We start from the raw sequence: 57,409 nt of genomic DNA on the forward strand, positions 1-57,409 counted from the left end.
TAATTTTTTTTGGTAGCGGGGACAGGATTCGAACCTGTGACCTTCGGGTTATGAGCCCGACGAGCTACCTGACTGCTCCACCCCGCATCAACTAAAAACATATTAATAACTTGTATTTTGGTTGGTGTCAACCCCCTTTTATTCAATCTTATTTAATCAGGCGGGTTATTTTTTCAATCAGCTGTTTTTCTTGTTTATTTTTTGAAGTTTCGCTTGTGTAGGGGATGAAAACCTGCTTGCTGCGGCTGGTCTGGCCCGAGACGATTTCAAGGCTTGATTTGGGCAGGGACAGCTCTTTGGCCAGGAATTTAAGGCACATCTGGTTGGCCTTATTGTCTGTCGGCGGGGCGGTGATGCGGATTTTCAGGGCATCGTTGTAAAGGCCGGCGATGGCATTTTTGGCGGATTTGGGCTGCACGTAAAGGTGTAAGAGGATGCCGTTTGGCTTTTTGGTAATGGGGAGCATAGTTTGTTAGTTTTCTGGATGGTAAAAATCCTAAATATCGGTCTGTTAGAGCTTAGCCGGTCGTTACGGTGGCCGACCCTACGACGGTTTGGCACCAAGCAATCCCCTTGTAGAAGGGCGGGCCACCGTGCCCGCCTTGATATAGGTCGGCACGGTGGCCGACCCTACCAAATCCCGGCATAATACCCTTAGCCTACAGGTCACTGTGCCTGACCCCAAAATTATATAGAATAAATTTATCCTAACCATTCAATCGGTTCTCTTATAAATTCTCTTCCAGTTCTGCCAAGGAGACCGTAGCTGTGCCGATCTTGCCCACCACGATGCCGGCAGCGGTATTGGCAAGGGATGCGCTCTCAGCCAGGGTCAGACCGGAGGCAATCCCCAATCCCATCATGGCGACCACCGTGTCGCCGGCGCCGGAGACATCAAACACCTGTTTGGCTTTGGCTTTGATCCAATAAGGAGCTTGGTTTTTTTGGATCAGCACCATACCCTCTTTGCCGCAGGTAATGAGCAGGGCTTCCGGCTGCGCCTGATCCATCAATCGTCTGCCCGCGCGCATCAGCGTCTCGTCATCCGTGATGTCGATGCCTGCGGCCAGACCGGCTTCCTTTTTATTGGGGGTCAGCAGGGTAACGCCCGTGTACTTGGTAAACACCATCCCTTTGGGATCTGCAATAACCGGTTTCTGATGATGTTGGGCTATGGCGGCGATCGACTCCATTAGATGATCGGTGATCAGGCCTTTGCCGTAATCTGAAACAATAACCGCATCCGCGGATGGGATTTTTTCTTCCAGCCGGCTGTATATGGGATTGAAGTAGTGCTGGTGAAGCGGCGAGTGGTCTTCCCGGTCAATGCGAAGCATTTGCTGGTTGGCGCCAATAATCCGGGTTTTTCGAACCGTCGGCCGGCCGCCGTCCTGAATGACGCCGGCGACATCAATGTTTAACCGTTTGAGGTGTTCGAGCAGCAGGTGCCCCCACTGATCGGAACCGGCAATGCCTATGATTGATACCTGCGCCCCGAGTTCAACCAGATTGTTCACCACATTGCCCGCTCCGCCCAGGGTATAGCTTTCCCTTTGGATATTGACAACCGGCACCGGTGCCTCGGGCGAGATTCTGTCCACTTCGCCCCACAGGTATTCATCCACCATCAGATCGCCAATAACCAAAACAGAGATGTTTGAAAAGTCGGGCAGGCGCATCAGGCGGCAGTGGCTTCCTTGATAAGGGTTTTCAGACCGTCATAGGTTTGGGTAAAGGGAATTTTCGGAAATTCCTCTGTGACATTTTCCGGCGGCCGGAATAAAAAAGCGGCGTCGGCCTCTTTCAACATGCTGATATCATTGTAGGAATCCCCAAAGGCCACAACGCTGAAATTGAGGCTTTTTAAGGCCAGGGTGGTTTTTCGTTTCCCGTCGTTCTGCCGGAGTTTATACCCGATGACCCGGCCGTCATCAGATACAGTGAGCGAATTGCAGAACAGGGTGGGCCAGTTGAGTTTTTTCATCAGGGGGCCGGCAAATTCCACAAATGTATCTGACACGATGATAATCTGATACCGCTCGCGGATCCACTCCAGAAACTCAAAAGCGCCCTCAAGGGGCTCCATCTCCCGGATGACGGCCTGGATGTCCGGAAGCTTCAGGTTATGCTCGGCCATCACGGAAAGGCGTTTTCCCATTAATACGTCGTAGTCGGAGATATCCCGGGTGGTCAGCTTCAATTCTTCAATACCGGTTTTTTGGGCCACATTGATCCATATTTCAGGGACAAACACCCCTTCAAGGTCTGAGCAGAGTATATGCATATCGTCTCACATTTCTGGCAAAAAGGTTCTTTTGTAACTTAACTCCCAATGTCATCAACTTAGATTTTTTTTACCCTCATCCCAACCCTCTCCCAGCGGGAGAAGGAGATAAATGGAAACTTTAAGTTAATGACATTGACTTAACTCTGATTTTCTTCGATCCGGATAAGCACCGGCTGATCAGTGATCACATCCAGGGCCGAAATTTTGGCCAAAGCAGCTTTAACCTGGGCTTCCCGGGCCGAATGGGTCAGCATAAATATCGGCACCCCGCCGTTTAGTTCCTGTTCGATCTGGTGAACCGACTTGATGCTGATTTCGTGCTCACCCAGGATGCCGGATATTTTTGATAATACCCCGGGCCGATCCATGGCGGAGAACCGGAAGTAATAGTGGGTGGATATCTCGTCGATGGGTCGCACCGCGATGTTTCTGATGTTCTCCATTTGAAAGGAGAGCATGGGCACCCGGATGCCGCCCCCGGTCTGAAGGGTGCGGGCAATATCCACGATATCGCTCAGTACCGCATTGGCGGTGGGCATCATGCCCGCGCCGTGGCCGTAGAGCATCATTTTGCCCACCGCATCGCCTGAAATGGTGACCGCATTGAGCGTGCCGTCCACTTTGGAGAGCGGATTGCTGTCCGGAATCATGGTGGGATGGACGCGCACCTCAACCGCTTCCTTGGCACTGTCGAACTTGGTGATGGCCAAAAGCTTGATTTTATATCCGCACTGGTCGGCAAATTCGATATCCAGGGGGGTAATTCCGGAAATGCCTTCCACATAGATATCTTCAAAGTTAAACGCCATCCCGTAGGTCATGGCCGAAATGATCGCCAGTTTATGGGCCGTGTCAATGCCGTCCACATCAAGGCCCGGGTCGGCCTCCGCATACCCGCGGGCCTGGGCTTCGGCCAGGGCATCGGCAAACGAGGAGCCCTCCGCGGTGATCTTTGAGAGGATATAATTGCTGGTGCCGTTTAAAATGCCGCCAATGGATTCGATTCGGTCGCCGACCAGGCTTTCCCGAAGGGTTTTGATAATCGGCATGCAACCGCCCACGCTCGGCTCAAAGGCAACATTTATCCCGGCTGCGGTGGCCCTGCGGCATATCTCCACGCCCTTTTCCGCCAGAAGGGCCTTGTTGGCCGTAACCACATGCTTGCCGCTGTCAATGGCCGCATAGATCAGCTCAAGCGCAATCTCCTTGCCGCCGATCATTTCCAGAACGATATCGACCTTTGGATCATTGATCACATCATAGGCATTGGTGGTGAGTACGCCTTCGCCAAATTTCACGCCCCTGTCGGTTTCAATGTCTAAATCCGCTGCGCGCTGGATATGCAGGATAGCGCCCAGCCGCTTGGTGATCAGGGCCTGGTTTTTTGTTAAGAGCCGGGCCGCGCCGGTGCCGACCGTGCCCAGCCCCAATATTCCGATGCCGAACGTTTGTGCCATATTAAAGGATCTTTTTGATGCCGCGGATGGCCTGGTTGATCCGCATGCTGTTTTCAATCAGGGAAAAGCGGACATAATCGTCCCCGTATTCGCCGAATCCGATGCCCGGCGACACGGCCACTTTGGCTTCCCGGATGAGTAGTTTTGAGAATTCAAGAGAGCCCATCTGTCGATACTGCTCCGGAATTTTTCCCCACACGAACATGGTGGCCTTGGGGGAGGGGATATCCCAGCCGATCCGTTCCAGCCCCCGGATGAGGGTATCCCGTCGCTCCCTGTAGGTGTCAACGATTTCCGAAACACAGTCCTGCGGGCCGTTTAAAGCAATAATGGCCGCAATCTGGATCGGCTGGAACATGCCGTAGTCCAGATAGCTCTTGATCCGGCGCAGCGCATGAACGGCCACGGGGTTGCCCACGCAGAATCCGACACGCCAGCCGGGCATATTGTAACTCTTGGACAGGGAAAAGAATTCCACGCCCACGTCCTTGGCCCCTTTGGCCTGCAGAAAGCTCGGGGGCTTATATCCGTCAAAGGCGAGATCCGCATACGCAAGGTCATGGATAACCAGGGTGTCGTGCTCTTTGGCATAATCGACAATTTTCTGAAAAAAATCAAGATCCACAGTTTCCGTCGTCGGGTTGTGCGGATAGCTGATAATCAATACCTTGGGTTTGGGCCAGGTCTGTTTGGTGGCATTGATGAGGTTCTCAAAGAAATCGCTCTCCGGCCCCACCGGGATGCCGCGCACATCAGCACCGGCAATAATCGCCGAATATGGATGAATCGGATAGGTGGGGTTCGGCGCAAAAACCACATCCCCGGGGCCCGTTGTTACCAGCATCAGGTGTGATATCCCCTCTTTGGCCCCGATGGTGGCGATGGTTTCGCTCTCCGGATCAACGTCCACGTCATATCGCCGCTTGTACCAGTCGGAAATGGCCATTCGGAGTTTTTTGATGCCCATTGACGCTGAATATCGATGGTTATGGGGCTTCTGTACCGCTTCGATCAGCTTGTCGACAATATGCTGCGGGGTGCCTTGATCGGGATTACCCATGCCCAGGTCAACAATATCCTCCCCGGCATGACGGGCTTCCATTTTGGTTTCGTTGACCGCTGCAAATACATAGGGCGGCAGCCGGTCCAGCCTTGCGAATTTTTTCATTTTTAACCTCTTGCGTGATCTCCGGATATGATAATAGGTTTGATTTGGAGTTAATTACACTAGTGACCGGGTGATGTCAAAAATTTTGTTTTGACATTTCCTGTGGTTCGGGCTATTAATCTCTATTTTTCCGGTAATTATAAACCAAGAAACGGCAAGGTCAAATGAGTAATTCGGATAAATCCTTAACATACGCGGACGCTGGTGTGGATATTGACAAAGCCAGCGATTTTGTGCGGGCCATCAAGAAAATCGCCGCAAAAACCCCCCGTACCGGTGTTATGGGTGAAATCGGCGGTTTCGGGGGGATGTATTCCCTTAACACCGGGGGCATGGAAAATCCCGTGCTGGTCAGTTCCACGGACGGGGTGGGGACCAAGCTAAAGATCGCCTTTATGATGGAAAAGCACGATACCGTTGGCATTGACCTGGTCGCCATGTGCGTCAATGACGTGGCAGTGCAGGGCGCCCGGCCGCTTTTTTTTCTGGATTATCTGTCTATGGGGGAATTGCGGTCAAAGGTGGCTGAGCAGATTATCGAGGGCATCGCCGAAGGCTGCCGCGAGGCCCAGTGTGCTCTGATTGCCGGGGAAACCGCCGAGATGCCGGGATTCTATAATAAGAACGAGTATGATCTGGCCGGGTTTTCCGTGGGGATTGTGGATAACGACAAAATTGTGGATGGTTCGGAAATCCGGGTCGGCCACAAGCTGGTGGGCATTTCCTCCTCAGGGCTTCACAGTAACGGCTATTCTCTGGTCCGAAAGATCTGTTTTGACATACTGAATCTAAATGTCACCGATTATATTGAAGAGCTGGGCAGGCCGCTTGGCGAGGCGCTGCTTGAGCCCACCAGGATTTATACCGATATTATCCGCCGACTGTGCAAAGATCTGCCGGTTCACGGGCTGGCCCATATCACCGGCGGCGGAATCGTGGAAAATGTGATAAGAATTGTTCCCGCCGCCTGCGGGGTTGAAATTTTTCACGGCTCCTGGGAGGTGCCGCCCATTTTCACCTACCTGCAGAAAGCCGGCAATGTCGCAGATGAGGAAATGTGGCGGACCTTTAACAACGGCATCGGTCTGATCGCCATTGTTCCGGAAGATGCGGCCCAGGATGTGGTGGAGCGGGTCGCCGGCATGAATGAAAAGGCATACATCATCGGCCGGATCGTCCGTCAGCCAAAGAATTCGGCAAGTCGTATTCAATGGGTAAAGCACAATGAAGAGTGCTAAGGGGCCCATTCTAAGAATTAAAACCGCCTGCAAAAAGTTCCTTGAATGGATCGCAAAGGGGCAGGCCGCATCCAATACTTGCCGGACGTGAGGCATATCCGCAGCGCGCCCGTCGGGTAAGCGGAAAAAACGGCGATAATCAGCATATCATATACAGCTCATGAGTTCAGCCGGAACGTAAGCAATCGAATGCTTTTGTCCGGCTTTTTTTATGGAAGCGGTTTATGCTGCCGCAGCGGGATTTTTGCAGAAAGTAACAGGCTTTATAAAACCTTTTCCTTATTTTTCCTTTGGAAAAGGGTCGGCTTGGGGGGATTTATAACGTGCCATGATGAAAAATCCCCATAAATCCCCCTTTCAAAAGGGGGACTTAAAGGAATCGGCCCTATTTAGTAGTTTTGCCAGGACGGTAAGTTGCCTAAGGGATTAAGATTAAGACGGTCACAATGAAAATACTGGGCATTGAAACCTCATGTGATGAAACCGCGGCAGCCGTGGTTGAAAACGGGGACCGGGTGCTATCCTCGGTGGTGGCTTCCCAGGTCTCGGTGCATAATCCCTATGGCGGGGTAGTGCCGGAGCTGGCCTCAAGAAAGCATATCGAAGCCATCGTGCCGGTGGTCCGGGAGGCCCTTGAAAGAGCCGGGGTCGATGAAGACCGCGTGGATGCCGTGGCCGTCACCCGGGGGCCGGGGCTGGTGGGTGCGCTACTTGTGGGGTTTAATTTTGCCAAAGCCTTTGCCTATGCCCGGGGCATCCCCTGGGTCGGGGTCAATCACCTGGAAGCCCATATTTATTCGGTGTTTTTGGGTGCGCAAGCGCCTGCGTTTCCCTATGTAGCGCTTCTGGCCTCCGGCGGACATACCAGCATCTATCACGTATCATCCCATCAACATATGCGCTGCCTGGGGCAGACATTGGATGATGCTGCAGGCGAGGCGTTTGATAAAGTGGCCAAAATGCTCGGGCTGGGCTATCCCGGCGGCAGGGTCATATCCGAGCTGGCCGACCGCGGGACACCCGGCAACATCCAATTCCCCCGGGCCTATATGGATAAGGATGCATCTGATTTCAGCTTCAGCGGCATTAAAACCGCGGTAAACCGCTTTATCCAGACGCATCCGGAAACCTGTCGCGAGCTAATTCCGGATATTGCCGCAGAATTTCAGGCAGCGGTCATCGAGGTGCTGGTCTACAAGCTCATGCATGCGGCTGAGCAAACCGGCTGTGTGAATATCGCGCTTGTCGGGGGCGTGGCGGCCAATAAAAAGCTTCGGGAAGCGCTGGAAGTAGCGGCGGATGCGGCCGGCCGCCGCCTGTTTATGCCGGAAATAGACTTGTGCGGGGATAATGCCGCCATGATCGCCGGACTTGGCTTTCATCTGGTTGGCAGCGAGAAAATTACGCCCGAGGCTTTGGCCCTGGATGTTTACTCAAGGGCGGCCAGAAGATAGCTGATATTTTCTGACCGCTTGATTATGCTCTTTTAAAGTTTCTGAAAAATAATGGGTGCGGTCCGGTTTGGCCACAAAATATAAATAATCCGTATCTGCCGGATAAATCGCGGCCCGGATCGATGCCCTGCCGGGGTTTGCTATGGGGCCCGGCGGCAAGCCCCTTATTTGATAGGTGTTATATGGGGTTGGCTTTTTCAAATCCGCCCGGGTCAGGTTGCCGTCAAAGTCCTGGATGCCGTAGATCACCGTGGGATCGCTCTCCAAGCGCATGTTCCTGTCCAGCCGGTTGTGGAAAACCGAAGCGATAATGGGGCGTTCATCCGCAACCCCGGTTTCTTTTTCGATAATCGAGGCAAGCGTTATCACTTCGTGTACGGAAAAGCCGGTTTCCTCGGCCCGTTTCCGCCATTCGGCCGGAAAATTCGTCCGCAGCTCCGCGACCATGGCTTTAATAATCTTTTCAGGCGTAGCGGTCTGCGCAAATGCATATGTCTCCGGGAAAAGATAGCCTTCAACCGTATCCGCGGGCAGGCCTAAGCGCCGGCTCAATGCCGGGCTGGTGGCTGCGGCCAGGAAGGTCTCAAAATCCGCCAGGCCGGCAGATGCCAGTTTGCTGCCCACCTGCCGGACATTAAACCCCTCCGGGATCGTTACGTGGTAGAGAATTACCTGGCCCCGGGCTAAGGCATCAAGGAGCTCAAGCGGCGTCATTTGGTTTGACAGCCGGTATTGGCCGGCCTGAATTTTTCGCTCAGCTCCCTTCCATCGGGCGATAAGTTTAAATTTAAGGGGAGCCTTAACAAGGCCTTTGTCTTGCAGTTTTTCTGTGATGCGGTCAAAATTATCGCCGGGCGATATGGTAAACGAGGCCATAGCCGGCTTGTTTTTTTTTATGGGCGCGTGCATGTACCGGTAAAGGTCAAATGCCGCGTAGGCAAAGACCAGCGCAGCCAGTAAAAGCATTGCGCATGAGCCGATGATGATTTTTTTCATAAGCGCTTTTGAAATCTCCGTATCCAGCTTTTTTTGAAACTCCCGATTTATGTGTTACTTTTTCTTTTTACAGTATTTTTATTTCGTTTTTCAATTGGCATTTGATGGACTCGTTAAAAGTCGATTCTGGGACGGCAAAGAAAAAAGTTCAAGATCGCGGCGCGCAAATCCCGAGGAATGCAGCGTACTGACGCGTACGTGAAATTCCGAGGGATGCAGCGCAACAAAGATATTGGACTTTTTGCGAAGCCGTCAATTTTAAAAATTTTATCGGATTCACAGGGAGTGTCTACGAATGAGTAAAAAAGCAAAAAAAACAGAAGAATACAAGGGCTTCGAGCAGGGCCCGATTCGGCCGCCGAGCGAGGCCTACAGCCTTTTGATCCGGGTGACCCGCAACTGCCCCTGGAATAAATGCAAGTTCTGTCCGGTCTACAAAGGCGAAAAGTTTTCCCTGCGGCCGACTGAGCATATCTTAAAGGATATTGATACGGTTTACGAGCATATTCAGGCGCTAAAGCAGATGAGCGACGGTTCCGGCCGGATTTCCCGGGATGATATTGATGCCTATAATGCCAAATTGCCGGCGGGTCAGCGGCAGGCCTTTATGGCGGCCTTAAACTGGTATGCGGCCGGCATGGAATCCGTATTTTTACAGGATGCAAACACCCTGATCATCAAGCCGCAAAATATGATTGAGATCTTGCAGCATTTAAAAGAGCGGTTTCCGGCGATCATTCGGATCACATCATATGCCAGGTCCCATACCGTGACCCGGATAAAGGATGAAGAATTAAAGGAGATGCGAAATGCCGGCTTAAACCGAATCCATATCGGCCTGGAATCCGGTTCGGACGAGGTTCTGGACATGGTCAGAAAAGGCACTACCAAGGAAAAGCATATCAAGGCCGGGCAAAAGGTTGTTCGGGCGGGCATCGAGTTGTCCGAATACATCATGCCGGGCTTAGGGGGAAGGGCGCTTTCCCGGACCCATGCCCTGGAAACCGCGGATGCCTTAAATCAGATCAATCCGGATTTTATAAGGATTCGGACCCTGGCCATTCCCGGCAGTGTGCCTTTGGCTGAAGACTATGAATCCGGCCGGTTTGAAAAACTGACCGATTATGAGACGATTCAGGAACTGCTGCTCCTTTTGGAAAACCTGGATGGTATTCAGAGCAAGATCAGAAGTGATCATATTCTGAATCTTTTCCAGGAAATGGAGGGCAAGCTCCCGGAGGACAAGCCCGCCATGATGGAGACCCTGCGCACGTTTCTCAATATGCCGCCGCACCAGCGGATGCTTTATCAGGTGGGCCGGCGCCTGGGCCTGTTCTCCCGGTTAAGCGATCTGGACAATGCCGGGCTTTGCCGGCAGGCGGAGGATACCTGCCGCCAGTACGGGATCACCCCGGACAATGCGGATGCCGTGATCAGCGATCTGATGAAGCGCTTCATCTGATGGCGGGGGATAAAAATAGCGGTTCAAATTTGCCCGGCATTTACGTGCACGTGCCGTTCTGCCGGCGCAAGTGTCCGTACTGCGATTTTTATTCTGTTACAGAAACCGATTGGCTGCCCGCCTGGCTTAACGCCCTTTGCTCGGAAATCCGATCGGTGCCCAAACCCGAAGGTCCCTATGATACGGTCTATATCGGCGGCGGAACCCCGTCTTTGCTTGATGACCGCCAGATTCGGCATCTGATTGAAACCCTGTTCAATTGTTTTGATATTTCAAGAGACGCTGAAATCACCATGGAGGTCAATCCGGGCACGGTTTCAGCGGATTTGCTCAAACATTATCGCGCAGCCGCGATAAACCGGATAAATATCGGCGTGCAGTCCTTTGATGACGAAAATTTAGGATTCTTGGGCCGCATCCATTCCGGCGCGCAATCCGTTGAAGTTCTGCGTAAAGCCCGGAAAGCGGGTTATGAGAATATCGGCCTGGATTTAATCTACGGACTGCCCGGCCAGACAATTGAAGGCTGGCACAGGGAGCTGTCATCTGCCCTGGATTTTTCTCCGGCCCATCTTTCCTGCTATCTCTTAACCTATCCAACCGGCACGCCCATGGCCGAAGCTCTGAAACAGAACCGATTTGCGCCTCTGTCAGAAGCGGCCTGCGGCGAGCTTTTCCTTGTCACCCATGATTTTCTTCTGGGGCAAGGCTATGATCATTATGAGATTTCAAATTATGCCATAAAAACAGATAAAAGATCCCGGCATAACCAGAAGTATTGGCGCCACATACCTTACATCGGTCTCGGGCCGGCCGCGCACAGCTACCTGGATCATCGGCGGTACTGGAATATCGCCTCGGTTAAAGATTACGTGGCAGGCATAAACTCCGGCGGTCTGGCAATTGAAGAAAGCGAGGACCTGACCCCGGCGCAGGAAATGATGGAGGTGATTTTTCTGGGGCTGCGGCAGGCCGAAGGCATTTCTCTGGAATCGTTTGAAACCCGGTTTGCCGTGGATTTTCAGATCAAGTTTCAGGAGGTGTTGACCCGTTGTCAGGAAGCGGGGTATTTGGCGGTGGCGGACGGCCGGTGTGCGCTGACCCGGCAGGGGCTCTTATACGCGGACAGCATCGCCGCCGCTTTAATCCAATGGATTTAACAAACCCTACACCCTATACCCTATACCCTATACCCTACACCTTATACCTTACACCCTATACCTTATATCCTACGTCGACAACGTCTTTACCATAAGTCCCAAATAATAGCGCGCATGGCTGATATGGGCGGCCATATTGGCCCGGTGGTTGGCCAGAATGCCGTTTAGACTCGCCTCGGTCACCATGAGCCAGGGTTTCAGTTCGGCCGCATGATGGGCGGATTCAACGGCATGGCGCATGATACCCTTGGCATTTCGGGTTTCAAGCAATCCGGCAAACTCCTTATCCACCGCATGCAGAATGGTGGTCATGGCCATGGCCACCCCTTTGGCATAATAAAAATAATTGTCCGCCTGAAACGTGCTGACCGGTTCTCCGTTGTCCTCTTTCTGTTTAACGAGGTTTTCGTCGCAGCTGCCCAGGAGATCCTCCAGTGTCTGGAGCAGCGGAATCAGGCTGTCAGAGCGGGTGTAGAAGACGGCTTCGTTTCGGATCAACTGTTTTTTGTATGTTTTCAGGTTGTCAATGGCTTTGTTGTATTCCGCCTCCGCCGAGGGCATCCAGTAGCTCTCCGAAGAAATCATAAAGATATTCATCGCATCTTCAAGAAGTGGGTTTAAGGCCGATGCGCTGCCGGCCCGGGATATTTTCTCGGTGAGCGCAACAGTGGCGCGGCGGGTGACTTCAAGGACCCCCCTCTGGATTTCATTGACATTGTCCGTGATATTGATGATGTCATTCGGCCGCCAGCCCCAGAACCGTTCATTGACCTCGTAATTGATGGGCTCGATCAGGGAATCGACAAAAAACGCTCCTGTGGTTTCATATTCTTTGCCGGTTTTTCCATGTGTCGTTTCGGCAGATTTTTCCATATCATGGGTTTCGGGACCCGGAGAGGCTTCGTCGCCCGATGCATGGGTACCGGAGGCCTCCCCGGCAGCGGCGGCGTTTTCTTCTCCTTGATTCGCTGCTTCGGAAGATAATTGGCCGCCATGATTTTGTGAAGAGACACTTGTGCCCGCAGTGTTCCGGGCCCTGGATAAATCCAGCGCATTGATGATCCAGGTGATTCCCCATAAAACGGCTACAGCAATGGCAATGGCGCCGACGATGCGGAGCCAGGCGAATTTTTTAAATTCTGCATCCTGTATTTCAGTTTTGCCGCTGTTTGTTGCACTCACGATGTTCTCTCCTTTGAGTTGGTCCCGGCCCTGACCGGCGCATGGTTAGCTGCCCTATGCACCTTTTCCGGCTGAGACGGGATCTGCGGATTTTCGCAGTTTGCGGTTATCCCCCACGCGTATGGTAATATTGGCGGAATCCAAATACTCAAGCAACGGGATAGTGTATTTTCTCGAAGTTGCGGTCATCTCCTTGAATTCCGGGGTGCTGATCTCGCCGTTTGATTTCAGGTATGCCACCAGCCGGGTCTTTAGCTCATTGATGGCATCTGCGTGAAAAAAAAGCTCTTCTTTGGCCTTGACCACTTTTCCCTCATTGACCAGAAGCATGAGGATGTTTTTGGCGGTTTCCGGGCGGATGTTCAACTGGCTGACCAGATCCTTGAAAACCGGGGGCTGCAGCCCCTCCCGCTTTAAAATATCAAGAATCTTTTCCTGAAGATCGGATTCATCCGCCGCCAGCCGCACCTCATGATCAGGCAGCCGGATGTTGCTTTCTGTTTGACAGATGGCATTGCTCTGCGCCATCCGATGGATGAGCTGGTTGAATAGTTTATGGCTCATCACCGGCGGGAATTTGGATTTCAGCTCACCTTTCGGCATGCCGGCCTTTAAGGGGTGTTTGGCATGGTACTCGCCAAGGCGCCGGATCACTTCATTTTTAAAATGGTCCAGCGTGTTTTTGTGAATATAGCGCTTGGGGTCTTTATCCGTCTGAATGATGCTCTGTTTTGAGAGAAGAGACTGTAGCGTGTTCTCAAGCTGATTGGCCGAAAGATTGGTCATGAGGATAAGATCCATGATGGACAGCTCGCTGTAGCCGGCCGCGTGTACATGAAAATCAATAAGCGTTTCCGGGTCTTCGGTCATCAGGGTCTGCAAACGCTCAACCATATCTTTCCGAAACCGTTTGTGCTTTTTGGGGATGGGGTTCAAAATCGGGCCGCCGCCCAGGGTGCGGACCGGTGAATAGCTGCGCACCACATAGCGGTCATCGCGCACACAGGCCACCGGACTGTCCAGCCGCAGCTGCACAATGGCATCTTCTCCGGGAATAAGCTCTTCGCGGTCCAGCAGTATGATATTGCATGAAATTTCATTGGTGCCGGTGTGGAATCGGACCTGCTCCCGGTTTTTGATCGGCCGCTCATTGCTTTCCAGATAATGGAAAAAAACATCCAGCATGTAGCTTGGGCGCAGGGTATCCGGCCGTGCCACGACATCGCCGCGATTGACCGTTGCCTTTTCAATTCCCTGGAAGTTGATGGCGGTTCGCATGCCGGCCTCCGCCTCACCGACCGACTGGTCGTGGACCTGCAGGCCCCTCACTTTGGTCTTAATGCCCGAGGGATATATCATTACCGTCTCCCCGGTTTGTATTTTGCCGGAGATGAGGGTACCGGTGATCACCGTGCCGAATCCCTTAATGGTGAATACCCGGTCTGCGGGCAGGCGGAAAAGGCTGGTGGGCTCCCGGTCCGGTATCTGGCTGCAGTATTCGTCCAAAGTTTTAAGAAACTGGTCCGTGCCCTCTTTGCTTATGGCGGAAACCGGTACAATCGGCGCGTTTTCCAGGAAGGTCTCCTGGGTGAATTCTTTTACATCCTCGGTCACCAGTTCCAGCCATTCCTCATCCACCATGTCGATTTTGGTCAGGGCCACAAAACCATATTCTACGCCCAGCAAATGGCAGATTTCAAGGTGCTCGCGGGTCTGGGGCATAACCCCTTCATCTGCGGCAATTATCATGGCCACCACGTCAATCCCCGATGCGCCGGCCACCATATTTTTAACAAATTTTTCATGGCCGGGCACATCCACCACGCCGACATGGATGCCGCTGGGCAGGTCAATGGCGGCAAATCCCAGTTCAATGGTAATGCCGCGCTGCTTTTCTTCCTTCAGCCGGTCGGTGTCAATGCCGCTGACCGCTTTGATCAGACTTGTTTTGCCGTGGTCGATATGGCCGGCGGTGCCCAGAATAATTTGTTTCAAATCGGTTGCCACCCGCTGATATTAGGATTTTTTCTTTCTGAAGAACTCAAGCACGTAGGCCAGCCCCACCAGGATGATGGCCAGCCCGATCATGGCCGGAGCGCCTGCTTCAGGCCGGAAAATTCTGGTCAGGATGACAGCAAAAATTCCCCCTAAGGCCGCACGCATAATAAATATCTGAAGCTGGTTCATGGAATCCCCGCAATTTATTAGTATTTAAATAAAAATATTTAATAAAAATGGCGGATAAGGTCAATAACAAGTTTTGCGGGCGGATGCAGGCATCATCCATGAAATAGGCTTGAAAAATTCCTTGAAATGGTCATAATACTTTGTTAGATAAAATAATTTTATGGTGAGTGTAGCTCAGTTGGCAGAGCACCAGGTTGTGGCCCTGGTGGCCGTGGGTTCAAGTCCCATCACTCACCCCATTTAACCAACAAGCGCCCGTAGCTCAGCTGGATAGAGCGCCGGACTTCGAATCCGTAGGTCGCAGGTTCGAATCCTGCCGGGCGTGCCATATATAACCTTTTGATATAAATAGGGGTGGATCAGGTAACGCTGGTCTGCCCTTTTTATTTGACAGAATCTTACAAAGGCTCAAATATGAAACGTCTTCTCTGGGTTGCCGCTATTTGCTTTCTTGTTTCCGCTGGCTGCGAGGATATCGACCTGCGGCTTGCCACAGAAGCCGGGATAGACGTGGTCAAGGCGATAACCCTCTCAGATAAAGAGGTGATGCAGCTGGCAGAAAAAGCAGCCGTACAAATAGATCAGAAAAATCAGATCGCCCCGCCGGAAAGCAAGTATACAAAGCGGCTTAACCGCTTGGTCGGCGAGCATCGGCAGGAGGACGGCTACACCTTTGAATATAAGGTATACCTCTCCCCGACCGTCAATGCCTTTGCCCTGGGCAACGGCAGCATCCGAATCTACAGCGGGCTGATGGATATGATGGACGACAGCGAGTTGCGATTTGTCATCGGCCATGAGATGGGGCATGTAGTTGAGAAGCACATCAAAAAAAAGATGGAACTGGCACTTGCATCCAGTGCCCTTCGCAAGGGGATTGCCTCCCAGCAAAACATTGTCGGGGACCTGGCCCGCTCAGCACTTGGCAGCTTTATAAACGCTTTTTTAAACGCTCAGTTTTCCCAGGAAGAGGAAAAGGCGGCGGACGCCTATGCGCTGAAATTCATGAAACGGGAGGGCTACGATCAAAAGGGGGCGATTTCTGCGCTGGAGAAACTGGCGACCCTGGGAAGCAATCATACTTTTCTGTCCAGCCATCCGGCGCCCGGAAAAAGAGCCGAGCGGATGAAAATGGGGATTCATTCGCCTGAAAAACTTGCGGAAAAAGGATTGATGGAAAAAGCCTGGTCGATACTTCAATCAATTATCAAATGGGCGATAGAGATTGTTGGTAAAATCATCTCGTATTTTATTTAACAGCTTATTGTCGGCCTTCATATGATAACGGCAAAAAAATATAAAGGCTACCCCGGCCGCAATCCCAAAACCTGGGAAATAGTAAGGGTTAAACCCAAAAAACTGCCGTTCTTCAAGTGCGGCGGGGATCTTAACGAGAGGATCAATAAGAAATCATATATTCAGATTGAAAACACCTCACAGCCAAGGAGCCCTCACTATAGACATTGACATTTTATCGATTTCTTTGGGATTTGACCAGTGCTATATCATCAAGGGCGAAAGCGCCGTCATGGTGGACGGCGGCCAGCCCAAAAGAATAAAGACCTTGGGAAGGCATCCTTTAGAGCAAAAGGCGCAGAGTGGCGATAGCCGGACGCCGGTAGGCGAGCACAGGGTTGTCACAAGAAACTACAGGAGCAATTATCATTTATTGTAAGCGATTGAGATTTGAAAGGGGAAATTATGCCGTATTTTAAAATCGAGACCAACCGGGAAGTTGATGAAGTGGGGCGGGAAGCCTTTATTCCGGAGGCCGCCCGCTTTGCCGCCCGGCTTTTGACAAAGCCGGAGGAAAGTGTGATGGTATCGCTGGTATCATGCGCCGCCATGCGGTTTCAGGCCAATGAGAATCCAACCGCCTATGTTGAGTTCAAAAGTATCGGGCTTGAGCGGGAGCAGTGTCCGGAATATGCCAAAGCCATCTGCGAATATCTGGAGTCCTCGCTGGGCATTGCCCCGCAGCGGATCTATATCGAATTTGCGGATATCGACCCAAAAATGTTCGGCTGGGACAAATCCACTTTCTGATGAGGCGGCTGCGGCATGAAAATCAGCTCTTTTGAAAAACTCACGGATTGCCGGCATTTAAACCTATACGCCATTGCCTACCAGGACCGGGCGGAAAACGATCGCACCTGGTATATTGCGTCGCGCAATGATCCGCCCAAAATTATCAGCGGCCGGTTTGAAATGCCGGATGCCGTCGTCATCGTGGCGAAGCACAGGGAGGACGCCAAACTGGTTGTTGTGAGGGAATTCCGTGTGCCGCTGGGCGGATACCAGTACGGGTTTCCGGCGGGCCTGGTTGATTCCGGGGAGACGCTGGAAAGTGCCTGCGCCCGGGAGTTGTATGAGGAGACGGGCCTGACGGTTGATCGAATGATCAAGTCGAGTCCGCCGGTCTATTCCACATCCGGCATGACCGATGAGTCCGTGTCCATGGTATATGTTGAATGCAGCGGTGACATTTCCAATGCCGGCAATTCAAGCTCAGAGGACATCCATCCCTTTCTGGTCTCCCCGGATGAGGCGCTGGCCTTGTGCCGGGCGCCGAAGCATATGATGGATGTTAAGACCTGGCTGGTGCTTCAGACGTTTGGTGAAACCGGGCGCGTTTTCTGAGTAATGCCCCCACCCAATCCCTCCCCCAAATAAATTTGGGAGAGGGGTTAAAGACCATATTGCCCAGCGTGGGCGCCGGGCGGAAAGCCGGAAGGGATGCATCTTTCGAGAATGAGTTTATGTCTGGTTTTTCCGGCTGATAAGCGCCAGTGTCTCCACGTGATGGGTTTTTGGGAAAAAATCATAGGGAATGATCCGGTCAATGCCATATCCTGCATTTTCCAGTGCCGTAAGGTCCCGATTTAAGGTGCCGGCACTGCAGGAGAGGTAGGCGAGTTTATCCGGCCGGCATACTGACCCTATCCATTCACGGGTTTTTTGTTCAAGGCCGGTGCGCGGCGGGTTGGCAAATATATAGCGTTTGTTATGCGCCTCATTTATTGCTTCGGTTAACTGGGGCAGGCGGTGTTTGCAGGTCCCCCGGTAAATAACGGCCGCCGGCGCATTGTATACCGCGCATTCAATACTTTCCCCGCTTAACTCGACACCGAGCACACGGCTTGACTTTTCTGACCAGCGGGAGAGGCTTGCGCCGATGCCGGAATAAAGATCAAAAATGAGGTCTTTGCGTGTTGGGGTAAAAAAAGCTTCCGCCGCACACAGGGCCTGGGCGAAAAGGCCGGGAATCAGCTGCTGAAAAGCCGTGGGGCCGTAAAGAACGCCATTATTATCCACGGATCGCGGCGTTCCCCATACCAGATCCCACCCGTTCTTGGCAAAAACGCGCCTGCCTGCGGATGGATGGCGGTGAATCCAGAGCCCTTCAACGCCGATTTTTTTTAATTGATCGATTAGATCCGGCAGAAGCCATTGCATAGCGGGCATCTCCCTGGTTTTCAGCACAAGCGTGATCTGGGCCCCGGACTGTGCATAATAGGCCATGGGAAATTCTGATGCCTGGGGCAGGGCAGGGGCCAGGCAGGCCATGGCATTTCTAACCCGGGGGCTGTGCACCGGGCAGTCAGGGATGGGGATCACCTCATCGTGATGAAGCAGGCCGATATGCCACTGCTCATTTTCCCAGCGGGCTGACAGGCAGACCTTGTCCCGATAGCCCAGGTCCTCTCCTGCCGGCACCGCCTGTATCGACTGGATACAGTCCGTCCACCCGGCAAGTTTTTGCATTAGCCATAGCTGTTTCTGCTCCCTGCTTTGCCGTGCGGTTAAATGCCGGTGGCCGCATCCCGGGCAGTTGTCCGGACAGGCGGGGCTGCTATGCATAATGTTTTTCCCCGTCTTAATCTTACTCTTAATCTTACTCTTACTCCTGGCGTTTCAAAATCCGCTTTTAAATTGACGGGTTTTTGCTAAGCCGATACTATTTACCTAAATTGTATATCATTGCGGATAGTTTCTTTACAACTCAATGCCATTAACTTAAGAGCGAAAATCGGCTCGGTTGTCATTTTGAGCGGCAGCGAGAAATCTTGTCATTGCATGATTTTTTTAAGATTTCTCGTCACTGTCGTTCCTCGAAATGACAGGGGCGGAATGTTAAAGTGAGTGACATTGGTTTACAACTTGAGTTGTCTGGATTTCAAATTCCGAAAGGAAAACAGCCATGAGCGCGGACCGAATGCGGATTTCCACCGGCGTGAGCGAACTCGACCCTTTGCTCGGCGGGCTTTTGATCGGGGATAATGTGGTATGGTACGATGATGCGGGGAGTCTGGCCGCGGTTTTCACGCTTAATTTTATCCAATCCGCCGAAGCCCAGCACAAGCCGTTTATTTACGTGAGTTTTGACCGCTCCCCCCGAAATCTGATCGAAAAGCTGGGGCCGCTGGCCGACAATCCGCATCTGGCGATTCTGGACTGCTTTACCTATGGCAAGGGCAAGGGCGCGGATGTATTTCAAAGCTTTTATGAAGGCCGGGAAGCGCCGGGCTGTCAGTTAATCCCGGTGGAAGCCCCGCATGATCCGGAAGAGGTGATGGCGCACTTTCACCGGATTCGCTCGCAGGCTGAGGCGGATGTCCGGTTTGTTTTTGAGAGCCTCACCGGCATGCAGGAGCTATGGGCAGGGGAGGAGCAGATCAGCCGGTTTTATACCCATACCTGCCCGAGATTGTATGAGTTAAACACCATCGGCTTCTGGATTATTGAAAAGGATGCGCATTCCAAGCGGCTGAAGGCCTCTATCAATCAGATCGCGCAGGTGGCCATTGAGTTGTCCTTAAAGCGCGGCAAAACTTCGCTTTCCGTATTAAAGGCGGAAAACCGGGAAATTGATGCGGTCAACACCCCCCATTACTATTGGACCAAGGGCTTGAGCATCACATTCAGCCCGGAGAAGCAGCGGGCAGCCGCGCAGGTTGATATTGGCGCCCGGGTACGCGATCTCCGAAGCAAACGAGGGATATCCCAATCGGAGCTGGGAAAGCTTGTGGGGGTGACACCGAGCAACATCTCTCAGGTGGAAAGCAATCAGATTTATCCCTCGATCACTGCGCTTATGAAAATGGCGGAAATCCTTTCCGTGGAGGTTGGCGCTTTTTTTCAGGATAAGGCGGGGGAGGACAATGCCTGTGTATTTCAGGGAGCCGCTGCCACCGAGGTTCAGCTGCCGGATATGCCCAAGGATGCGCTTATCGTCAAACAGCTCACGCCCTTGGATTCGGGTGCCCGGGTTGAGGCGTATTTAATTGAGGTCCTGCCCGGAAAACTTCTGCCCGCCCATTTTTTTGTCCACAAGGGAGAAGAGTTCGGTTACCTGTTAAACGGAAAGCTTGAAGTCGCGTTCGGCGCCGCCAAAAGCTTCATGCGGGCGGGTGATATCATCCATTTGACAACCCGGATGCCCTCCCAGTGGCAAAATACGGGGACCGGTTCGGCCAAAGTGCTGTGGCTGAAGCTTTCTTAAACGGCCTCGGCAATGCTGAAGGTGATGGATTTGCCGTTTAGCCCCTCGATTTCCAGATAGGCCGTATCACCGGTCACCAATTCTTCCCGGATTAGCTCCAGGAAGCTTGAAAGTCCGGTTTTCCCATCTTCTGCGGCCACATCAGCGCTTGCTTTGATTGCATAATCATTGTCGATAAATGACATTTTGATCCGGTTCATTTCTTGGCCTCCTGTTTGTTAAGTATAGCTAATAATTTTTAATAAAATTAACATATAATTAATATTATCAAAAAGTTAGCTTTAATTAAAATATAACAAAAAAATGGCGGAGGTCAAGGCTTTTTTAAAAAAATTTTTTTAAGGAACTCGACAATATATCCTGTTATTCTATCTGTTAACGCAGTTGTCATTCCGAGGAACGCCAGTGACGAGGAATCTTTTTAAAAGATTTCTCGCTGTCGCTCGAAATGACAGTATGAACAGATTTTCAGGGCCTTTTTGAGTTACTTTATGCAAAAATGCCGCGGCGGCGGAATAGATCGCTTTTTGAGAATAAAAGACATCGGGGAAGGCTGAAGCCTTCCCTTTTTAAATGAGTCGGACCGAGGGGGCGAGGAGAAATTGGGCAATCATGCGTGCGGAACCGGATGGCCATCAGGCGTTCAGGCCGGCGGCTTCCATAATCTCCGGAACCTTGTCTTCCTTGCCGATGGCCATGATGTGAACACCGTGGCAGATGTTTTCCTCCCTGATCTGCCGGATCATCCTGCCGGCAATGGCAATGCCCTTGGCAAGTGCCCCGCCTTTAGGGGCTGAGGCCATCTCGTCGATCAGATTCTGGGGCACGGTAACGCCTGCCACATTCTTATTCATAAACCGCGCCATTGGGGCGGAGGTCAGAAGAATGACACCGGCCAGGATTTTGACCGGAAACTGGCGGGCATAGTCCATAAACCGTTTAAAATTGTCCAGGTCATATACGGCCTGGGTCTGGATAAACTCAGCGCCCGCCTCAATCTTTTTTTCGAATTTAATGAGCTGCGGCTCTATCGGATTGGCCTCCGGGGTGACAATGGCGCCGGCGCAGAAGGACACGCCCCCGTCCAGTTCATTGCCCGCCATGTCTTTTCCGGATTCAAGACTTCGGATAGCGGCCACCAGCTGGCTGGAGTCCAGATCAAAGACCCCCTTGGCCTCCTTGTGGTCGCCCAGCATTACGGAATCGCCGGTCAGGCACAGCACGTTATGTATCCCGCGGCTTGAGGCAAACAAAAGATCCGCCTGAAGGGCCAGCCGGTTTCTGTCCCGGCAGGTCATCTGGAGGATGGGCTCGCCGCCCATTTCCTTGACCATGAGAGCGCCGCCCAGGGAGGGAAAGCGCATCACGGAGCTCTGATGGTCTGTCACATTCATCGCATCGACTTTGTCTTTCAAGAGCTCTATGTGATGCCCCACTTTCTCAAGGTTGGTGCCTTTGCCGGGGGCGACTTCACAGGTAACGACGAATTTGCCCGAGTCCAGGGCTTTCTTAAATGCGGACGGCATGGTTAATTCTCCATTAATATATTAAAAATCAGTAACTCAAATTGCTTTTTCCACCAAACACGCAATACCTAACACCTAATACCTAATACCTAATACCTAATACCCAACACCCAACCCCTAAATATTAAATTTCCCGGGGCTCGGCTCGCCCAAATGGTTTCTCGGCTGCTGATAATGGCGCATGAGCTCCAGACGGCCGAGTTCATTCAATCGGTTGTATATCAGGGTCCAGGCACAGTCCTTGTCCGGATCGATTTCGCATTTGCCGTTGTTGGTGCCGCCGCACGGACCGTTGACCAGACCCTTGTGGCAGGCGGTCACCGGGCAGATGCCGCCGGTCTCGCCGATGACGCAGGTGCCGCACTGTTTGCAGATTTCATTGAACTCGCCGTAGGCGGTTTCCTTGCCCACAAACAGGGTATCCAGTGCCGGGACGACAAATTTTTTGAGCTGCCGGGCGATGGTCTGCACCCCGTAGGCGCAGGTCATGATCAAAAGCGCCTCGGCCTGATTGAGCGGGGCTTTCAGCTCCTTTAGCATCTCGCCGGTTAAGTTGTCGCAGGCCACCGGCACCACCGTGGTGCCGGTGATGACTTTGCCCTTGGCCGAGAGTTTGTCCTTCATGGCGGCGACCTCCGGCTCCCCGCCGGTATGGGTCAGGGTCACGCAGGTGCCGCAGCCGATAATGAATAGGCGCCCGGCGTCTTCGAGCAGCCGGTCAATTTCTTCCTCGGATTTGGGCCGGGTAATGGAGCGGATCATAGCTCGCTGTCCTCCTTTTCAAGATCACATCGCAGGCACCGCATGGCTTCAAAGTGGGCCTGCGCCGGGGTAAATCCCTTTTCAACCTCCCGGAAGTCGCGTACCCGCTCATCCGGATTTTCAAATTCAACCGCGACGCGGCGTTTTTCTTCGGACGATTCCTCTTCCAGGGCAAGGCCCGTTTCCTGGGCCCGTTTGGTTTTCTCATCCGGCATATAGATCCGGGCCTTGTCACCGGCCAGGTATTTATCAATGGCCAGTGCCGCCCGCCGGCCGGAGGCGATGGCCCGGATAACATAGGTCGGGCCGGTGGTGAAATCCCCGCCCGCGAACACCCCCGGCACATTGGTGGCCAGCGTATTCTCATCCACCATGAGGCTCCCCCAAAGGGCGCGCTCAAGCTGGCTGTCCTCAGGCAGAAACGACATGTCCGGGGCCTGGCCGATGGAGATGATGATATTGTCGGTTTCAATATACTGGTAATCGTTGATGTCGCATTCCGGGTTAAACTTGCCCTCCTGGTCAAATACGGCCAGGCAGCGGGTAAAGCTGATGCCGGTGACCTGGTTGTCTTCATGAAAAATCGCATCGGGTGCCCAGGCGGGGTTTAGGATCACCCCTTCATCAGCCGCCTCAATAATGTCTTTCTCCCAGGCCGGCATCTGGTCCCGGCTTTCCAGGCAGAAGAGCTGCACATGCTCTGAGCCGGCGCGAAGGGCTGTGCGGGCCACATCCAGGGCCACATTGCCGCCGCCGATAATCACGGTCCGACCGGAAAGGGGCATGGGTTTGCCGGTCCGCACGTCGCTTAAAAAATTCAGCCCGTAGTAGAGGCCTTCCACGCCTTCTTCCTCGCCGGGGATGCCGATGCGCTTGCTGGCCTGGGCGCCGGCGGCAAGGAATACGGCGCTGTAGCCCTCCTTCATGAGATCATTTAGGGTATGATTGGCGTCAATGGGAGAGTTATAATGAATGCTCACGCCCGCGTTTTTAATGTATTGAATCTCTTCTTCGATGACCTGCCTTGGCAGCCGGAATTCCGGCACGGCAATGCCAAGCATACCGCCGGGTACGGGCTGGGCCTCGAAAACGGTGGCCTCATACCCCATTTCCGCCAGGAAGTAGGCGCAGGTAAGCCCAGCCGGTCCGGCCCCTACAACCGCCACTTTTTCATTCTTGGTCACGGGAAAGGGCTCCCGATCCGGGCCGACATTTTCAAAATACCAGTCCGAGGCAAAGCGCTTTAGCGATCGGATGGCCACCGGATCATCCAACTCCCCCCGCCGGCATTTGAACTCACAGGGATGGATGCAGATCCGGCCGCATACCGCCGGAAAGGGATTCCTCTCCCGGATAATCTCAACTGCATCTTCATAATTGCCGTTAGCGACCGCCGCCACATAGTTGGGCACATCAATGCCTGCCGGACAGGCGTGCTGGCATGCGGAGATCACCATGGAGTCGCATACCGCCCCGGCGCATCGGTGTTCCTGAATATGGTCCCGGTATTCCTGCTCAAAGTATTTGAGCGTGGAAAGCGCCGGCTTGGGAGAGGCCTGACCGAGCCCGCACAGGGAGGCCTCGGATATGGTCTCGCCCAGCGCCTTGATGCTGTCAATATCCTCAATACGGCCCTGGCCTAAAGAGATCCGGCTTAAGGTTTCCAGAAGCTGGGTGGTCCCCAGACGGCAGGGGGCGCATTTGCCGCAGGATTCGGACTGGGTAAAGCTTAAGAAAAACCGGGCGATTTCCACCATGCAGTTGTTCTCGTCCATCACCACCATTCCGCCTGAGCCCATGATTGCGCCGACCCGCTGGATGGTGTCATAGTCGATGGGGAGATTGATAAATTGGGCCGGCACGCAGCCGCCGGCCGGCCCGCCCATCTGGACGGCTTTAAACTGACGGCCTTTGGGAATGCCCCCGCCGATGTCATAGATGACTTCCTTGATGGTAATCCCGATGGGCACCTCCACCAGGCCGGTGTTGTTGACTTTTCCGGCAAGGGAGAAGATTTTGGTGCCTTTGCTGTTTTCCGTGCCCACCTGGCCGTACCAATCCGCGCCGTTCTTTATGATCAGCGGCACATTGGCAAACGTTTCCACATTATTGATATTGGTTGGCTTCTCATCCAGGCCAGCCTGGGCGGGGAAGGGCGGCCGGGGCCGGGGCATGCCGCGTTTTCCCTCGATGGAGGCCATGAGCGCGGTCTCTTCCCCGCACACAAACGCGCCCGCCCCCATTTTAAGGGAGAGTTTAAAATTAACTCCCGTACCCAGAATGTTTTCACCCAAAAGCCCCAGGTTCTCCGCCTGCTCGATGGCAATGGTTAAATGCTCCACGGCAATGGGGTATTCCTCCCGGACATAGATGAAGCCGTATTCTGCGCCTATGGCATAGGCCGCCAGAAGCATTCCTTCGAGCACGGCATGCGGATCGCCTTCCAAAAGCGCGCGGTCCATAAACGCGCCGGGATCGCCTTCATCCGCGTTGCAGATCAAGTATTTCGGAAAATTTTCCGCCTGGCGGGCGAACCGCCATTTCAGCCCTGCGGGAAAGCCCGCCCCGCCCCGGCCCTTAAGCTTGGCGGCGATTACCTCTTCAATCACCCCCTCCGGGGTCATCTGGGATAGCGCTCTGACCAGGGCCTTGTATCCGTCCCCGGCAATGTAGTGCTCGATGCGGGTGGGATCGATCCGTCCGCAATGAGCCAGAATCCGACGCTCCTGGTTTTTGTAGAAGGGAATCTGATCCCGGTGGTAAATGAGCTGATGGGTCCGGGGGTCTTCGTACGCCAGGCGCTCGATCAGCTGCTTTTTCCGGATAGTCTGGCCGACGATCTCCGCTGCATCCTCCGGGGCAACCTCCTGGTACTGGACGCCCAAGGGCTCGATGGCGATCACAGGCGCCTTGGCACAGAAGCCGTGGCAGCCGGTTGAGCGGACATCCACTTCTTTTTCAAGCCCATGTCTGCGGACTTCATCCGAGAGCGCGCCGGCGACATCCGCGGCTCCGTATGCCCGGCATCCGGTCATGCAGACGTGGATCTCCGTGCGTCCTTTTCCGGTATCCGCCAGAATTTTGTTGCGGAGCCATTCCAGCTGCCCGATGGATGTGAGTTTTTCAGATGCCATCAATCCGCCTCCTTGGCTTCGCTGGATGATTCAGCCGGCTTTGGCTTTCGGTATTGATCCAGTATGGAGTTGACTTTGGGCGGGGTGAGCTTGCCGTAGTAATTTTTATTGACCATCATGGTGGGCGCCAGAAAACAGGCGCCCAGGCAGGCCACGGTCTCCAGGGTAAACTGGTAATCCGGGCTGGTCTCGCCTTCTTCCAGGCTGAGTTCCTTTTTCGTCATGCGCAGGATGCTGCGGGAGCCTTTGACGTGGCAGGCCGTGCCCCGGCAGACGCGCAGGACATAGCGTCCCTTGGGCTGCAGGGAAAAGCCCGCGTAAAAGGTGATCACGCCCTGGACCTGGGTGGGAAACATATTCATGGCCATGGCAATGGGCTCAATCGCCGCCGGCGGGATGTAGCCGCAAACCTCCTGCACTTCCTGGAGAAGCGGAATAAGCCCCCACTTCCGGCCCCGGTATTTATCGATGATGGCGGACAGCTCATTCCAGTCTATGGCTTTGGGTTCCATTTATAACCTCTCCCCGCTGGTTTCGATTTTTTCAAGGTTTACCCGGCAGGCTGCCCAGCCCGGTGCGTCTGCGGCCGGGGCTGGGGATAGATCCACCAGATGCATGGCATCGTTTCCGTTGTAGGCCAGGGGAATAAACACCTGGCCTGCGGGCATGTCCCCATTGATCCGAACCCCCCGCTCGATTTGCCCGTATGCATTGCTCACGCGAAGTCGGTCGGTCTCTGATAGATCAAGCTTTTTGGCGTCATCTGCCGAAATTTCAATTTGGCCTTTAAGCGGATAGGCATGAATTCTTTCAGACCGGCTGGTGCGGGTGCCGCCGCCCATGTGATAGCGGAGCCCGGCGATAATGCCGGTATAGGGGTGTGACGGATCATCAAAGGAAGGGGTTTCCGGGATATCCGCCGGGGAAAAATGGAATCGGAAGCCGTTTTCCGATCCCTGGTTCTTGATCCATGCCTGCCGGTGGCTGCCGAGGTCCGCATAGATCGGCACCAGGCGCCGGATCTCCTGTTTTATCTGCTCAAGACTGTCATAGGGTTCCGGATATCCCATCTTTGCCGCCAGCAGGGCGAGTATCTCCCAATCCGGCCTGGCGTCTCCGGGCGGCGCCGCAACAGGCGTGAAGTTTTGAATCCGGCCTTCCATGCTGGTAAATGCCCCGGCTTTTTCCGTAAACGCCGCCCCGGGCAGGATGAGGTGGGCCAGTTTGGCGGTTCGGGTGAACAAAATATCCTGAACAATGATAAGTTCAAGGTTTTTAAAGGCCTTTTCCGCCCGCCCGGGCTGGGGCAGCTTTCTTAAGGGGTTTTCGCCCATGATGTAGACGGCTTTTAGGGTGCCGTTCTCCGCCGACTCAATCAGCCGGGCCATGTCAAGTCCGGGATCCGGAGAAATCTTGGATTGCCAGGCCTTTTCAAGTGCGCCTCTGCCGGCTTCATCCGAGAGCGGCGTGCGGCCGGGGAGCCAAGCCGGGGAGATGCCCATATCGCAGGCGCCCATCCAGTTATTGGCCTCTGCCATCAGATGGATGCCGGTGCCTATTCTGGCCGTGCTGCCGGTTAAAAGCGCCAGGTTAAAAAGGGCGTTGAATCCGGTCTCGGAAAGGGAGCTCCCGGCCGCCTGGCCGATTACAAAGGCCGCCTGCTTGCCGGCCAGAAGCGTTGCCGCGGTTTCCAGATCAGATTGGGACACCGCCGCCATTCGGGCCAGCTCCGCTGTGTCCCGGGCGTTTAAGCTTTCCGCGCAATCCTTGAAGGATTCGGCATGGGCCTCGATAAATTCAATATCATGGCCGTTTTGGGCGATCAGCGCCTTTGCAATACCGTTTAAAAGTGCTGTAAATGACATTTCCGGGGTTTTTGAGAGCGACGGCCGGATCCATTGCGCGGCGAAGAGGGAAAGCTCGTTGGGCAGGGGATTGACAACGATCAGTACAGCGCCTTTTTTGGCCGCCCGCTTGATATGGTAGCCAAGCACCGGTGCGGCATGGTCCGGATCAGGCCCTAAAACAACAATCGCCGGGGCATTTTCAAGGTCCATGAGCCGGTTGATGCGGCAATTGCCGCCGGTTTTTTGGTCAAGGGCCATCATCTGGGCCTGGCCGCGGCTTTCGGCCATGCTGACGATGTTTTCGGACTGAAAAATCGCCCGGCCGATTTTTTGAAACAGATAGTTTTCTTCCACGCTGCATTGGGTGGAGCCGATGAATGCGATGCTTTGCGGGCCATGGGTGCGTTTGATCTCAGTCAATTTGGATATCGCATGCGCAGTGGCCTTCTCCCACGATACCTCCTCAAACGACGGCTCTCCCGCCTCGTCAGTTTTCCGGATCATCGGGGCGGTCAGACGGTCAGCGGAGTTTAAAAAATCGTGGGAAAAATGGCCCCGGACGCACAGGGTCGCATGGTTGACGGTATCCTCAAAATCCCCGGGATTGATCTCCACGATTTTATCACCCGCAGTCCCTATGTTGAGCGTGCAGCCGATACCGCAGAAGCCGCAGACCGACAATGCTTCCCGTTCCGGGGTGCCGGCATACCGATTATTTTTCGGGCTCAGTGCGCCGGTGGGGCAGACGGATACACAGGTACCGCAGAAGGTGCAGTTTGATTGCTCAAGCGGCATTTCGTGGGCAGTGGCCGGTCGGGATTGAAACCCCCGGTGATTGTAGTCAATGGCGCCGGTGCACACCAGCTCATGGTCTGCCCGGATGCATTTGCCGCAGAGGATGCATTTGCTTAAGTCCCGGATAATGAAGGGGTTTAACTGCTCGAAGGATTTGTAATTGGGCATGGGATAAAGATCGTTTTCCCCGATGCCCAGCTTTGCCGCAATCCGTCGCAGCTCGCACCGGTTTCCCTTGTTGCAGACAATGCAGGATTCCGGGTGCTCGGCCATCATCAGCCGGACAATGTTTTTGCGATGGGTGAGAACGCGCGGGGATTCCGTCTGAATCACCATGTCCCGGGCAGCGGGTGTCACGCATGAGGCAAAGAGGCGCCCGGATTTCTCCTCTTCTACCAGGCAGAGCCGGCAGGCCCCATAGGGTTTTAAGTCCGGATGATAGCAGAGGGAAGGAATGGCGATGCCGTTTCCGGCTGCCACCTCGAACACGCTGGTGCCCTCTCGGCAGGCAATCTTTTTTCCGTTGATGGTCAACACAATGGTTTGCAAGATATTGATCCTCCTGTATCCGTTTATAGGATCAATACGGCCGCCTTGAGAATGAGGATGCAGAAGCGGTCTGGAGCAGCAGAGCCAGCGCGCGGAAGCGGAGCGGTTATTTCAATTTAGCCGCATCAAGGTATTGCTTGAGTTTTTCTTCTCCGCCGATGGTAATGATATGGATACCCTGGCAGAGATCCTTTAAGCCTTTTACCGTATCAGCAAACAGTTCAATACTGGCTTTTTCCTTGTCCGTGGCCCGGGCGAGCTTCTGGATGATCCAGTCCGGCACCAGCCCGGGTTTTAAGTGGCGGTTTAAGAACTGGGCCATGCCGGCGGTGCGGATGATCATGACCTCGGCGATGACCGGCACACCGAAGGTGTTGGTGCGCTTTAAGAACTTTTCAAACCGTTCCACGTCAAATACCGGCGTGGTGAGGAAATAGCCGGCCCCCATCTTGGTCATCTCCTCCATCTCGCGCAGCTCCAGATCCGGCACGTTTTTTCCCCAGTTGGATTCAACGCCGGAGCCCAGCAGGAATTCGCCTTTTCCAGGCAGCTCCCCGCCTTCAAGGCTTCGGCCCTCCCGGATGTGTTCGAGCACGGATTGGATTTTGCCGGCATCCACGTGGAAAAACATCATTTCCTGCAGGCTGTCGCCGGTGATGCGGTAGTCCTCGGTAAACACCAGAAGATTATCCACTCCGGCCGTTTGGGCCGCTGTCAGATCCTTCATCAGCTGGATACGGTTTTTGTCCCGGGTGGTGGTCTGGTAGATGGATTCAAACCGGTTTTGTTTTAAAAGCTCGCAGGTCTGAATGGAATCGCCGACAATACCTTCAAATTCGACTTCCGAGAGCGATACCCCGTCCACCCGGCCGCGGACCGAGCTTAGGTTTTTGATGAGGTTTTCCTGGTCGGATTCCAGAGGCGCCTGGAATTCCGAGGTGACGACAAAGTCTTTTTTTTCTAATGCTTCTTTTAATTTCATGGATTCGCCTCCCTGCCGGCATATGTCCGGTCGCTATTGGCGGAGTCCCAGAAGCCGGCTGACTTCCTCTTTTAACTGGGGCAGCGGCAGCGGCTTGGAGTAGCAGGCATCCGCGCCGTGTTCCTTCATCTGTTTGAACTTTTCCTCGTCCAGATAGGCGGAGAGGACGATAATCTTCGTGTTCCTGGTCTCGGGCGAGGATTTGATTTTCTGACAGACGTCAAAGCCTTTGATATCCGGCATCATGATATCGAGAATCAAAAGATCGGGCTGGAAGTGGCTTACCTGGATGCCGGCCTCAAACCCGTCGGCCGCGGATATCACTTCATAGTCGTATTCATCCTCTTCCAGGGCCTGGACGATGGATTCCACGATAATGGGGTCATCATCGACCACAAGGATTTTAACCCGCCCGGTTTCCACTTCTTTTTCCGGCAGCGGCATGCCCTGGTTTTCCATGAAAGCGATCAAGTCCTTGCGGTTGATGCGCCGGTGTCCCCCCGGGGTTTTGTATGCCTTGATCAGGCCGGATTCGATCCAGTTGATGATGGTTTTCGGGGATACGCTGCAATATTTGCTGGCTTTGAATACGGTAAGCACATCTTCCATGGCGGCTGTCTCCTTGGAAAGAATTTATATTTATTTCCATTATTGCAGAATATATTCGGCTGTCAAGGAAAAAATTAACCATACGATTTCTTAATAAACTTCTGAAATAAAGCTAAATATTTGTTTGATGGAAATAAGATTAAAAATTTTTTAGTTATTATATTTATTATAGTTATTCTTTTAGCGGCTCTTCAGGTGGCTGAATGGGCAGGGTAATGGTAAATGTCGTGCCGCTGCGGGGGGTGCTTTCAACCTGGATGTCCCCGCCGTGCTCCTTGATGAACCCGTAGCAGACGGAGAGGCCCAGGCCGACCCCCTTGACGCTGGATTTGGTGGTAAAAAAGGAGTCAAAGATCTTGCCGAGGTGTTCCTCCTTGATCCCGGCGCCGGTGTCCGTGATGTCAATGCGGACCTCACCGTTGTTCCGGGCGGTAGTGATGGTGAGGGTTCCACCGTCGGGCATGGCGTCCCTGGCATTGCCGATCATATTTAAAAATACCTGGCGCAGCTGGTTCGGGGAGGCATGCACCGGCGGAAGCCCCTCTTCAAGGTCGAAATGCACCTTAATGTCAAGTTCCTGGAGTTGTTTTTCATGAAGCATGATCAGCTCATCCAGTATCTTGTTGACGTCTGTGGCGGATTTTTCCTCCTGTTCGGGTTTGGAAAAGGAAAGCATTTTCCTGAGCATGTCCGCCAGCCGCACGGTTTCTGAAAGCGACATATCCAGGAGCTTTCGGCGCTTGTTTTCCGGGGAGATCTCGGTCTTTAAAAGCTCAAGGGTATTCATGATCCCGTAGATCGGGTTGTTTAATTCATGGGCGAGCTGCGAGGTAAGCCGGCCCATGGCCGCCAGTTTTTCCGAATGCAGCAGCTGCTCCTGGGTCTGCCGGAGCTGCTGCTCCATTTCAATGCGCTCCCGCAGATCGACAAATGACCCCACGGTGGCGATTTCATTGCCCTTGTCATCGTAGACCATAGCTGCAGAGAGGTTGCCGTCAATTACCTCCCCGTCGCGCCGGACATAGAGGAGGGGGTAGGAGCGAAGCATGCCCACGCCGCCGCTTTCCGGGCCGCGGATCATTTTCATGATTTTCCGCGCCACCCCTTCCGGGTAAATCTTGGTGATATTCATCTTGCCGATCACCTCATTGGCCGGGTAACCCAGGGTTTTTTCCGTCGCCCGGTTCCAGATGATGATGTTTCCGCTTAAATCCGCGGCCATGATGGGGTTTGGCGAGCTTTGGATGATCTTGTTCATGAAGTCATGGGCTTCTTTCAGCTTTTTCTCCATCTGATAGCGCTGGGTCTGGTCCACCACAATGCCCTCATAGCCCAGGACATTGCCGTGGGGATCGTAGCGCACATGGCTGGTCATCGAAACAAGGACCGGCGTGCCGTCCCGCTTTTTGAACTCCACCTCATAGTCCATCACCCGGCCGTCGCGTTCGATCATATCCTGGAATTTGCGGCGGTCCTCGGGCCGGACGTACAGATCCTGCGTAATATCCATGTTTAAGAACGGCTCTTTGCCGGGATAATCCAGCATATCCAGCAGCGTCTGGTTGGCGTCCAGGAATTTTCCCTCCTTGCTGCTGATATAGACGCCCACGCCCACATGCTCGAAAAGTTTGCGGTAGTGCTCTTCAGAGGCCTTGAGTTTTGCTTCCCGCTGTTTGCGGTGGGTGATGTCACGGTAGGCGCTCATTTTGGAAATCGAGCCGTCCGGATTGGCAAGCGGCATCTCTGTGAGGGTAAATGTCCGCCCGGTTTTCGGGACATATAGCTCCCAGTTCAGACTCTGCCCTTTAAAGATTTCTTCCGCGCGGCACCAGGGGCAGATTTCATTGGTGTCGTTTATCACCTCATAGCATTTCTTTCCGATACCATCCCCAAACAGCTCGACCATTTTGCGGTTCATGTATTCCACGGTATAGGATTGATCGATAACGTAGATTCCGTCATCAATTGTGTTTAAAATGGCGGTGAGCATGTGTTGTTCTTTGTCCATGGGAAGCCTCTCTTTTCTTCGTCTTAATCTTACTCTTACTCTTAATCTAACCCAATCGGCGGCCTGTGACACTGAACCGTTTCTAAAATCGGCTGCCCCTTCATACTTTTAAGATTAAAGGAAATTATAAAACAGGCAAGATTTTTATTGCCGGGACAGCGTTGGACATCAAAAGCCATGTATTCCCGGGGGCGCGCAAAACTGATTTGACACCATGGGAAATTGGGCCTATTTTTAACAATCATAACTACTTATTATGAATTTTGCAAAAAGTATAATCTGAGAAGATATAAAGAAAGGAAGCACCATGCAACTTACAGACCGCCTGCACGGATTTATCTGGACGTCAATGACCAGCAATAACTGCAACACCTATTTAATTGACGGGTCCGCCAGAATTCTGATCGATCCGGGCCATGTCACGCATTTTGACCATGTTCGGGAGGGCCTTTCCGGGCTGGGAATAAAACCAAATGATATCGATCTCTTGATTATCACCCACGCCCATCCGGATCACATCGAGGCGGTCCAGCTGTTTCGGGGCGGCAAAACGCAGATGGCTATGCACCAGATGGCCTGGCAGCTGATTGAAAATTTCGGGAAAATGATCGATCCCAACATGGATGTTGCGGCGTTCCGGCCGGATGTATTTTTGGGGGAAGGCGAGTTTTCCGTGGGCGATACCACGCTTGAGGTCATCCACACCCCGGGCCACTCCCCGGGTTCCATCTCCCTTTTCTGGTCCGAGGAGAACGCCCTTTTTGTGGGGGACCTGATTTTCAAGGACGGCATCGGCCGCACCGATATTCCGGGCGGTGATGGCAATCAGTTAAAACAGAGCATCCGAAAAGTGGCGCAAATCGAACCGGATTATCTGCTTCCCGGCCACGGGGATGTGATTACCGGGAAAGAGGCGATTAAAGCCAATTTCAAGCAGGTGGAGGACTTCTGGTTTGCCTACGTCTGATTTCAGATCAACCATCATCGACGCCCACGCCCATTGCGGTATCATCGACCGCTACCCGCCGCAGAGCTTCGAGGATTATCTGGCCCATGTGAAATCAAGCCCCATCGAGGGGGTTGTCATGTTTTCCCCGGTCGCGGAAATCTATGACCGGGATGATCCGGATTTTCATGATAATATGCACTGGCAGAACCAGCGGGAGGCCTCCAATCAATACCTGCTGGGCCTCCAAGATCGAGAATTGGAAGTAATTCCCTATTTTTTTATTTGGAATGATTTTGACGTGGATCAGCTCACGGAAAGGCATCGCGGCATCAAGTGGCACCGGCACGCGGACGAGCCTGAATATAATTATGATGATCCCGCCTGCCGTAAAGCGATAAATGAAATTCGGCGCCGCCGCATGCCGGTGGTTCTGGAAGAGGAATTGCGAAACACCATCCGGTTTATCAATGAGCTGGCCACCGGCGTCCGTGTCATTATTCCGCACCTGGGGTTTTTAAACGGCGGTTATCGTGCGATTGAAAAAGCCGGTCTGTGGGAAAATCCATGGGTGTATACGGATACGAGCCTGGCCGCGCCGGAGACCATTCTGGCCTATGTCAACACATACGGCCATGACCGCATCATGTTCGGCTCCGACTTCCCCTTTGGCCATCCGCCGGCTGAACTCGAAAAAATCCGAAGTTTAGGGTTCGCCCGGGAAGTGGAACAGGCCATCACCGGGGGAAATCTCAAGAAGCTCCTGAAAGACAGCAATCGCATTTCAGGTTGATCGTTGGATTGAGATTCATTTTGCCAGGAAAAGCGATTTTCGATATGGTCCATTTCAGATAAAACGTATCCACCAAAATCAGAGAGAACACAAATGACCATTCAGTTTGAACCCATCGGCGTGATCCATTCGCCGTTTAAAGAACTTGAAGGCATGCCGATTCAGCCCAAAGGCGCAGCCGGGGTCAAGGGCACGGTTGAGGTCTATGAACCCTACAGGCAAGGCCTTGATGATCTTGACGGCTTCTCCCATATTTATTTGATCTATCACTTTCATTTAAGTCAGGGGTATAAGCTGCATATTATACCGTTTATGGATGATGTGGAGCGGGGGCTTTTTTCCACGCGGGCCCCCAAGCGGCCCAACTCCATCGGTTTTTCGATTGTGGCGCTGGATAGCGTGGCAGACGGCATCCTTCATATCCGGAACGTGGATGTCCTGGACGGCACCCCGCTTTTGGATATCAAGCCCTTTGCCCCGCAATTTGACGCCCAGGAGAATGTCCGGACCGGATGGCTTGAGAAAGCCGGAAGAAGCGTGTCCGGCAAACGATCTGATGACCGGTTTAAGTAGACTTGACTATTTAAAAGCCCTATGAAACTCTCGCCGTTTTTTGATCACCGGATGGCCCGAATGCCCGTGGTCCGGCTGTTTGCCGGTATTGCCGTTTCTTTGCTCATTTCGGGTTTTTTGCTTGTTTTTCCCGGCTGCCGGACAGCACCGCCGCCTGATCGGCCGACAGCAAAGCCCGTGTCCAAGATTCCGAAGCCTTTAAAAACCCCGGACAGATACCGGATAAACGGGCAGTGGTACCATCCCATAACCGATTCCAAGGGCTTTCGCCAGTCCGGAATCGCCTCTTGGTATGGGGATCCGTTCCATGGCCAAAAGACCGCCAGCGGGGAAACCTATAATATGCATGCCCGAACCGCTGCCCACAAAATACTGCCCATCGGCACATTCGTGTTGGTGCGAAGTCTGGATACGGCCAAAGAAACGGTGGTGCGCATCAATGACCGCGGCCCGTTCGTTGGGGACCGGATTATTGACCTTTCTTACCGGGCGGCCAAGGAGATCGGCATGATCGGGCCGGGAACCGCTCAGGTGGAAGTTGTTGCCCTGGAAAAGGGCCTGCCGGAGACCGATCCGGACGGGGCCCGGCATTCGGATTTCTATACCGGCGATTTCACGGTTCAGGTGGGATCGTTTGTCAACAAAGACCTTGCCGAAAAGCTGCGTGACGAACTGCGGGCCTACAAAGAGCCGGTTTTCATTCAATCGGTGGAGCGGGAAGCAAAAACCTATTACCGGGTGCAGGTCGGCCGGTTTACCTCGCTTGCCAGTGCGAAAGCGGAAGCGGCCCGTCTTCTTGAATCCGGATACAGCGGGGCTTTTGCCGTAGCCAAGGATGACTGATAAGAAATTTTTGAGCCGCTTTCCGTCTTACTCTGGTTTATCTTATCCGGATGGAATTGCAGATTGCGGTAGCACCCAGAAAGTGAAACGGAGGCATCATGACTGAAGACAAACTATTTTCTTCTTTTCAAATCAAGAACAAAAAAATGAAAAACCGCATTGGGCTGGCGCCGATGACGCGGACCTCATCGCCTGGGGGAAGCATTCCGAGAAAAGACGTGCTGGAATTCCTGGTGCGGCGGGCGGAAAACGACGTCTCGCTGGTATTTACGGAGGCTATTTTAACCGATTATGAAAGTGCCCAGGGCTATCCCAAGCAGTCGCGCATGGTGACCCAGCAGCAGATCGATGCCTGGGGCCCGGTTGTCAAGGCCATTCAGGACGCCGGGTCAGTGGCGATCATGCAGATGTTTCACTGCGGTCGGGTGGCCTGGCCGGAAATAAACCCGGCTGAGCGCATCATTGCGCCCAGCGCGATTTCTCCAAAGCAAAACAACGTCATCACTGGAGAGCCTTATCCGGTCCCTGATGAGATGAGCCGATTTGACATACAACATGTCATCAACGGTTTTGTTGAAACTGCCCGGGGGGCTGTTGCAGCGGGGTTTGACGGCATGGAAATTCACGGGGCGCACGGGTATTTGATCAATGAATTTCTGTCGACGTATTCCAATCAGCGTAAAGACGATTATGGGGGGTCGGTTGAAAACCGGTTTCGGTTTGCGGCAGAGATTATCCGGGCCGTTAAGGATGTTGTGCCGGATGAGATGCTTTTGACATTCCGAATTTCGAATTGGGGGGTGGTAGACCCGGAAGTTTCCCTGTTTGACGCATCCGAGTGGGCTGAGATCATTTCACTGCTCGATGCCGAGCCGATTGATGCCATATCGGTGTCGACGCTGAATTACGCGGAAAACGCCTTTGATACGCAAATGAACATGGCGCAGCTAACCCGGCAGCATACCGGCAAACCGCTGATGATTTGCGGGAGCATTTATGACCGAAAGACAGCCGATGATGCCCTGTCGGACGCGGATTTTATCCTTTCGGGAAAATCCCTGCTCCTTAACCCCGACTGGGTGGCAGACATCCGCAACAACAAGCCGCTAAACCGCCGGACGAACGAGGAATCCAACGTGGCCTATACGGAAACGCCAATTCCATAAAAAAGTCAACTGTTTAATTCCGTATGCTGGTCACAGGCGCCGGCAGGCGGCCGCCGCGCTTTAAGAACTCTCCCGCGGAAAAGGGGCTGACCCGCATCACCGGGGCGGCGCCCAAAAGCCCCCCGAATTCCAAAAGCTCGCCGGCCTGCTTGCCGGGGGCGGGAATAATCCGCACGCCGGTGGTTTTGTTGTTAATCACCCCGATGGCCAGTTCATCGGCAATAATGCCGTTGATTGTCTCTTCCGGGGTGTCGCCCGGAACCGCAAACATGTCAAGGCCCACCGAGCAGACGGAGGTCAGGGCTTCCAGTTTATCCAGGCCGAGCGCGCCCTTTATAACAGCCTCTATCATCCCAGCATCCTCGCTTACCGGAATAAAGGTGCCGCTCAACCCGCCCACGCAGCCGCTCGCCATGGCACCGCCTTTTTTGACCGCATCCATCAATAGGGCTAATGCCAGGGTGGAGCCGTGGGCGCCGATTTTCTCGATGCCGAAGGCCTCGATCACGCCCGCCACCGAATCTCCCCGGGCCGTGGTGGAGGCAAGAGAGATGTCAACGATACCGAAATTGATATTTAAGGCCGCAGCCAGTTCCCGGCCGATCAATTCGCCGGCGCGGGTGATTTTAAAAACCGTCCGCTTGATAATCTCAGAGAGCCGGGTCAGGTCATTTTCGCGGTTTTTTTCCACCACGCTTTTGACCACGCCCGGGCCGCTGACGCCGATGTTTAATGTCGTATCCGCCTCGCCCACGCCGTGAAAGGCCCCGGCCATGAATGGGTTGTCCTCCGGGGCGTTGACGAACACGACGAATTTGGCGCACCCCACGGCATTCTTGCTTCTTTCAGCGGTTTGTTTAAGCATCCCCCCGAGCAGATTGACCGCATCCAGATTTAATCCGGAAACATTCGCGCCCACATTTAAAAACGCACATACCCGGCCGGTCCGGGAGAGGACCGCCGGCAGCGCCTCAATCAGCGTCCGGTCCGAGCAGGTCATTCCTTTTTGCACCATGGCGCCGAATCCGCCGATATAATCGATGCCCGCGTCTGCGGCAGCGGTATCCAGGGTTTGGGCCATTTCCAGAAACCGCTCCGGCCGGCAATGGGTTTCCATGATCAGGCTGACAGGCGTTACGGCAATGCGCTTGTTGACGATGGGAACGCCATACTTTTGTTCAAGCAATGCGGATTCATTTATCAAGCCGGAAGCATGCGCGCATATTTTATCATAGACCTTCCGCCGGAAAGCGGCAAAGTCCGAGTCGATACAGTCTTTCAGATTAACCCCCAGCGTGGTGGTCCGGATATCTAAATTCTGGCGCAGGATCATGCTGGCGGTTTCATAGATTTCTTCCAAATCAAAGGCCATGGTTCATATCCGGTGCATCATTTTGAAAAGGTTTTCGTGCTGAACCTGAATCTGCATGGCCAGATCCTGTCCGATGGCTTCCAGATCCCGGCCCATCTCCTCCATGGGAATCGGCATATCCGCTACATCCACCATCATGGACATGACAAAATAGCCGTCCGTCATGATCCGCTGGTTAATGTCCACAATGTTTACCGCTTTTTGATATAAATAGGATGATACGGTGGCTACCACGCCTTTGCGGTCCTTGCCGATCACGGTTATAAAAACCAGTTCTTTTTCGGATTCCATGATTCACCTTCAGTTAAATCGGCTCCAGGGAAATTCAGGTTTATAGTTCACGGTTCATAGTTCACGGTTCAAGGTTCACAGTTCGAGGTTCATAGCGCGTAGGGTGGATAAGCGACAGCGCATCCGCCAGGTATTTGGTGGATGCGCTGTCGCTTATCCACCCTACACTGCTCGGCAAATTAAAAACCGATTACGGGTACGCGTAAGAGTATGAACAGAAAGTTACTTTCTGCAAAAATGCCGTGACGGCGGCATAAACCGCTTTTCAAGAAATCGCCAAATTTTGCGCCAGGTCAAACCCCAGGTCAAATGCGGATTCGTTTAATTCAATGAAGTTTTTGGGCACGCGTTCCCGGATGACTTTTTTGACCGCCTCGGGCGAGACCACCCCGGTCAGCCGGACCACGGCGGCCAGCATACAGATATTTAAGACCACAAGGTTGCCGATCTTTTCAGTTACTGCATCCGTGAGCGGCAGTTCATTTCGCCGGGCATCCACGGTTTTTTCAATATGCACCCATCGGCTGTCCGTAATCAGGAGGCCGCCCGGGCGGAGCGAGGGGAGGTATTTCGTGTATGCGGTCTGGGTCAGGCAGACCAGGACATTGGGCTGGACGATTTTGGGAAAATGAATCGGGGCATCCGAGATGATGACATCGCTTCGCGTCGCGCCGCCGCGCGCCTCCGCCCCATAGGATTGGCTCTGCACGGCGTTTAAGCCCTCATAAAGGACCGCGGTTTCCGCCAAAATAATGCCTGCGGTAATTACCCCCTGGCCGCCGGAACCTGAGAACATGAGTCGGGTCTTTGCCATATTAGCTTTTCCCGCTTGCCATGTGGATCATTTTTTCATATTCGCTCGTGTATTCCGGCCGCTCGGTTTGGGCAAAAATGCCCCGCCTGATTTTATCCGGCGAGTCCGCCGCTGCTTTGGAATCCAGCGCCGCGGTCTGCTTCTTATAGGTCTCCAGCATATTGACCGCTGTTCCGAGCTTGTTTCTTCGGCCGAAGTTCGTGGGGCACTGGCTCATGACTTCGACCACGGAAAAGCCTTTGTGGGAAATCGCTTTTTCGATAAAGCCGGAAAGCTCCTTTACATGATAGGCGGTGGAGCGGGCCACGAATGTGGCGCCCGCGGCCTTCGAGAGCTCCACCAGGTCAAAATCATGGTCCACGTTTCCATAGGGGGCGGTGGTGCCGAACATCCCGCAGCCGGTCAGCGGTGAGAACTGGCCGCCGGTCATGCCGTATATGCGGTTGTTCATGATGATGGCGGTCATGTTAATATTTCGCCGGGCCGCATGCAGAAAGTGATTGCCGCCAATGGCGAGGGCATCCCCGTCGCCCATGGGTACAAGCACGGTAAGCTCCGGCCGGCTCATCTTGATACCCGTGGCAAACGCCAGCGCGCGGCCATGCAAAGTGTGCATGGTATGAAAATCCACATACCCGGAAATTCGTGCCGAGCAGCCGATACCTGAGACCATGACGATATCGCTTTTATCAATGCCAAGCTTTTCCACGGCCCTGAGCAGGGCATTTAAAACAATGCCGTGCCCGCAGCCCGGACACCACATATGGGGGAAAAATCGCTCCCGCAGATAATCGCGCACGGCCATGAGTCAGACCCCCTTTCCGTGGATGACGTGGATGATGTTCTGGATATCGGTGGGCGTAATCAGCTCGCCGTCTATTCGATTGGCGAGAAACACCCGGTCCGGCTGATGAACCGCCAGTTTGACCTGCTGGAGAATCTGGCCCATATTCATCTCAACCACCACAACGGACTGGGCATTGCGGCATTTTTCGCGTACCAGGGCATGGGGAAACGGCCATAGGGTCTGAAGCTCGAGAAGGCCCAGGTTCTCCCCCCGCTTGCGCCGGTTTTCCACCAGGTGAAGGGCGGAGCGGGCCGCCGCGCCGTAAGAGATCAGTACTGTGGGCGCATCATCCAGATAGAATTCCTTCCACCGGGTCATGTGATCCGCATAATGATCGATTTTATCCACCAGGTGCCGGATCAGGCCATAAACGATTTTGGGATTTTCCGTGGGGAATCCCCACATATCGTGAAAAAGCCCGGTCACATTGTAGCGGTGCACGCCGCCGAAATCCGACATGGGAAGGCGCCCGTCCTCCCGGGGGAGATAGGGATGATAGTCCACGCCCTGGGAGACCTCGGTCTTAAGCCGCCCCACTGTGGGGATATCGCCTTCATCCGGCACCTCCAGGCGTTCCCGCAGATGGCCGGTGGTCTCATCGAGCAGCAGGATCACCGGGGTGCGGTAGGTTTCCGCAAAATTGAAGGCATTGACGGTCATGGTAAAGATATCCTGGTTCGTGGAGGCGGTAAGCGCGATGATAGCATGTTCCCCGTGGGTGCCGTAGCGGGCCTGATTGACATCGCCCTGGCTCACATGCGTGGGGAGACCCGTGGACGGGCCGCCGCGCTGGACATTGACGATAACACAGGGGATTTCCGTCATAATGGCATAGCCCAGCGCCTCCTGCATGAGGGAGAAACCGGGGCCGCTGGTGGCGGTCATCACCTTGTGCCCGGTCAACGAGGCGCCGATAATGGCGCAGATCGAGGCGATTTCATCCTCCATCTGCAGGAATTTGCCGCCTATCCGGGGAAGCCGATTGGCCATGAACTCCATGATTTCCGATGACGGGGTAATCGGATAGCCGGCGAAAAAGTCAAGCCCCGAGTAAAGTGCGGCTTCGGCGCATGCCACGTTGCCTTGCACGAATTTCAGCGATTGGGTCATAAAGTTTGCTTATTCCTCGCAGATCACTTCAATTGCCAGATCCGGACACCGGTATTCGCAAAGCCGGCAGCAGATGCAGGCATCGGGTTGGGCTGCATGGACCTTTTGTTCATCATCCAGCTCGAGTACGCTTTTCGGGCAGAAATGCACGCATATGCCGCAGCCTTTGCACCATTCCCGCTCTATGCGGTGTTCTTTGAGTTTTGGTTTGCCCATGGGTCGGATCTGTATTTTTTATGGATTCAAGGGTGGCCCGCCAGTGCGTCGGTTGGCAGCAGCAGGCTGAAGGTTGAGCCTTCGCCCTCCCTGCTTTCAAACTCGATCCGCCCCCCGTGCGCCTCCATGATTTTTTTGGTGATTGCAAGTCCCAGCCCCGTACTGGTCTCACCGGCGGTGGGGCGGACACTCAGCCGATGGAATTCACTGAACAGCATATTTTGCTCCTCGCGCGGGATGCCCGGCCCCTGGTCCTGAACGCTGAATACGGCGTGGCTGTTGGTCTGGTATAAATCAATGTGTACGCAGGTGCCGGTGGGCGAGAATTTCACGGCATTGCTGATCAGGTTGTCAATGGCCTGGCTGATCCGATGGGGATCAAAGGAGATGTTCTCGATTTCATTTAATTGGGGGGTCATCTGAATATGTTTCTGATCGGCCTGCACCGCATGGAGCCGGATGCGCTCCATGGCCAGGTCTTTTAATGAGCCGGGTTTGTGCACAATATCCAATCGGCCGCTTTCAATCCGGGAGATATCTAAAAGGTCATTGATCATGGCCAGCATGTTTCGGCTGGTGGAGTGAATGATGGATAAAAATTCGTTTTGTTCCTCGTTTAAATTGCCGGCGTTTTTGAGCAGCAGCTCGGAAAACCCCCGGATGGATATCAGCGGGTTCCTTAAATCATGGGCCACAATACCGATGAATTTGTTTTTGATCTGATTGATTTCCGCCAGTTCCTCCTGGTTTTTGCGAAGCGTTTTCTCCAGGTTGATGATGCGCTGGCCCACTTTGAGCCGGGCGTTTAACTCCAGGAGGTTGATCGGTTTTTCCAGATACTCATCCACCCCCGCGTCAAAGCTTTCTAAAAGATCCGCCTGTTCCATGCCGGTGGTTAAAAGCACAATGAATACATAGGGCTGATCCTCTTTTTCCCGCAGCCGCCGGCAGACCTCAATGCCGTTTAAAACCGGCAGCTCCCAGTCGAGAAGGGCGATCTGGATATTCTGGCGGACAATGGTATTTAAGGCATCTTTGCCGTCCGCCACTTCGGTCATCCGATGCCCCTTTTTTTGGAAGAAATGGCTCAGCATGTCGCGGATTTTGGGGTCCGCGTCCGCAACAAGAATATTCATCTGGGAAGCTTCCGAAAATCCATGATTTTAAAAAATTGGCTCATGAGCGGGCCGATCCACCGTCTGCCTGCCGGGGCAGCCGCCGCTCCAGTTCTTTGAGCGAAATCAGGCCCCGCAGCACTTTTTTAAGCCCGTCATAGGCCATATTTTCATAATTATATTCCCTGGCTTTTTGGTGCATTTCCGATTTGGCCGCATGGGCGGTGGCCAGTTCTTTTAATGCGGAAGTGACTGAAAGAAACTCATAGATGCCAATGGAGCCTTGAAATCCGCTATGCCGGCAATAGACGCATCCGGATTCCTTCCAGGCCGGGACTTCGGCGTTTTTGTCGGCAATAAACATCTCCTGAACCGCATCTTCAGGCAGCAGGTGTTTTTCCTTGCAGTGATCGCAAAGTCTGGCTGCCGGCTGCTTTGCCACAACCCCCGTCACCAGGCTGTCAAGGCCCAATTCCATTGCCCGGGATAAGGCCTGAAAAGTATCATCCGCCGGCATGCCGGCAATAACAAACTGCTCAGACGGGTCAAGCCCCAGCAGCAGATCTGTCAGCTCCGGATCATCCATGTTTTGGATGTATATCATCCTGGGATGCTGATTCAGGCAGGATTCGAGCAGCGCCCGGCGCGTCCCCCCGGCTTCCGGGTTGATCTGGTATTGCTCCACGCCTTTCATCAGATACCGGATATCATCTTCAATGCTTAAATATTTGCCTTTGCCCGAGGCAAATCTTGAGAGCATGGCATAGGCAATAGGGGCGGCATCAGCAGGCTTTGGGGTCGCAATCAGGAAAATACCGCTCGCCTTATCCAGCTGCCGGGCGATAAACTGCTGGAGCTTTTTGGACATATACAGATCCGGCAGATCCGGAAGCCTGGAAAGGGGCGTACGATCCATGAGTTTCAGGAAATACTTTTCCCCGCTGTCCGTGGGCAGGCTTAAAAATTGGATATCGTATTTTTTGCCGGGCGTGGGGAAAAGGATGCGGCTGTATTGCGGGTCCGCTGATTCTTTGTCTGCTAATTTGGCCAGTTTTTTTAAATTGGCGGCAAGGCTTCGGTGTACCGGCGGATCAATCAGAAATTTTTCTTTAAAGCTCTGGTCCTGCACAAAATAGACCTGGGCACCATCAGTTCCGGGTTCAATCAGTATTTCGCTGGCGCCCTCCATAATACCCACCAGGATAATGGCCACGTGCAGCTGGTTGATGGATTCCTCACCGGCGATTTTTTTGAGTTCTGAAAGGGTAATCCGCTGGGATGCGGCCAGTGCCCTGGCGGCGGAAATTTTGTTTAAAAAATCCTGGAGAAAGGCATTGGTCTGATACTCCTGCTCAATGGCCCATTCAATATCCTGGGGCAGGGCGAAAACCAGGTTCACCGGCCCGCCGATGCGGCGCTCAATCTCCCTTGCCACTTTTTTGCTTTGCGGGGCGGCGGTGGCCACAGTGATGGTCTCCCCCATTTGATAAACCGGGATGGCGTAATATTCCCGGGCGAACCATTCCGGAAGGCGCCGGACCACATTCGGCTGGAAAAGGGTTTTTTCAAGGTCCACGTGGGCAATACCGATGGAGTTGCACCATATCTGACAGAGCTCCTGTTTGGACCCGTATCCGGTCTGGATAAGAGTCATCAGGACATCTAAGGCGTTGCCGTCAAATTCGGTCAAAAGATCCTGAATGAAATCCTCCGGCAAAATTCCCTGGGTTTTAAGCCGGCCGAGGAATTCAGGGTTTTTAATTTTGGGCCGTTCCGGGGTGCGGGCAGAGACCATGGGGTCAGTCATGTTTTCTCTGTTTCCTCTTGAGGTTCTCAATCATGAGCTCGGTAATGGTCTGCTGGGAGATGTTTTTGTCCTGGCGCTCGTCCGGATGCTGATGATTGATATCCTCACTAATTTCTTTGCGCATTTTTTTGAGATCGTATTTTTCCATCACCTGTATCATAGAAATCCTCCGGACGAATGACTATTGCATGGCTTCGCGATAGGCCCGCCAGATCTTTCGGATCACATCTTTAATCTCATCAATGGGCAGGTCTTTTCGTACAAATCCGGCTGCGCCCAGCTGCATGCAGTCTTCAATGGTGTCTTTGTCCGCAAGGGAGGTGATCATAATGACAAAGGCATTGGGATGCTTCTCCCGGATTTCAGCCAGCGCTTTTTTTCCGGATTTGACCGGCATGTTGATATCAAGCAGCAGCATGTGGGGCTTTAATTGAAAATACTGGGTGACGGCGTCCTTGCCGTTTTGCGCCTCTCCCGCAACTTCGCAGTTCATGGACTCCATGACGGATCTCAGGAGACGGCGGACATGATCCTCGTCTTCGACAATCAGAACGCGCGGCTTTTTTTTGGGCGGCATTGTAAAACCGTTCCTCGCTGCGGGAGCTCGTTTAATGCCAGGGCAAATTTGTTTCTGACGACAAACCCAAAGATTATGGGCTTTTTGCCCGAACGGTCGGCGCGGTGGCCGACCCTACGACGGGCGGGCTCACCCCTTGCGTAGGGCAGGCCACCGTGCCTGCCTAATAAATACAGAACCTTGTCCCGCCATCATCACGGCGGGACAAGGAAAAGTCATCAAAATAATTATAAAAAATTTATAGCAGCGTAAAGAAAAAAATGCAATATCAGATGAGGGAAAAACGCCTTAAGCCGCAATCCCCTTGGCCATCAGCTCACCCACCATCTTGCTGAACCGGGCGGGGTTTTCGACTTTCCCGCCTTCGCTCACCACCGCCAGATCCAGCAGCAGCCGGCTGTAATCCTTCAGGGTTTCGTCATCCGCATTGTTCTCATGCAGGGCCTGGATTTTTTCAAGCAGCGGATGATTGGGGTTTAACTCAAGAATCCGCTTGGTCTTGGGCACGGACTGGCCGGAGGCTTTAAGCAATTTTTCCATGTAGGCGCTCAAGTCATAAGTATCCCCGGACAGGCAGGCCACGGATTCCTTTAAATGTGAGGAAGGCTTGACATCCTTGATTTCATCTTCCAGGTAGGATTTGATTTTTTCAAACAGGCCCTCATACTTGGTTTTGGTCTCCTCGTCCACCTGATCAAGCCCCAGGTCCCCTTTTTCCGCGCTTTTGAGCTGTTTGCCGTCATATTCCGGCATGGCCTGGAGCACAAACTCATCCACCGGATCGGTCATCAAAAGCACTTCATAGCCTTTCTCCTTTAATGCCTCCAGATGGGGGCTGTTCAAGAGGGTGGTGAGGTCGTCGCCGGTGAGGTAATAGATGAATTCCTGATCCGGTTTCATGTTTGCGACATAATCTTTTAAAGCGACCCATTTGCCCTCTGATTTCGAGGTTTTAAACCGGGTATGTTCAATGATTTTATCCCGGTTTTCAAAATCCGTATGAATACCTTCTTTAAGCACCACGCCGAATTCATTATAGAACTTTTCATACTCTTCGGCCTCCATATGGGCCAGTTTGTCCAGGATCTTTTTGGCTAAGTTTTTGCGGATATTTCGGACCAGGGCGTCCTGCTGAAGGATTTCCCGGCTGATATTTAAATTAAGATCCGGCGCATCCACCACGCCTTTAATGAACCGCAGGTACTCGGGCAGGATTTCCTTGCAGTCATCCATGATAAATACCCGGCGGCAATAGAGCTGAACCCCGTGCTGCCGGTCCGGAGAAAAAAGGTCAAACGGGGCCTGGGACGGGATGAAAAGCAGCGCGCTGTATTCGGTCACCCCCTCCATCTTGAGATGCAGGTGCGTGAGGGGCGGGTTCCAGTCATGGCTGATATGGGAGTAGAAATCCGTGTATTCCTCCTCTGAGATCTCCTTTTTATCCCTTGCCCAGATGGCCTTCATGGAGTTCAGGGTTTCTTCCACGATTTCCGTTTTCTTTTCCCCTTCAATCGGTTTGCCGTCCTTATCGAGCACCTGCTGATCTTTGGATTCGGCATCATCTTCCGATACCTCGCGCTCCACATCCATGACAATGGGGTAGCGGACAAAATCAGAATGCCGCTTCACCGTCTGGCGGATCGTCCATTCTTGTGTGAAATCCGGATCATCCGCATCCAGGTCCTTCAGCTTTAGGATCACATCCGTGCCCCGGGTCGGCTTATCAGTCGCTTCGATGGTAAATGCGCCGTCCCCTGAGGATTCCCACTTGACCCCGGTCTCGGAATCTACGGACCGGCTGATCACGGTGACCGTGTCGGCCACGATAAATGAACTGTAAAAGCCCACGCCGAACTGCCCGATCAGTTCCGGGGCCAGGGTGTCCTCTTTTTTGGATTTTTCAATGGCCTCCAAAAATGCCGCTGTGCCGCTTCGGGCGATGGTGCCCAGGTTTTCCACCATTTCATCATAGGTCATGCCGATCCCGTTGTCTGAGACGGTCAGGGTCTTGTTTTCTTTGTCCGGGATGATTTTAATTTTAAACTGGCTGTCATCGCCCAGAATGTCGGTGTCGGTCTGGGAACGGAAGCTTAACCGGTCAAGGGCATCCGAGGCATTTGAGATCAATTCCCGCAGGAAAATTTCCTTGGTGGAATACAGGGAATTGATCACCAGATTCATAAACTGCTTGACTTCTGTTTTAAATTCATAGGTTTCTTTGTTGTGTGTCATATGTCGCTCCTCTTATATCTGATGAGTTATTCAAACGAGTTTTGATAAAGGCGGGAGAATATTTTTAAATAAATTGGGATTGATTTGAAATTTGTCAACCCCCTTTTACGCTGATCACGGTAAATTTGTTCTATCTATTTTTCAGGCGGGCACGGTGGCCCGCGAGAATGCCGACATTTTGTAGGGTCGGCCACCGTGCCGACCTTACATGCGAACAACCCCATGGCTATGGGGTTGTTCGCCAGAACAAATTCACCGTGTACGCTGATCGCTGTGCTTTTAATTTGAGTCGATCAGTGATAAGTACTTTTAAAATGATACAGCTGTTTGCCAATTTGTCATCCGAGCAGGCCAATATCTGCAGCCTGGTGCTCGCTTCAGCCGGTATTGCCCACCGGGTCAGAAAAGATCCATACGGGTGGGCGGTCTGGGTGAAAGCCGAGTCGTATGAGGCCGCCCATCAGGCCATGCAGGATTATTTTTACGAAAACCGCCAGCCCGCCGCCCACGACCCGCCGGAAAGCCGGCCGAGGTATGACAACCGGTTTGTTGAGGCTCTTTTTGCCGCGGTTTTTTTGATGGTATGGCATCTGGCCTTTGATGTCGCCGATGCCCATAAAATGGTAATTCAAAAATTCGGGGCAAATGCGGCCAATATATTGGACGGAGAGATCTACCGGGCGGTCACGGCCTTGATGATCCATTCGGATGCCGCGCACCTGGCCGGCAACATGGTGGGGATCGTGGTATTCGGCACAGCCGTGGCCGCAGAAACCGGCTGGGGGCTTGGGTGGCTGATGATTTTGGTTTCCGGGATTTCCGGGAACTTCTTAAACGCCATGCTCTATGAATCCGGGCACCTTTCGGTGGGCGCATCCACATCGGTCTTCGGGGCGCTTGGTATTCTTGCCGGATACCAGGGGATACGCAGATTCCGGGCCCGGCGAAACCGGCTTGCCGGGCTGGTGCCGCTGGCATGCGGGCTGGCGCTTTTGGGCTTTGTGGGTTCCGGGGAAAACGTGGATATCATGGCCCATCTGATGGGGTTTACGACCGGCATCGCAATGGGTGCCGGCTATGTGTTTTTGTTCCGGATGCCGCCCAATAAGTATGTTCAGGCCGGCTCCCTGGGTCTGGTGCTGACGATTATTTTTCTGGCATGGGGGATAGGGGCTGGTGCATAAGCCAAAAGGAGTATGAATGAAACCGCTTGCCAACCTTTTGTTTGAAGCCAAAATGTTAAAAGATATCCCCCGCGCGGGGTTTGCCTTTCTGGGCGCCGGCAATGAGTCGGTGGCCGCCCATTCCTTTGCCGTCACCTTTATCGCCTATGTCTTGTCCCGCATGGTGCCGGAAGTTGATGCCCACCGGCTGATATCCATGTGTCTGGTTCATGATTTGCCGGAAGCCCGGATCGGAGATCAGAATTACGTGAACAAGCAGTATGTAAAGCCGGATGAGGCCCAGGCAGTGGCGGACTGTACCCGGCAGTTGCCCTTTGCCGAGGATTTGTCCGGATTGATTGATGAATTCAACGAGCAGATTACCCCGGAGGCAAAGCTGGCCCATGATGCGGACCAGCTGGCCTTTATCCTGGATCTCAAGGCGGTAAAGGATATCGGGGGCAAAACGCCGGATAAATGGCTTCCGGTGGTCAAGGATCGGCTGAAAACCGATTTCGGCAGAAAGCTGGCCGAAGAAATTCTGCAGACCGAATGGGATGCCTGGTGGCGGGATAACTATTACGAATAGCGGCTTTTATAAAAGCCTGAAGCCTTATAGCCTTATAGGAAAGTCCTTGATAATTATTTATTTTTCGTGTTAACATTATTGTTTATGTAAAAAAAATCAGGCGGGTTGGGATTTTCCTGGTGCTGTCTGAGCAATGGATGACGGATAAGAACCATGCAGCTTGATTTGCAAGAATTTGCGGAATGCCTTGATATGCCCCCGAGTACGGTGGAGCGGTGGATTCGTCAGGGCCGTATTCCGGTCCGGAAAAGAGCCAATGTCTGCGAGTTCAGCCAGCCATTGATCGAGAAATGGGCAGAGGCCAACCATCTGAAGTTTGTTCCGCCGGGTGAGAACAGGCATCCGGAGGCAGAAGAAACAAATGAGGCGCTCGATGATCTGCCATCGGTCATGCGCCGGGGCGGGGTGTTCTATGATATTGAAGGCAAAAGCGTATCCGGGATGCTCTGGTCAGCGGTGGAGAAGGCGCCTTATTTTGAAGCGCCCGAGCAGAAAAAGGCGCTTTATGAGAGTCTTATGGCGCGGGAGGAGATGATGTCAACCGGCATCGGCAAGGGGGTTGCCATTCCCCATCCGCGCACGCCCATGACCGAAAATGAAATTCCGGCATTTATCAGCACCTGTTTTCTGAAAAGACCGATCGACTATCAGGCCATTGATAAAAAACCGGTGTTTGTTCTGTTTGTCCTGGTCAGTCCGTCAGCCAAACTCCATCTTCACCTGCTGGCCCAACTCTCCTTTTGCCTCCGGGATGAGTCGTTTCTGAAGCTGCTGGGCAAATATCCGACCCCTGAGGAGTTGTATGCCAATATCGCCGAATTTTCCGAGCGTATCGAATCTTCTGCCTGAGACAGACGGTACGCCGTATAATTGAATATAAGCGGTAATAAAACATTGGCCCGATTTTCAGTCCTAAAACTCTTGCGTTATCCTTCCCGCTGGATTCTTTTCCGGCTTGATGACCGGCTGCTCCTGATTATCATCGGCGCATTGGTAGGCATTTGCAGCGGCCTGGCGGCGGTGGCCATGTACCAGGGGCTGCGGGCAATGTTTGAATGGATGCACCACTACCGGCATTTCTGGTGGGCATTTCTTTTGCCGGGCGCTGGTGCCGCCATCGCCGCAATCTTTTTAGAAAAGGTATTAAAGGAAGGTGCGGGGCACGGGGTGCCGGAAGTGGTCTACAGCGTAAGCCGCTATGGCGGGCTCATGCGGCTGCGCTCAAGCTTTTCCCGCCTGATATCCGGTTGCCTGACCATTGGCAGCGGCGGATCAGCCGGACCGGAAGCGCCGGTGGTCATGAGCGGGGCGGCCATCGGCTCAAATATTGCCCAGTATTTTTCCCTAAATGACCGCCAGCGCGTGGCCATCGTGGGCTGTGGTTCCGCAGGCGCCCTGGCTGCGATCTTTAACGCCCCGATTGCCGGGCTGGTGTTTACCATAGAGGTGATTGTGGGCGAATGGTCGGCGGTCAATATCGTACCCATCGCCATTGCCTCAGTGGCCGGGGCGGAAGTCTGCCGGCTGATCCAGGGAAACCAAATCGCTTTTACCAGTATGGATTTCCATGTGGACCTGATTGACACCCTGGCCTGCGTGGGGCTGGCGGTTTTTACCGCCGCCGCCTCCGTGTTGCTGACCCGGGCGCTGCGCCATTCCAGCGGAATTTCCCAAAAGCTTTCCCAAAAAGTATCCATGCCTTTCTGGATGCGTCCCTTCCTCGGCGGATGTATGGTGGGGCTCATCGGCCTGGTGCTGCCGGAAGTCTTAGGCGAGGGCTATCACACCATTCAGGAAATGGTAACAGGCGTTTTCAGCCAGGGCCTGCTGCTTGTCACAGTCCTCATGCTGGCCAAGATTCTGGCCACGGCATTAACCCTTGGCTGGGGCGGCTCCGGCGGCATATTTGCGCCGTGTCTGGTGATCGGGAGTTTTACCGGGCTGGTCTACCATCGGTTTATTGATTTTCTGGGCCCGGGTGTGGGCTGGGTGGATGAGGGGTGTTTTGCGCTTTTGGGCATGGCCGGCTTGGTCAGCGGCATCCTGCAGGCGCCGTTGACCGGCATCTTTTTGATCGTCGAGGTCACCGGCGGGTACGGGGTGATTCTGCCATTGATTTTGGTGTCCGCGGTTTCCGCCACCGTGACCCATGCGTTTGAGCCGGCCTCCTTTTATTTGAAAGAACTGGTGGAAAAAGGGCATTACCTGCGCCCGCGGACCGATGAGCGGGTGCTTGCGGATCTCACGGTGCGCGAGCTGGTTGAAAAAGACTGCATTGCGGTTTATAAAAATATGAAACTGGGGGATTTTGCCAAAATCGTCAAAAAATCCCATCGCAATTTTTTTCCGGTGGAAGATGAAAATACCGGGGATTTTGTCGGAATGATCCATCTGGATGACATTCGGGAATATCTGTTTGATCCGCTTTTATATGAAACCGTATTTCTGGAGCAGATCATGGATACCCATGTGGATACTGTTGATCTGGACGATGATTTAACGGATGTGCTGGAGCGCATGGACCAAAAGAACCTGTTCAGTATGCCGGTGGTGGTCAACAACCGGTTTATCGGCATGATCTCAAAAGCCACCCTGCTGGATAAATACCGCAGTGAACTGATGGTACAATCTTATTACTAATACCCAACACCTAATACCTAATACCTATTATGCAAGGAGACGGTCGTCATGGACTTACAGCTTTTGCATATTTTCAGAAACAATCCGCTCGGAAGGGAACTTTTGCTCCAATCCGCCTATTTCTGCCGTGCGCTGGGGATTTTGCCCGTTCTTTACGTACCCCAGTATGTAAAGTTTCTGATGTATTTTGAAAACGATGTGGTTCAGGTGGATCTTGACGGCTCCTACCTTCGGGCCCCTGAAACAGCCAGGGATCATGCGGCTGAAATTCTCCGGCAGCAGGGGCTGCCCGAGCCCAAGTTCCTGGAGCCGAAGAATTTTACCGCCTCAACTCTACCGGACCTGCCGGTAAACTTTGACTTCATGTGCTGTCCGAGAACCATCAGTGATTTGTCCTCAAAAATCGGTCTGGGCTATATCGGGCCCCGGGTGCGGCGGATTATTCATTCGGCCCGTTTTCCCGTGTTACTCGGCTGTTCAGTGTATCAACCGTGGGAGAGTATCTGCGTGTTTTTCGGCGGTTCAGCCAATGCCGTCAAGGCGCTTCGGGCCGGATTTCGACTGGCCCGACTGACGGGGTTTCCGCTGGATGTATTTACCCAGGAGGACAAGCGGGATCGAAGCTACTATGAAGGCGTGATCGAGAAGGAAAACCTGGGGTCGGAGATGGACAAGTATGTCCGGGAGTGGCGGATTTGGGATTCAGGCAACTTTATCGACAACCTGTATGACGTCCCCTATGACGCCCTGGTCATTGCCGGGGCATACGGCCACGGGGCTATCAAGGAAGTGCTGTTTGGATCAACCCTGGAGAAAATACAAACCCATCTGCCGAACACCCTTTTAATTGTCGGGCCCAACTACCGGGCGGCCATGGCAGGTTGATCGGCTATAGACTCACGTGTTCAAGCGCAATATCCTGCTTGATCACGGCGCGGGCGGTTTTTTTAAACTGGGGGGTAATATCTGAGACAAAGAACCGGTTATTTCCGGTTTTGGAAAGCGCCTGGTCGATCTCCGGACGCTCGTCTAAAAAACTTCGAATTTCGCGGGCGAGCGCCATGGAAGAGTCGATGATGGCCACTTTTTTACCGATTTTGTGGGCGATAATCGACTTTAACAGCGGATAGTGGGTGCAGCCGAGAATCAGGGTGTCGATCTGGCGGACCTTTAGCGGGTGGAGGTATTTCTTAACGATCATCCGGGTCTCCGGCTTTTTCAGCCAGCCCTCCTCGACCAGGGGCACCAGAAGCGGGCAGGGGCTGGAGTAAACCCGGGCGTCCGGCGTCTTTTCATGGATTTTTCGTTCATAGATCCCGCTTGATATGGTGGCGCGGGTGCCGATCACGCCAATGGCCTTTTTTTTCGATATCTCCAGGGACTGGTTGACCGCCGGGGTGATCACCTCGTAGATGGGCAGATCGAATTGGGCGTTAACCGTTTCTGTGGCCACACTGGAGGCGGTGTTGCAGGCCATCACCACCAGCTTGGCCCCTTGATCCAAAAGAAATCGGGTGTTTTGCACGGAATAGTCGACAACCGTGCGGCTGCTTTTGTTGCCATACGGGGTCCGGGCCGTGTCGCCGAAATAGACGATGTCATAGCCCGGCAGTTGGTCCATAACCGCCCGCACCACCGTGAGTCCGCCAATGCCCGAGTCAAAAATTCCGATCATCTAAGCCGCACCGGTTTTCTGGTTATCCGAATCCTCAGAGGCATCCTCTGCTCTCTCCAGCGCATCCAGCTGTTTACGCACACATGCCTTTAATGGCGCGATGGGCACATCCGGGTTTATTCCCGGGCACATGCCGGCCATGATCTGCCAGTTGTAGGGATCCGCGAGAACGCTTTCAATAAACGGCCAGGCCTTGCACATCCGGGGTTTCACCGGATGGATGGTGCAGAGCCGGTCCCAGAAGACGCAGTAGCCGTCATCTTTTTGGGCCAGGTAAAGATGCTTGCCCGCGCGCTGGCAGTAGGCGGTGATCAGATGCTCGCAGGAAATCTCAAGGTAATCGGCGATATTTTGGATATCCCGGCCGGTAAGCCGGGTGCCGCCAAAGCCGATGCAGCAGTCCCCGCACTGCCGGCATTGGAAAAATTCTTCCGGACAATTCGGATCAAACCGCACGGCGGCCCTCCAGCGCTTTTTTCAGCGTGACCTGGTCCACGTATTTGAGTTCCCCGCCCATGGGAACGCCCGAGGCAATGCGGGTGACTTTGACCGGGTGGCGGGATAACTGCTCGTGGATATAGGCAGCCGTACTTTCGCCTTCCACATTGGTGCCGGTGGCGATGATCACCTCTTTGACCGATCCCCGGGAAACCCGCTCGATTAACTCCCGGATGCGGATATCCCCCGGGCCGATGCCGTCCATAGGAGATAAAAGCCCCTGCAGGATATGGTAATGGCCTTTGTAGGAGGCGGTTTTTTCAATCGCCACCATGTCCACGGGATGCTCCACCACGCAGATCAATTGTTCGTCCCGGGCGGGATCATTGCAGATGCGGCAGAGTTCCTCATCGCTTAAGGCAAAGCACTGGCGGCAGAGCCGGACCTTTTCCTTTAATTCCTTGAGGCTTTCCGCGAGTTCGACCACCTGGTTTTTGGGCGCCTGAAGCAGATACATGGCCAGGCGCTCAGCCGATTTTTCGCCGATGCCGGGGAGCTTGGACAGGTTGCGGATCAGCCGGGTAATGGATGCCGGATACTGGATCATGAATTATTACATCATGCCCGGAATATTCATGCCCCCGGTGAGCTTGCTCATCTCCTCGGAGACCATCTGCTGGGACTGGGCCAGGGCGTCGTTTACCGCGGCCACGATCAGGTCCTGCAGCATCTCCACATCTTCCGGATCCACCACCTCTTTTTCAATGGAGACGGAGACGATCTGCTGCCGGCCGTTGGCCACGGCTTTGACCATCCCGCCGCCGGCTGAGGCCTCGATGGTCTTGTCCGCCATCTCCTCCTGGAGCTTTTCCATTTTATTCTGAAGCTGCTGCGCCTGCTTCATCATTTTTCCCATGTTTTTCATGACTTTAAATTCCTCCTATAGAATCTTTACGTCTATGATCTGGCCCTGAAACAGTTTCATGGCAGCTTCCACCATGGGGTGGTGGAGCGCCTCCTGCTTTAACTGCCGGGCCTCTTGTTTATTGGTCTTTTCGCATGATCCGGCCGCCTGCTGCTGGCTGACGATGGAGACCGCAATGGTTTTATTAAAATGCCGGCCGCAGATTTTTTCAAGTATCTGTCGGTTTTTGTCCCGGGTGACCCAGTTCATGTGAAACTGGTTCGGCGGCATTTCGACCTCGATCTGTTCCTCGCCGATCGATTTCAGCCGGCTTTCCGTAAGGCAGGCGGCAAGGGACGGCTGATTTTCCGACAGGGCCTTAAGGATGCATTGCCAATGCTCATCCGGGGTTTCCGGGGGTGGCTCAGGCGAAGGGCCGGGTTCGGGTTCTGCCTGGGCCTGACCGGTCGCTGTTTCGCTTTCAGAAATTCCATACGCAGCCGGATCAGCCGAAGAATCAAGCGGCGGCTCAACCGAAGCAATCGACTCAGCCGGACTGCCTGACCGATCCGCTGTCTGGCTGGGCGGCGGCTCTTCAGCCTCATGTCCCCGGCTTTCTGATGCGGGTTCAGGTGTCTGTTCCGGCGGGGGCGGGTTCGGCGCAGCTTTTGGCGAAATGTCCGCTGCACCGCCGTTTTTATGGAACTCCTGTCTTAAAAGATCAAGCTTTTCAATCAACGTGTCAAAGGAAAGCGCGGGCTTTATCTGCAGAATCCGGAGAAACGCCATTTCAAGCGCCAGTTTCGGCTGGGTGGAATACTTGACAGCGGTTTCCTCCTTAAACAGCACATCCAGGATCTGGTTTAGATAGGTGGCGGGGATATCGGCCACCTGGGCCTCAATGGCCTCGCGTTCATGCTTTGGGATATCCGCCAGGGTCTCTGCGCCCCCGCCCATTTTAACCACCAGCAAATTCCGGAAATGGGCGATGATCTCGGTGAAAAGTTTCATCATATGCTGGCCGCGGCGATAGCCGCTGTCAATTAATTCAAGCACGGTGCCGGTATCTCCCTTAAGCACCGCCTCAGAAACGGCAAACAGATCCCGCCGGTCAATTCCGCCCAAAACATCCAGAATGGCCTGGGTATCAATATCCTCAAGCGCACAGGCCATGATATGATCCAAGAGGCTCAGCGCATCGCGCACGCTGCCGTCTGCCTCCCGGGCCACCAGGGAAAGGCCTTCCTCATTGATATCAATCCCTTCCGCCTGGCAGAGGTTTGACATGTGGGCAATCAATGCATCGATTTCCACCCGCCGGAAGTCATGCCGCTGGCAGCGGGAGAGAATGGTGATGGGAATTTTGTTGGGCTCGGTGGTGGCAAAGAAAAACATCACATGGGCCGGGGGCTCCTCAAGGATCTTTAGCAGGGCGTTAAACGCCGCATCGCTTAGCATGTGGACTTCATCCACAATATAGATCTTATAGGGGCTGTGGGCCGGCATGTAGCGGGCGTTTTCCCGCAGTTCCCGGATATGCTCCACTTTGTTGTTTGATGCCCCGTCGATCTCAAACACATCCGTGGCGTGGCTATTCCGGATCTCGATGCAGGAGCGGCATTCGTCGCAAGGCGTGACCGTGGGGCCTTCGGCGCAGTTGACGCATTTGGCGAGAATCCGGGCCACCGTGGTCTTTCCGGTGCCGCGCGGCCCGGCAAACAGGATGGCGTGGGCCAGCCGCCCGGATGCCACGGCGTTGCTAAGCGTCCGGGTGATATGTTCCTGCCGGACCACTTGGTCAAACCGCTGCGGGCGGTATTTTCGGGCTAGCACCTGGTATGCCATGCATTAATCCTTGATTAGGTTCTGATCCTGCCGGGCAGGATCACGGGCTTCCTTCCTTTTAAAACGTTGCTGAGGCAGAAAATGAGTTGGAGCGACGGCATGAAAAGGAAGGTGCAACTCAATGTCATTAACTTTAGCCTACCGCCGCTGTCATTTCGAGGAACGGCAGTGACGAGAAATCTTAAAAAATCACTCAATCATAAGATTTTTCGCTGGCGCTCGAAATGACAACCGAGAATATTTTCAATCTAAATAGCATTGAGGCACAAAATTAAAAATGGCGGAGAGAGAGGGATTCGAACCCTCGGTACCCGTTAGGGTACACACGCTTTCCAGGCGTGCACCTTCAGCCGCTCGGTCATCTCTCCGCAGTCTGCAAATAGAAAATGAAATGCTGTCTTGCACCGCAATTTTGAAATGCTATTTGGTACAAGACCCATCACTTACTGTCAACCTCTTTCTGCTGCTTCTTTCTGCTTTGCAACCAGGGTTATTTAGTCTGACGGCAAACCCAAAGATGATTCTGCCTGTATTGAGGATTAACTTGCAATTTCCTGTTTGATAACTTCAGCATTAGTTGATGCCTTGCCACGGCTTATAAAAAGAGCATGATACCAGCACTGGAAAATGGGCTGAATGAATAATATCGCGGACTTTGGCGCCGATGTAACCAAGCCCGATTTTATAATGCAGTCGCTAAAGTGAATGTAAACTTAGCGCCAGCCCCATGCTGTGATTCCACCCAGATCGTTCCGCCATGCGCCCGAATAATTTCTTTGCTGATAGATAAGCCAAGGCCAGAGCCACCCGGTTCATAACCCTCAATTTGAGTGAATTTTTGAAAAATTTTTGACTGATAGAACTCTGGAATGCCGGGGCCGTTATCCATCACCGAAATATAGACAAATTTTTCCGAAAATTTTACATAAATACCGATCCTTCCGGTGTTTTTCGGAACATATCGCAATGCGTTGGATACCAGGTTTGTCAATACCCAGGTGATTTTATCGGCGTCGGCGCGGACTTGGGGAATATCATCAGGAATTTTAACCTCGAGTTCCACCCTTTTGTTTTCAAAATGGGCCTGAAGCGAATTTTTAACATGGTCAATTGGAGAGTGAATGGATATTGGCGCCAGCTCCATTTC

At 53.4% G+C, this 57,409-nt stretch carries 55 protein-coding genes and 4 tRNA genes (1 of these 59 cut by a window edge); 21 read left to right on the plus strand and 38 right to left on the minus strand.

All coding sequences use genetic code 11. The features are described 5' to 3' along the window. Positions 1–10: 10 nt before the first annotated feature. From U5L07_18810 to alaC, 6 genes are all read right to left on the minus strand, one after another. Positions 11–87: transfer RNA gene (locus tag U5L07_18810), tRNA-Met, on the minus strand. Between the two features lie 61 nt (positions 88–148). After that, a complete protein-coding gene (locus U5L07_18815; GenBank protein MDZ7833800.1) occupies positions 149–466 on the minus strand; it encodes a DUF167 domain-containing protein in 318 nt (105 codons plus the stop codon). Positions 467–728: 262 nt separating this feature from the next. After that, positions 729–1,679, minus strand: a complete 951-nt coding sequence (gene rfaE1, locus U5L07_18820) for a D-glycero-beta-D-manno-heptose-7-phosphate kinase (protein ID MDZ7833801.1) — start codon at positions 1,677–1,679, stop codon at positions 729–731. After that, on the minus strand, positions 1,679–2,284 hold the full coding sequence (gene thrH, locus U5L07_18825) for a bifunctional phosphoserine phosphatase/homoserine phosphotransferase ThrH (protein MDZ7833802.1): 606 nt from the start codon (positions 2,282–2,284) through the stop codon (positions 1,679–1,681). The genes rfaE1 and thrH overlap by 1 nt, the downstream gene beginning before the upstream one ends. A gap of 140 nt (positions 2,285–2,424) precedes the next feature. Beyond that, entirely contained in the window at positions 2,425–3,744 is a 1,320-nt protein-coding gene (locus U5L07_18830; GenBank protein MDZ7833803.1) for a homoserine dehydrogenase, read from the minus strand. Position 3,745: 1 nt separating this feature from the next. Further along, positions 3,746–4,912, minus strand: a complete 1,167-nt coding sequence (gene alaC / locus U5L07_18835) for an alanine transaminase (protein ID MDZ7833804.1) — start codon at positions 4,910–4,912, stop codon at positions 3,746–3,748. Between the two features lie 164 nt (positions 4,913–5,076). Here alaC and purM point away from each other — a divergent pair, with 164 nt between their 5' ends. Further along, a complete protein-coding gene (gene purM / locus U5L07_18840) occupies positions 5,077–6,150 on the plus strand; it encodes a phosphoribosylformylglycinamidine cyclo-ligase (GenBank protein ID MDZ7833805.1) in 1,074 nt (357 codons plus the stop codon). A gap of 446 nt (positions 6,151–6,596) precedes the next feature. After that, the gene (gene tsaD, locus U5L07_18845) at positions 6,597–7,604 is read left to right on the plus strand and encodes a tRNA (adenosine(37)-N6)-threonylcarbamoyltransferase complex transferase subunit TsaD (GenBank protein ID MDZ7833806.1); all 1,008 of its coding nucleotides are present in this window, start codon (positions 6,597–6,599) and stop codon (positions 7,602–7,604) included. Here the strand turns inward: tsaD and mltG are convergent. Further along, positions 7,584–8,600 carry an endolytic transglycosylase MltG gene (mltG, locus tag U5L07_18850; protein MDZ7833807.1) on the minus strand — a complete coding sequence of 339 codons (1,017 nt, stop codon included), beginning with the start codon at positions 8,598–8,600 and terminating at the stop codon, positions 7,584–7,586. The genes tsaD and mltG overlap by 21 nt on opposite strands. Positions 8,601–8,895: 295 nt before the next feature. Between mltG and U5L07_18855 the strand changes: the two genes are divergently transcribed. After that, positions 8,896–10,062 (plus strand): radical SAM protein, encoded by a 1,167-nt coding sequence (locus U5L07_18855; GenBank protein ID MDZ7833808.1) that lies wholly within the window; start codon positions 8,896–8,898, stop codon positions 10,060–10,062. 29 nt (positions 10,063–10,091) lie between these two features. Next, positions 10,092–11,222: a radical SAM family heme chaperone HemW gene (hemW, locus tag U5L07_18860; protein MDZ7833809.1), complete on the plus strand. Its 1,131-nt coding sequence runs from the start codon at positions 10,092–10,094 to the stop codon at positions 11,220–11,222. A 69-nt stretch (positions 11,223–11,291) separates the two neighbouring features. On the opposite strand, the gene U5L07_18865 is transcribed toward hemW, so the two are convergent. Genes U5L07_18865 through U5L07_18875 form a run of 3 tightly spaced genes read right to left on the minus strand, consistent with a single transcriptional unit; the run spans position 11,292 to position 14,591 of the window. After that, positions 11,292–12,404: a DUF2333 family protein gene (locus U5L07_18865; protein MDZ7833810.1), complete on the minus strand. Its 1,113-nt coding sequence runs from the start codon at positions 12,402–12,404 to the stop codon at positions 11,292–11,294. 54 nt (positions 12,405–12,458) lie between these two features. Beyond that, positions 12,459–14,399 (minus strand): selenocysteine-specific translation elongation factor, encoded by a 1,941-nt coding sequence (gene selB, locus U5L07_18870; protein ID MDZ7833811.1) that lies wholly within the window; start codon positions 14,397–14,399, stop codon positions 12,459–12,461. Between the two features lie 21 nt (positions 14,400–14,420). Next, positions 14,421–14,591, minus strand: coding sequence for a hypothetical protein (locus U5L07_18875; GenBank protein ID MDZ7833812.1), 171 nt, complete (start codon positions 14,589–14,591; stop codon positions 14,421–14,423). 163 nt (positions 14,592–14,754) lie between these two features. On the opposite strand from U5L07_18875, the gene U5L07_18880 reads away from it, so the two are divergent. From U5L07_18880 to U5L07_18905, 6 genes are all read left to right on the plus strand, one after another. Then, positions 14,755–14,830 (plus strand) — tRNA-His (locus U5L07_18880). 12 nt (positions 14,831–14,842) lie between these two features. Further along, positions 14,843–14,919 (plus strand) — tRNA-Arg (locus U5L07_18885). An 86-nt stretch (positions 14,920–15,005) separates the two neighbouring features. Next, positions 15,006–15,848 (plus strand): M48 family metallopeptidase, encoded by an 843-nt coding sequence (locus tag U5L07_18890; GenBank protein MDZ7833813.1) that lies wholly within the window; start codon positions 15,006–15,008, stop codon positions 15,846–15,848. A gap of 6 nt (positions 15,849–15,854) precedes the next feature. Beyond that, the gene (locus tag U5L07_18895; protein MDZ7833814.1) at positions 15,855–16,058 is read left to right on the plus strand and encodes an HU family DNA-binding protein; all 204 of its coding nucleotides are present in this window, start codon (positions 15,855–15,857) and stop codon (positions 16,056–16,058) included. A gap of 234 nt (positions 16,059–16,292) precedes the next feature. Then, positions 16,293–16,637, plus strand: a complete 345-nt coding sequence (locus U5L07_18900) for a phenylpyruvate tautomerase MIF-related protein (GenBank protein MDZ7833815.1) — start codon at positions 16,293–16,295, stop codon at positions 16,635–16,637. Positions 16,638–16,652: 15 nt separating this feature from the next. Then, on the plus strand, positions 16,653–17,231 hold the full coding sequence (locus U5L07_18905) for an NUDIX hydrolase (protein MDZ7833816.1): 579 nt from the start codon (positions 16,653–16,655) through the stop codon (positions 17,229–17,231). A gap of 117 nt (positions 17,232–17,348) precedes the next feature. Here the strand turns inward: U5L07_18905 and U5L07_18910 are convergent, their stop codons facing one another. Next, positions 17,349–18,452: a hypothetical protein gene (locus tag U5L07_18910; protein ID MDZ7833817.1), complete on the minus strand. Its 1,104-nt coding sequence runs from the start codon at positions 18,450–18,452 to the stop codon at positions 17,349–17,351. Between the two features lie 340 nt (positions 18,453–18,792). On the opposite strand from U5L07_18910, the gene U5L07_18915 reads away from it, so the two are divergent. Next, on the plus strand, positions 18,793–20,094 hold the full coding sequence (locus U5L07_18915; protein MDZ7833818.1) for a helix-turn-helix domain-containing protein: 1,302 nt from the start codon (positions 18,793–18,795) through the stop codon (positions 20,092–20,094). Here U5L07_18915 and U5L07_18920 read toward each other — a convergent pair. From U5L07_18920 to U5L07_18960, 9 genes are all read right to left on the minus strand, one after another. Continuing rightward, positions 20,091–20,294: a hypothetical protein gene (locus U5L07_18920; GenBank protein ID MDZ7833819.1), complete on the minus strand. Its 204-nt coding sequence runs from the start codon at positions 20,292–20,294 to the stop codon at positions 20,091–20,093. The two genes, U5L07_18915 and U5L07_18920, sit on opposite strands and share 4 nt — an antisense overlap. Positions 20,295–20,729: 435 nt before the next feature. Beyond that, on the minus strand, positions 20,730–21,620 hold the full coding sequence (locus tag U5L07_18925) for a methylenetetrahydrofolate reductase (protein MDZ7833820.1): 891 nt from the start codon (positions 21,618–21,620) through the stop codon (positions 20,730–20,732). Positions 21,621–21,737: 117 nt separating this feature from the next. Then, positions 21,738–22,382 carry a methylenetetrahydrofolate reductase C-terminal domain-containing protein gene (locus tag U5L07_18930; protein MDZ7833821.1) on the minus strand — a complete coding sequence of 215 codons (645 nt, stop codon included), beginning with the start codon at positions 22,380–22,382 and terminating at the stop codon, positions 21,738–21,740. Then, positions 22,379–25,516 (minus strand): FAD-dependent oxidoreductase, encoded by a 3,138-nt coding sequence (locus U5L07_18935; GenBank protein ID MDZ7833822.1) that lies wholly within the window; start codon positions 25,514–25,516, stop codon positions 22,379–22,381. The genes U5L07_18930 and U5L07_18935 overlap by 4 nt, the downstream gene beginning before the upstream one ends. Then, positions 25,516–26,028: an NADH-quinone oxidoreductase subunit NuoE gene (nuoE, locus tag U5L07_18940; GenBank protein MDZ7833823.1), complete on the minus strand. Its 513-nt coding sequence runs from the start codon at positions 26,026–26,028 to the stop codon at positions 25,516–25,518. The genes U5L07_18935 and nuoE overlap by 1 nt, the downstream gene beginning before the upstream one ends. Continuing rightward, a complete protein-coding gene (locus tag U5L07_18945) occupies positions 26,029–28,707 on the minus strand; it encodes a molybdopterin-dependent oxidoreductase (GenBank protein ID MDZ7833824.1) in 2,679 nt (892 codons plus the stop codon). Positions 28,708–28,813: 106 nt separating this feature from the next. Next, complete coding sequence (locus U5L07_18950; protein MDZ7833825.1) at positions 28,814–29,689, minus strand: methylenetetrahydrofolate reductase; 876 nt, start codon at positions 29,687–29,689, stop codon at positions 28,814–28,816. 33 nt (positions 29,690–29,722) lie between these two features. Then, positions 29,723–30,298, minus strand: coding sequence for a response regulator (locus U5L07_18955; protein ID MDZ7833826.1), 576 nt, complete (start codon positions 30,296–30,298; stop codon positions 29,723–29,725). A 172-nt stretch (positions 30,299–30,470) separates the two neighbouring features. Beyond that, positions 30,471–32,306, minus strand: a complete 1,836-nt coding sequence (locus U5L07_18960; protein ID MDZ7833827.1) for a PAS domain S-box protein — start codon at positions 32,304–32,306, stop codon at positions 30,471–30,473. A 307-nt stretch (positions 32,307–32,613) separates the two neighbouring features. Between U5L07_18960 and U5L07_18965 the strand changes: the two genes are divergently transcribed. The 5 genes from U5L07_18965 (at position 32,614) to U5L07_18985 (ending at position 36,627) form a co-directional block, all read left to right on the plus strand. Beyond that, entirely contained in the window at positions 32,614–33,273 is a 660-nt protein-coding gene (locus U5L07_18965) for an MBL fold metallo-hydrolase (GenBank protein MDZ7833828.1), read from the plus strand. Then, positions 33,260–34,045 carry an amidohydrolase family protein gene (locus U5L07_18970; protein ID MDZ7833829.1) on the plus strand — a complete coding sequence of 262 codons (786 nt, stop codon included), beginning with the start codon at positions 33,260–33,262 and terminating at the stop codon, positions 34,043–34,045. Before U5L07_18965 ends, U5L07_18970 begins: the two co-directional genes overlap by 14 nt. 93 nt (positions 34,046–34,138) lie before the next feature. Next, a complete protein-coding gene (gene tsaA / locus U5L07_18975) occupies positions 34,139–34,618 on the plus strand; it encodes a tRNA (N6-threonylcarbamoyladenosine(37)-N6)-methyltransferase TrmO (GenBank protein MDZ7833830.1) in 480 nt (159 codons plus the stop codon). A 60-nt stretch (positions 34,619–34,678) separates the two neighbouring features. Continuing rightward, a complete protein-coding gene (locus tag U5L07_18980; GenBank protein ID MDZ7833831.1) occupies positions 34,679–35,461 on the plus strand; it encodes a septal ring lytic transglycosylase RlpA family protein in 783 nt (260 codons plus the stop codon). A gap of 98 nt (positions 35,462–35,559) precedes the next feature. Continuing rightward, a complete protein-coding gene (locus U5L07_18985; GenBank protein MDZ7833832.1) occupies positions 35,560–36,627 on the plus strand; it encodes an NADH-dependent flavin oxidoreductase in 1,068 nt (355 codons plus the stop codon). A 13-nt stretch (positions 36,628–36,640) separates the two neighbouring features. On the opposite strand, the gene U5L07_18990 is transcribed toward U5L07_18985, so the two are convergent. The 11 genes from U5L07_18990 to htpG form a co-directional block, all read right to left on the minus strand. Continuing rightward, a complete protein-coding gene (locus tag U5L07_18990) occupies positions 36,641–37,999 on the minus strand; it encodes a PFL family protein (GenBank protein MDZ7833833.1) in 1,359 nt (452 codons plus the stop codon). A 3-nt stretch (positions 38,000–38,002) separates the two neighbouring features. Further along, on the minus strand, positions 38,003–38,290 hold the full coding sequence (locus U5L07_18995) for an ACT domain-containing protein (GenBank protein MDZ7833834.1): 288 nt from the start codon (positions 38,288–38,290) through the stop codon (positions 38,003–38,005). Positions 38,291–38,555: 265 nt separating this feature from the next. Then, complete coding sequence (locus tag U5L07_19000) at positions 38,556–39,104, minus strand: 2-oxoacid:acceptor oxidoreductase family protein (GenBank protein ID MDZ7833835.1); 549 nt, start codon at positions 39,102–39,104, stop codon at positions 38,556–38,558. A gap of 1 nt (position 39,105) precedes the next feature. Continuing rightward, positions 39,106–39,909 carry a 2-oxoacid:ferredoxin oxidoreductase subunit beta gene (locus U5L07_19005; protein MDZ7833836.1) on the minus strand — a complete coding sequence of 268 codons (804 nt, stop codon included), beginning with the start codon at positions 39,907–39,909 and terminating at the stop codon, positions 39,106–39,108. Positions 39,910–39,912: 3 nt separating this feature from the next. Further along, a complete protein-coding gene (locus U5L07_19010; protein MDZ7833837.1) occupies positions 39,913–41,061 on the minus strand; it encodes a 2-oxoacid:acceptor oxidoreductase subunit alpha in 1,149 nt (382 codons plus the stop codon). A gap of 9 nt (positions 41,062–41,070) precedes the next feature. Next, on the minus strand, positions 41,071–41,277 hold the full coding sequence (locus tag U5L07_19015; GenBank protein ID MDZ7833838.1) for a 4Fe-4S dicluster domain-containing protein: 207 nt from the start codon (positions 41,275–41,277) through the stop codon (positions 41,071–41,073). Between the two features lie 26 nt (positions 41,278–41,303). Further along, the gene (locus U5L07_19020; protein ID MDZ7833839.1) at positions 41,304–42,413 is read right to left on the minus strand and encodes an ATP-binding protein; all 1,110 of its coding nucleotides are present in this window, start codon (positions 42,411–42,413) and stop codon (positions 41,304–41,306) included. A gap of 40 nt (positions 42,414–42,453) precedes the next feature. Beyond that, the gene (locus tag U5L07_19025) at positions 42,454–44,199 is read right to left on the minus strand and encodes an ATPase, T2SS/T4P/T4SS family (GenBank protein ID MDZ7833840.1); all 1,746 of its coding nucleotides are present in this window, start codon (positions 44,197–44,199) and stop codon (positions 42,454–42,456) included. Continuing rightward, positions 44,192–44,359 (minus strand): hypothetical protein, encoded by a 168-nt coding sequence (locus tag U5L07_19030; GenBank protein ID MDZ7833841.1) that lies wholly within the window; start codon positions 44,357–44,359, stop codon positions 44,192–44,194. Before U5L07_19030 ends, U5L07_19025 begins: the two co-directional genes overlap by 8 nt. 21 nt (positions 44,360–44,380) lie before the next feature. Continuing rightward, positions 44,381–44,776 carry a response regulator transcription factor gene (locus U5L07_19035; protein MDZ7833842.1) on the minus strand — a complete coding sequence of 132 codons (396 nt, stop codon included), beginning with the start codon at positions 44,774–44,776 and terminating at the stop codon, positions 44,381–44,383. 288 nt (positions 44,777–45,064) lie between these two features. Beyond that, the gene (gene htpG, locus U5L07_19040) at positions 45,065–47,008 is read right to left on the minus strand and encodes a molecular chaperone HtpG (GenBank protein ID MDZ7833843.1); all 1,944 of its coding nucleotides are present in this window, start codon (positions 47,006–47,008) and stop codon (positions 45,065–45,067) included. 314 nt (positions 47,009–47,322) lie between these two features. Between htpG and U5L07_19045 the strand changes: the two genes are divergently transcribed. The 5 genes from U5L07_19045 to U5L07_19065 all read left to right on the plus strand — a co-directional run bounded on the left by U5L07_19045 (position 47,323) and on the right by U5L07_19065 (position 52,285). After that, positions 47,323–48,192 (plus strand): rhomboid family intramembrane serine protease, encoded by an 870-nt coding sequence (locus tag U5L07_19045; GenBank protein ID MDZ7833844.1) that lies wholly within the window; start codon positions 47,323–47,325, stop codon positions 48,190–48,192. 16 nt (positions 48,193–48,208) lie between these two features. Beyond that, positions 48,209–48,760 carry an HD domain-containing protein gene (locus tag U5L07_19050; protein ID MDZ7833845.1) on the plus strand — a complete coding sequence of 184 codons (552 nt, stop codon included), beginning with the start codon at positions 48,209–48,211 and terminating at the stop codon, positions 48,758–48,760. A 153-nt stretch (positions 48,761–48,913) separates the two neighbouring features. After that, the gene (locus U5L07_19055) at positions 48,914–49,609 is read left to right on the plus strand and encodes a PTS sugar transporter subunit IIA (protein MDZ7833846.1); all 696 of its coding nucleotides are present in this window, start codon (positions 48,914–48,916) and stop codon (positions 49,607–49,609) included. Positions 49,610–49,654: 45 nt separating this feature from the next. Further along, a complete protein-coding gene (locus tag U5L07_19060) occupies positions 49,655–51,400 on the plus strand; it encodes a chloride channel protein (GenBank protein MDZ7833847.1) in 1,746 nt (581 codons plus the stop codon). Positions 51,401–51,448: 48 nt separating this feature from the next. Further along, positions 51,449–52,285, plus strand: coding sequence for a universal stress protein (locus U5L07_19065; protein ID MDZ7833848.1), 837 nt, complete (start codon positions 51,449–51,451; stop codon positions 52,283–52,285). Positions 52,286–52,289: 4 nt separating this feature from the next. On the opposite strand, the gene murI is transcribed toward U5L07_19065, so the two are convergent. The 7 genes from murI to U5L07_19100 all read right to left on the minus strand — a co-directional run. Continuing rightward, positions 52,290–53,075, minus strand: a complete 786-nt coding sequence (gene murI, locus U5L07_19070; GenBank protein ID MDZ7833849.1) for a glutamate racemase — start codon at positions 53,073–53,075, stop codon at positions 52,290–52,292. Continuing rightward, positions 53,076–53,531, minus strand: a complete 456-nt coding sequence (locus tag U5L07_19075) for a YkgJ family cysteine cluster protein (protein MDZ7833850.1) — start codon at positions 53,529–53,531, stop codon at positions 53,076–53,078. Beyond that, the gene (gene recR, locus U5L07_19080; protein MDZ7833851.1) at positions 53,521–54,120 is read right to left on the minus strand and encodes a recombination mediator RecR; all 600 of its coding nucleotides are present in this window, start codon (positions 54,118–54,120) and stop codon (positions 53,521–53,523) included. The genes U5L07_19075 and recR overlap by 11 nt, the downstream gene beginning before the upstream one ends. Positions 54,121–54,126: 6 nt before the next feature. Then, positions 54,127–54,438 carry a YbaB/EbfC family nucleoid-associated protein gene (locus tag U5L07_19085; GenBank protein ID MDZ7833852.1) on the minus strand — a complete coding sequence of 104 codons (312 nt, stop codon included), beginning with the start codon at positions 54,436–54,438 and terminating at the stop codon, positions 54,127–54,129. A 15-nt stretch (positions 54,439–54,453) separates the two neighbouring features. Continuing rightward, positions 54,454–56,262: a DNA polymerase III subunit gamma/tau gene (gene dnaX / locus U5L07_19090; GenBank protein MDZ7833853.1), complete on the minus strand. Its 1,809-nt coding sequence runs from the start codon at positions 56,260–56,262 to the stop codon at positions 54,454–54,456. 278 nt (positions 56,263–56,540) lie between these two features. Further along, a tRNA-Ser gene (locus U5L07_19095) sits at positions 56,541–56,630 on the minus strand. A 314-nt stretch (positions 56,631–56,944) separates the two neighbouring features. Then, positions 56,945–57,409: the 3' end of an ATP-binding protein gene (locus tag U5L07_19100; protein ID MDZ7833854.1), read on the minus strand. 1,377 nt of this gene lie beyond the right edge of the window; only the last 465 of its 1,842 coding nucleotides appear in the window; its start codon lies beyond the right edge, outside the window; its stop codon occupies positions 56,945–56,947.

It is taken from the genome of Desulfobacterales bacterium, from assembly GCA_034520365.1.
Taxonomy (GTDB): Bacteria; Desulfobacterota; Desulfobacteria; order Desulfobacterales; family Desulfosalsimonadaceae; genus M55B175.

What these genes read in the sequence shown, in the direction of transcription:
- U5L07_18900 (MDZ7833815.1), top strand. Translation starts at nt 16,293, where the DNA reads ATGCCGTATTTTAAAATCGAGACCAACCGGGAAGTTGATGAAGTGGGG.
- U5L07_19005 (MDZ7833836.1), bottom strand. Translation starts at nt 39,909, where the DNA reads ATGGCCGTGCGCGATTATCTGCGGGAGCGATTTTTCCCCCATATGTGG.
- nuoE (MDZ7833823.1), bottom strand. Translation starts at nt 26,028, where the DNA reads ATGGAACCCAAAGCCATAGACTGGAATGAGCTGTCCGCCATCATCGAT.
- U5L07_18960 (MDZ7833827.1), bottom strand. Translation starts at nt 32,306, where the DNA reads ATGGACAAAGAACAACACATGCTCACCGCCATTTTAAACACAATTGAT.
- thrH (MDZ7833802.1), bottom strand. Translation starts at nt 2,284, where the DNA reads ATGCATATACTCTGCTCAGACCTTGAAGGGGTGTTTGTCCCTGAAATA.
- U5L07_18815 (MDZ7833800.1), bottom strand. Translation starts at nt 466, where the DNA reads ATGCTCCCCATTACCAAAAAGCCAAACGGCATCCTCTTACACCTTTAC.
- U5L07_19085 (MDZ7833852.1), bottom strand. Translation starts at nt 54,438, where the DNA reads ATGAAAAACATGGGAAAAATGATGAAGCAGGCGCAGCAGCTTCAGAAT.
- rfaE1 (MDZ7833801.1), bottom strand. Translation starts at nt 1,679, where the DNA reads ATGCGCCTGCCCGACTTTTCAAACATCTCTGTTTTGGTTATTGGCGAT.
- U5L07_19030 (MDZ7833841.1), bottom strand. Translation starts at nt 44,359, where the DNA reads ATGATACAGGTGATGGAAAAATACGATCTCAAAAAAATGCGCAAAGAA.
- murI (MDZ7833849.1), bottom strand. Translation starts at nt 53,075, where the DNA reads ATGATCGGAATTTTTGACTCGGGCATTGGCGGACTCACGGTGGTGCGG.
- htpG (MDZ7833843.1), bottom strand. Translation starts at nt 47,008, where the DNA reads ATGACACACAACAAAGAAACCTATGAATTTAAAACAGAAGTCAAGCAG.
- U5L07_18915 (MDZ7833818.1), top strand. Translation starts at nt 18,793, where the DNA reads ATGAGCGCGGACCGAATGCGGATTTCCACCGGCGTGAGCGAACTCGAC.
- U5L07_18890 (MDZ7833813.1), top strand. Translation starts at nt 15,006, where the DNA reads ATGAAACGTCTTCTCTGGGTTGCCGCTATTTGCTTTCTTGTTTCCGCT.
- U5L07_18935 (MDZ7833822.1), bottom strand. Translation starts at nt 25,516, where the DNA reads ATGGCATCTGAAAAACTCACATCCATCGGGCAGCTGGAATGGCTCCGC.
- U5L07_18985 (MDZ7833832.1), top strand. Translation starts at nt 35,560, where the DNA reads ATGACTGAAGACAAACTATTTTCTTCTTTTCAAATCAAGAACAAAAAA.
- U5L07_19050 (MDZ7833845.1), top strand. Translation starts at nt 48,209, where the DNA reads ATGAAACCGCTTGCCAACCTTTTGTTTGAAGCCAAAATGTTAAAAGAT.
- U5L07_18930 (MDZ7833821.1), bottom strand. Translation starts at nt 22,382, where the DNA reads ATGATCCGCTCCATTACCCGGCCCAAATCCGAGGAAGAAATTGACCGG.
- U5L07_18905 (MDZ7833816.1), top strand. Translation starts at nt 16,653, where the DNA reads ATGAAAATCAGCTCTTTTGAAAAACTCACGGATTGCCGGCATTTAAAC.
- alaC (MDZ7833804.1), bottom strand. Translation starts at nt 4,912, where the DNA reads ATGAAAAAATTCGCAAGGCTGGACCGGCTGCCGCCCTATGTATTTGCA.
- U5L07_18955 (MDZ7833826.1), bottom strand. Translation starts at nt 30,298, where the DNA reads ATGGAAGATGTGCTTACCGTATTCAAAGCCAGCAAATATTGCAGCGTA.
- tsaA (MDZ7833830.1), top strand. Translation starts at nt 34,139, where the DNA reads ATGACCATTCAGTTTGAACCCATCGGCGTGATCCATTCGCCGTTTAAA.
- mltG (MDZ7833807.1), bottom strand. Translation starts at nt 8,600, where the DNA reads ATGAAAAAAATCATCATCGGCTCATGCGCAATGCTTTTACTGGCTGCG.
- U5L07_19015 (MDZ7833838.1), bottom strand. Translation starts at nt 41,277, where the DNA reads ATGGGCAAACCAAAACTCAAAGAACACCGCATAGAGCGGGAATGGTGC.
- U5L07_19010 (MDZ7833837.1), bottom strand. Translation starts at nt 41,061, where the DNA reads ATGACCCAATCGCTGAAATTCGTGCAAGGCAACGTGGCATGCGCCGAA.
- recR (MDZ7833851.1), bottom strand. Translation starts at nt 54,120, where the DNA reads ATGATCCAGTATCCGGCATCCATTACCCGGCTGATCCGCAACCTGTCC.
- U5L07_18920 (MDZ7833819.1), bottom strand. Translation starts at nt 20,294, where the DNA reads ATGAACCGGATCAAAATGTCATTTATCGACAATGATTATGCAATCAAA.
- U5L07_18995 (MDZ7833834.1), bottom strand. Translation starts at nt 38,290, where the DNA reads ATGGAATCCGAAAAAGAACTGGTTTTTATAACCGTGATCGGCAAGGAC.
- U5L07_18830 (MDZ7833803.1), bottom strand. Translation starts at nt 3,744, where the DNA reads ATGGCACAAACGTTCGGCATCGGAATATTGGGGCTGGGCACGGTCGGC.
- tsaD (MDZ7833806.1), top strand. Translation starts at nt 6,597, where the DNA reads ATGAAAATACTGGGCATTGAAACCTCATGTGATGAAACCGCGGCAGCC.
- U5L07_18875 (MDZ7833812.1), bottom strand. Translation starts at nt 14,591, where the DNA reads ATGAACCAGCTTCAGATATTTATTATGCGTGCGGCCTTAGGGGGAATT.
- U5L07_19020 (MDZ7833839.1), bottom strand. Translation starts at nt 42,413, where the DNA reads ATGAATATTCTTGTTGCGGACGCGGACCCCAAAATCCGCGACATGCTG.
- U5L07_18990 (MDZ7833833.1), bottom strand. Translation starts at nt 37,999, where the DNA reads ATGGCCTTTGATTTGGAAGAAATCTATGAAACCGCCAGCATGATCCTG.
- U5L07_18980 (MDZ7833831.1), top strand. Translation starts at nt 34,679, where the DNA reads ATGCCCGTGGTCCGGCTGTTTGCCGGTATTGCCGTTTCTTTGCTCATT.
- U5L07_19065 (MDZ7833848.1), top strand. Translation starts at nt 51,449, where the DNA reads ATGGACTTACAGCTTTTGCATATTTTCAGAAACAATCCGCTCGGAAGG.
- U5L07_18925 (MDZ7833820.1), bottom strand. Translation starts at nt 21,620, where the DNA reads ATGCCGTCCGCATTTAAGAAAGCCCTGGACTCGGGCAAATTCGTCGTT.
- U5L07_18965 (MDZ7833828.1), top strand. Translation starts at nt 32,614, where the DNA reads ATGCAACTTACAGACCGCCTGCACGGATTTATCTGGACGTCAATGACC.
- U5L07_18910 (MDZ7833817.1), bottom strand. Translation starts at nt 18,452, where the DNA reads ATGCATAGCAGCCCCGCCTGTCCGGACAACTGCCCGGGATGCGGCCAC.
- U5L07_18950 (MDZ7833825.1), bottom strand. Translation starts at nt 29,689, where the DNA reads ATGAAATTAAAAGAAGCATTAGAAAAAAAAGACTTTGTCGTCACCTCG.
- U5L07_19025 (MDZ7833840.1), bottom strand. Translation starts at nt 44,199, where the DNA reads ATGACTGACCCCATGGTCTCTGCCCGCACCCCGGAACGGCCCAAAATT.
- dnaX (MDZ7833853.1), bottom strand. Translation starts at nt 56,262, where the DNA reads ATGGCATACCAGGTGCTAGCCCGAAAATACCGCCCGCAGCGGTTTGAC.
- U5L07_19035 (MDZ7833842.1), bottom strand. Translation starts at nt 44,776, where the DNA reads ATGCCGCCCAAAAAAAAGCCGCGCGTTCTGATTGTCGAAGACGAGGAT.
- U5L07_19055 (MDZ7833846.1), top strand. Translation starts at nt 48,914, where the DNA reads ATGCAGCTTGATTTGCAAGAATTTGCGGAATGCCTTGATATGCCCCCG.
- U5L07_18855 (MDZ7833808.1), top strand. Translation starts at nt 8,896, where the DNA reads ATGAGTAAAAAAGCAAAAAAAACAGAAGAATACAAGGGCTTCGAGCAG.
- U5L07_19045 (MDZ7833844.1), top strand. Translation starts at nt 47,323, where the DNA reads ATGATACAGCTGTTTGCCAATTTGTCATCCGAGCAGGCCAATATCTGC.
- purM (MDZ7833805.1), top strand. Translation starts at nt 5,077, where the DNA reads ATGAGTAATTCGGATAAATCCTTAACATACGCGGACGCTGGTGTGGAT.
- U5L07_19000 (MDZ7833835.1), bottom strand. Translation starts at nt 39,104, where the DNA reads ATGGCAAAGACCCGACTCATGTTCTCAGGTTCCGGCGGCCAGGGGGTA.